At 71.0% G+C, this 56,234-nt stretch carries 54 protein-coding genes and 1 pseudogene (2 of these 55 cut by a window edge); 21 read left to right on the top strand and 34 right to left on the bottom strand.

The genetic code is table 11. From position 1 onward, the window contains the following. From M2157_RS32080 to M2157_RS32070, 3 genes are all read right to left on the bottom strand, one after another. A protein-coding gene (locus M2157_RS32080; RefSeq protein ID WP_280857512.1) for an isoprenyl transferase crosses the window boundary here: on the bottom strand, positions 1 to 20 show its beginning. It extends 829 nt beyond the left edge of the window; the window shows 20 of its 849 coding nt (coding positions 1–20); the start codon lies at positions 18 to 20; its stop codon lies beyond the left edge, outside the window. A gap of 19 nt (positions 21 to 39) precedes the next feature. Continuing rightward, positions 40 to 792, bottom strand: a complete 753-nt coding sequence (recO, locus tag M2157_RS32075) for a DNA repair protein RecO (protein ID WP_280857513.1) — start codon at positions 790 to 792, stop codon at positions 40 to 42. Positions 793 to 1,111: 319 nt separating this feature from the next. Continuing rightward, on the bottom strand, positions 1,112 to 2,053 hold the full coding sequence (locus M2157_RS32070; protein WP_280866919.1) for an FAD-dependent oxidoreductase: 942 nt from the start codon (positions 2,051 to 2,053) through the stop codon (positions 1,112 to 1,114). Between the two features lie 205 nt (positions 2,054 to 2,258). Between M2157_RS32070 and M2157_RS32065 the strand changes: the two are divergent. Both M2157_RS32065 and bla read left to right on the top strand, forming a co-directional pair. After that, positions 2,259 to 3,741: pseudogene (locus tag M2157_RS32065) on the top strand (alpha/beta hydrolase). 161 nt (positions 3,742 to 3,902) lie between these two features. Continuing rightward, positions 3,903 to 4,781: a class A beta-lactamase gene (gene bla, locus M2157_RS32060; RefSeq protein ID WP_280868304.1), complete on the top strand. Its 879-nt coding sequence runs from the start codon at positions 3,903 to 3,905 to the stop codon at positions 4,779 to 4,781. Here bla and M2157_RS32055 read toward each other — a convergent pair. Beyond that, on the bottom strand, positions 4,756 to 5,193 hold the full coding sequence (locus M2157_RS32055) for a protein phosphatase (RefSeq protein ID WP_280857517.1): 438 nt from the start codon (positions 5,191 to 5,193) through the stop codon (positions 4,756 to 4,758). The two genes, bla and M2157_RS32055, sit on opposite strands and share 26 nt — an antisense overlap. Before the next feature lie 81 nt (positions 5,194 to 5,274). On the opposite strand from M2157_RS32055, the gene M2157_RS32050 reads away from it, so the two are divergent. The 3 genes from M2157_RS32050 (at position 5,275) to M2157_RS32040 (ending at position 7,755) form a co-directional block, all read left to right on the top strand. After that, positions 5,275 to 5,802: a SigE family RNA polymerase sigma factor gene (locus M2157_RS32050; protein WP_280857518.1), complete on the top strand. Its 528-nt coding sequence runs from the start codon at positions 5,275 to 5,277 to the stop codon at positions 5,800 to 5,802. Beyond that, positions 5,799 to 6,725: a hypothetical protein gene (locus M2157_RS32045; protein ID WP_280866918.1), complete on the top strand. Its 927-nt coding sequence runs from the start codon at positions 5,799 to 5,801 to the stop codon at positions 6,723 to 6,725. The genes M2157_RS32050 and M2157_RS32045 overlap by 4 nt, the downstream gene beginning before the upstream one ends. Positions 6,726 to 6,819: 94 nt before the next feature. Continuing rightward, the gene (locus M2157_RS32040; protein WP_280866917.1) at positions 6,820 to 7,755 is read left to right on the top strand and encodes a dihydrodipicolinate synthase family protein; all 936 of its coding nucleotides are present in this window, start codon (positions 6,820 to 6,822) and stop codon (positions 7,753 to 7,755) included. A gap of 3 nt (positions 7,756 to 7,758) precedes the next feature. On the opposite strand, the gene M2157_RS32035 is transcribed toward M2157_RS32040, so the two are convergent. The 5 genes from M2157_RS32035 to leuA form a co-directional block, all read right to left on the bottom strand. Next, positions 7,759 to 8,430, bottom strand: a complete 672-nt coding sequence (locus M2157_RS32035; protein ID WP_280866916.1) for a response regulator transcription factor — start codon at positions 8,428 to 8,430, stop codon at positions 7,759 to 7,761. Continuing rightward, positions 8,427 to 9,716 carry a histidine kinase gene (locus M2157_RS32030; RefSeq protein ID WP_280866915.1) on the bottom strand — a complete coding sequence of 430 codons (1,290 nt, stop codon included), beginning with the start codon at positions 9,714 to 9,716 and terminating at the stop codon, positions 8,427 to 8,429. Before M2157_RS32030 ends, M2157_RS32035 begins: the two co-directional genes overlap by 4 nt. Further along, a complete protein-coding gene (locus M2157_RS32025) occupies positions 9,713 to 11,788 on the bottom strand; it encodes an MMPL family transporter (RefSeq protein WP_280866914.1) in 2,076 nt (691 codons plus the stop codon). Before M2157_RS32025 ends, M2157_RS32030 begins: the two co-directional genes overlap by 4 nt. 277 nt (positions 11,789 to 12,065) lie before the next feature. Then, positions 12,066 to 12,758 carry a TerB family tellurite resistance protein gene (locus M2157_RS32020; protein ID WP_280857524.1) on the bottom strand — a complete coding sequence of 231 codons (693 nt, stop codon included), beginning with the start codon at positions 12,756 to 12,758 and terminating at the stop codon, positions 12,066 to 12,068. A gap of 185 nt (positions 12,759 to 12,943) precedes the next feature. Then, positions 12,944 to 14,665 carry a 2-isopropylmalate synthase gene (gene leuA, locus M2157_RS32015; RefSeq protein WP_280857525.1) on the bottom strand — a complete coding sequence of 574 codons (1,722 nt, stop codon included), beginning with the start codon at positions 14,663 to 14,665 and terminating at the stop codon, positions 12,944 to 12,946. 319 nt (positions 14,666 to 14,984) lie between these two features. Between leuA and M2157_RS32010 the strand changes: the two genes are divergently transcribed. From M2157_RS32010 to M2157_RS31995, 4 genes are read left to right on the top strand one after another with little or no spacing between them, the layout of a single operon-like run. Further along, a complete protein-coding gene (locus M2157_RS32010) occupies positions 14,985 to 16,052 on the top strand; it encodes a M4 family metallopeptidase (RefSeq protein WP_280866913.1) in 1,068 nt (355 codons plus the stop codon). 21 nt (positions 16,053 to 16,073) lie between these two features. Continuing rightward, complete coding sequence (locus M2157_RS32005) at positions 16,074 to 16,340, top strand: protealysin inhibitor emfourin (protein WP_059205413.1); 267 nt, start codon at positions 16,074 to 16,076, stop codon at positions 16,338 to 16,340. A 58-nt stretch (positions 16,341 to 16,398) separates the two neighbouring features. Beyond that, the gene (locus M2157_RS32000; protein WP_280857527.1) at positions 16,399 to 17,721 is read left to right on the top strand and encodes a GH1 family beta-glucosidase; all 1,323 of its coding nucleotides are present in this window, start codon (positions 16,399 to 16,401) and stop codon (positions 17,719 to 17,721) included. Beyond that, positions 17,718 to 18,968 carry an MFS transporter gene (locus M2157_RS31995; protein ID WP_280866912.1) on the top strand — a complete coding sequence of 417 codons (1,251 nt, stop codon included), beginning with the start codon at positions 17,718 to 17,720 and terminating at the stop codon, positions 18,966 to 18,968. Before M2157_RS32000 ends, M2157_RS31995 begins: the two co-directional genes overlap by 4 nt. 94 nt (positions 18,969 to 19,062) lie before the next feature. On the opposite strand, the gene M2157_RS31990 is transcribed toward M2157_RS31995, so the two are convergent. After that, positions 19,063 to 19,917, bottom strand: coding sequence for an NAD(P)-dependent oxidoreductase (locus M2157_RS31990; protein ID WP_280866911.1), 855 nt, complete (start codon positions 19,915 to 19,917; stop codon positions 19,063 to 19,065). A gap of 118 nt (positions 19,918 to 20,035) precedes the next feature. Here M2157_RS31990 and M2157_RS31985 point away from each other — a divergent pair, with 118 nt between their 5' ends. Next, positions 20,036 to 20,890, top strand: a complete 855-nt coding sequence (locus M2157_RS31985) for a helix-turn-helix transcriptional regulator (protein WP_280866910.1) — start codon at positions 20,036 to 20,038, stop codon at positions 20,888 to 20,890. Between the two features lie 155 nt (positions 20,891 to 21,045). Here M2157_RS31985 and era read toward each other — a convergent pair whose 3' ends face one another. Beyond that, positions 21,046 to 22,005, bottom strand: coding sequence for a GTPase Era (era, locus tag M2157_RS31980; protein WP_057615799.1), 960 nt, complete (start codon positions 22,003 to 22,005; stop codon positions 21,046 to 21,048). 174 nt (positions 22,006 to 22,179) lie between these two features. Here era and M2157_RS31975 point away from each other — a divergent pair, with 174 nt between their 5' ends. The 3 genes from M2157_RS31975 to M2157_RS31965 are packed head-to-tail and all read left to right on the top strand — an operon-like array spanning position 22,180 to position 24,208. Beyond that, positions 22,180 to 23,490, top strand: coding sequence for an ammonium transporter (locus tag M2157_RS31975; RefSeq protein ID WP_280866909.1), 1,311 nt, complete (start codon positions 22,180 to 22,182; stop codon positions 23,488 to 23,490). Continuing rightward, entirely contained in the window at positions 23,487 to 23,825 is a 339-nt protein-coding gene (locus tag M2157_RS31970) for a P-II family nitrogen regulator (RefSeq protein ID WP_062043211.1), read from the top strand. Before M2157_RS31975 ends, M2157_RS31970 begins: the two co-directional genes overlap by 4 nt. Before the next feature lie 11 nt (positions 23,826 to 23,836). Continuing rightward, the gene (locus tag M2157_RS31965; protein ID WP_280857532.1) at positions 23,837 to 24,208 is read left to right on the top strand and encodes a hypothetical protein; all 372 of its coding nucleotides are present in this window, start codon (positions 23,837 to 23,839) and stop codon (positions 24,206 to 24,208) included. Here the strand turns inward: M2157_RS31965 and M2157_RS31960 are convergent. The 5 genes from M2157_RS31960 to M2157_RS31940 form a co-directional block, all read right to left on the bottom strand. After that, entirely contained in the window at positions 24,205 to 25,155 is a 951-nt protein-coding gene (locus M2157_RS31960) for a DUF916 domain-containing protein (RefSeq protein ID WP_280866908.1), read from the bottom strand. The genes M2157_RS31965 and M2157_RS31960 overlap by 4 nt on opposite strands. Before the next feature lie 49 nt (positions 25,156 to 25,204). Next, on the bottom strand, positions 25,205 to 26,521 hold the full coding sequence (locus M2157_RS31955) for a beta-xylosidase (RefSeq protein WP_280857534.1): 1,317 nt from the start codon (positions 26,519 to 26,521) through the stop codon (positions 25,205 to 25,207). Positions 26,522 to 26,664: 143 nt separating this feature from the next. Next, positions 26,665 to 27,138, bottom strand: a complete 474-nt coding sequence (locus M2157_RS31950; protein WP_280857535.1) for a hypothetical protein — start codon at positions 27,136 to 27,138, stop codon at positions 26,665 to 26,667. Between the two features lie 203 nt (positions 27,139 to 27,341). Further along, positions 27,342 to 27,695 (bottom strand): hypothetical protein, encoded by a 354-nt coding sequence (locus M2157_RS31945; RefSeq protein WP_057615813.1) that lies wholly within the window; start codon positions 27,693 to 27,695, stop codon positions 27,342 to 27,344. A gap of 880 nt (positions 27,696 to 28,575) precedes the next feature. Continuing rightward, on the bottom strand, positions 28,576 to 29,391 hold the full coding sequence (locus tag M2157_RS31940) for a helix-turn-helix transcriptional regulator (protein WP_280868303.1): 816 nt from the start codon (positions 29,389 to 29,391) through the stop codon (positions 28,576 to 28,578). 146 nt (positions 29,392 to 29,537) lie between these two features. On the opposite strand from M2157_RS31940, the gene M2157_RS31935 reads away from it, so the two are divergent. Beyond that, positions 29,538 to 30,941, top strand: a complete 1,404-nt coding sequence (locus M2157_RS31935) for an MFS transporter (RefSeq protein WP_280866907.1) — start codon at positions 29,538 to 29,540, stop codon at positions 30,939 to 30,941. 34 nt (positions 30,942 to 30,975) lie between these two features. Here M2157_RS31935 and M2157_RS31930 read toward each other — a convergent pair whose 3' ends face one another. Further along, on the bottom strand, positions 30,976 to 31,182 hold the full coding sequence (locus M2157_RS31930; protein ID WP_280857538.1) for a DUF397 domain-containing protein: 207 nt from the start codon (positions 31,180 to 31,182) through the stop codon (positions 30,976 to 30,978). 110 nt (positions 31,183 to 31,292) lie between these two features. Continuing rightward, positions 31,293 to 32,204, bottom strand: a complete 912-nt coding sequence (locus M2157_RS31925) for a helix-turn-helix transcriptional regulator (protein ID WP_280857539.1) — start codon at positions 32,202 to 32,204, stop codon at positions 31,293 to 31,295. A 433-nt stretch (positions 32,205 to 32,637) separates the two neighbouring features. Here M2157_RS31925 and M2157_RS31920 point away from each other — a divergent pair, with 433 nt between their 5' ends. Continuing rightward, complete coding sequence (locus M2157_RS31920; RefSeq protein ID WP_280857540.1) at positions 32,638 to 32,760, top strand: hypothetical protein; 123 nt, start codon at positions 32,638 to 32,640, stop codon at positions 32,758 to 32,760. 185 nt (positions 32,761 to 32,945) lie between these two features. On the opposite strand, the gene M2157_RS31915 is transcribed toward M2157_RS31920, so the two are convergent. From M2157_RS31915 to M2157_RS31900, 4 genes are read right to left on the bottom strand one after another with little or no spacing between them, the layout of a single operon-like run. Beyond that, positions 32,946 to 33,305, bottom strand: a complete 360-nt coding sequence (locus M2157_RS31915) for an MmcQ/YjbR family DNA-binding protein (protein WP_280866906.1) — start codon at positions 33,303 to 33,305, stop codon at positions 32,946 to 32,948. Then, on the bottom strand, positions 33,302 to 34,618 hold the full coding sequence (locus M2157_RS31910) for a hemolysin family protein (RefSeq protein ID WP_280857542.1): 1,317 nt from the start codon (positions 34,616 to 34,618) through the stop codon (positions 33,302 to 33,304). The genes M2157_RS31915 and M2157_RS31910 overlap by 4 nt, the downstream gene beginning before the upstream one ends. Next, positions 34,615 to 35,112 carry an rRNA maturation RNase YbeY gene (ybeY, locus tag M2157_RS31905; protein ID WP_007381932.1) on the bottom strand — a complete coding sequence of 166 codons (498 nt, stop codon included), beginning with the start codon at positions 35,110 to 35,112 and terminating at the stop codon, positions 34,615 to 34,617. Before ybeY ends, M2157_RS31910 begins: the two co-directional genes overlap by 4 nt. Before the next feature lie 13 nt (positions 35,113 to 35,125). Beyond that, positions 35,126 to 36,184, bottom strand: a complete 1,059-nt coding sequence (locus M2157_RS31900; protein WP_280857543.1) for a PhoH family protein — start codon at positions 36,182 to 36,184, stop codon at positions 35,126 to 35,128. A 226-nt stretch (positions 36,185 to 36,410) separates the two neighbouring features. Between M2157_RS31900 and M2157_RS31895 the strand changes: the two genes are divergently transcribed. Next, positions 36,411 to 37,127: an FAD binding domain-containing protein gene (locus M2157_RS31895; protein ID WP_280857544.1), complete on the top strand. Its 717-nt coding sequence runs from the start codon at positions 36,411 to 36,413 to the stop codon at positions 37,125 to 37,127. Positions 37,128 to 37,261: 134 nt separating this feature from the next. Here M2157_RS31895 and M2157_RS31890 read toward each other — a convergent pair whose 3' ends face one another. From M2157_RS31890 to M2157_RS31870, 5 genes are all read right to left on the bottom strand, one after another. Further along, the gene (locus M2157_RS31890; RefSeq protein WP_280857545.1) at positions 37,262 to 38,110 is read right to left on the bottom strand and encodes a carbohydrate ABC transporter permease; all 849 of its coding nucleotides are present in this window, start codon (positions 38,108 to 38,110) and stop codon (positions 37,262 to 37,264) included. Further along, complete coding sequence (locus M2157_RS31885) at positions 38,107 to 39,078, bottom strand: sugar ABC transporter permease (protein WP_280866905.1); 972 nt, start codon at positions 39,076 to 39,078, stop codon at positions 38,107 to 38,109. Before M2157_RS31885 ends, M2157_RS31890 begins: the two co-directional genes overlap by 4 nt. Before the next feature lie 114 nt (positions 39,079 to 39,192). Further along, the gene (locus M2157_RS31880; RefSeq protein WP_280857547.1) at positions 39,193 to 40,512 is read right to left on the bottom strand and encodes an ABC transporter substrate-binding protein; all 1,320 of its coding nucleotides are present in this window, start codon (positions 40,510 to 40,512) and stop codon (positions 39,193 to 39,195) included. A 50-nt stretch (positions 40,513 to 40,562) separates the two neighbouring features. Continuing rightward, positions 40,563 to 42,293, bottom strand: coding sequence for an alpha-amylase family glycosyl hydrolase (locus tag M2157_RS31875; protein WP_280857548.1), 1,731 nt, complete (start codon positions 42,291 to 42,293; stop codon positions 40,563 to 40,565). 389 nt (positions 42,294 to 42,682) lie between these two features. After that, positions 42,683 to 43,963 (bottom strand): ABC transporter substrate-binding protein, encoded by a 1,281-nt coding sequence (locus M2157_RS31870; RefSeq protein WP_280866904.1) that lies wholly within the window; start codon positions 43,961 to 43,963, stop codon positions 42,683 to 42,685. 166 nt (positions 43,964 to 44,129) lie between these two features. Here M2157_RS31870 and M2157_RS31865 point away from each other — a divergent pair, with 166 nt between their 5' ends. The 3 genes from M2157_RS31865 to M2157_RS31855 are packed head-to-tail and all read left to right on the top strand — an operon-like array spanning position 44,130 to position 47,726. Further along, positions 44,130 to 44,636 carry a PadR family transcriptional regulator gene (locus tag M2157_RS31865; RefSeq protein WP_280857549.1) on the top strand — a complete coding sequence of 169 codons (507 nt, stop codon included), beginning with the start codon at positions 44,130 to 44,132 and terminating at the stop codon, positions 44,634 to 44,636. A 53-nt stretch (positions 44,637 to 44,689) separates the two neighbouring features. Continuing rightward, positions 44,690 to 45,418, top strand: coding sequence for an ABC transporter ATP-binding protein (locus M2157_RS31860; protein WP_280859011.1), 729 nt, complete (start codon positions 44,690 to 44,692; stop codon positions 45,416 to 45,418). Between the two features lie 4 nt (positions 45,419 to 45,422). Then, positions 45,423 to 47,726, top strand: a complete 2,304-nt coding sequence (locus tag M2157_RS31855; RefSeq protein WP_280866903.1) for an ABC transporter permease — start codon at positions 45,423 to 45,425, stop codon at positions 47,724 to 47,726. A gap of 140 nt (positions 47,727 to 47,866) precedes the next feature. On the opposite strand, the gene M2157_RS31850 is transcribed toward M2157_RS31855, so the two are convergent. The 3 genes from M2157_RS31850 to M2157_RS31840 form a co-directional block, all read right to left on the bottom strand. Continuing rightward, a complete protein-coding gene (locus tag M2157_RS31850) occupies positions 47,867 to 49,024 on the bottom strand; it encodes a PfkB family carbohydrate kinase (protein WP_280866902.1) in 1,158 nt (385 codons plus the stop codon). 226 nt (positions 49,025 to 49,250) lie between these two features. Continuing rightward, positions 49,251 to 50,540, bottom strand: coding sequence for a glucarate dehydratase family protein (locus M2157_RS31845; protein ID WP_280866901.1), 1,290 nt, complete (start codon positions 50,538 to 50,540; stop codon positions 49,251 to 49,253). Beyond that, positions 50,537 to 51,481 (bottom strand): 5-dehydro-4-deoxyglucarate dehydratase, encoded by a 945-nt coding sequence (locus M2157_RS31840; protein ID WP_280857553.1) that lies wholly within the window; start codon positions 51,479 to 51,481, stop codon positions 50,537 to 50,539. The genes M2157_RS31845 and M2157_RS31840 overlap by 4 nt, the downstream gene beginning before the upstream one ends. Positions 51,482 to 51,596: 115 nt before the next feature. Between M2157_RS31840 and M2157_RS31835 the strand changes: the two genes are divergently transcribed. Together M2157_RS31835 and M2157_RS31830 are read left to right on the top strand one after the other, a co-directional pair. Beyond that, positions 51,597 to 52,379 (top strand): IclR family transcriptional regulator, encoded by a 783-nt coding sequence (locus tag M2157_RS31835; protein ID WP_280857554.1) that lies wholly within the window; start codon positions 51,597 to 51,599, stop codon positions 52,377 to 52,379. Positions 52,380 to 52,566: 187 nt separating this feature from the next. Beyond that, positions 52,567 to 53,751: an MFS transporter gene (locus M2157_RS31830; RefSeq protein ID WP_280857555.1), complete on the top strand. Its 1,185-nt coding sequence runs from the start codon at positions 52,567 to 52,569 to the stop codon at positions 53,749 to 53,751. A gap of 92 nt (positions 53,752 to 53,843) precedes the next feature. Here the strand turns inward: M2157_RS31830 and M2157_RS31825 are convergent, their stop codons facing one another. The 4 genes in view from M2157_RS31825 to M2157_RS31810 are tightly spaced (at most 33 nt apart) and all read right to left on the bottom strand, a layout consistent with a single transcriptional unit that may run on beyond the window. Next, a complete protein-coding gene (locus M2157_RS31825; protein ID WP_280866900.1) occupies positions 53,844 to 54,833 on the bottom strand; it encodes an adenosine deaminase in 990 nt (329 codons plus the stop codon). A 20-nt stretch (positions 54,834 to 54,853) separates the two neighbouring features. Further along, positions 54,854 to 55,759, bottom strand: coding sequence for a ribonuclease Z (locus M2157_RS31820; protein WP_280857557.1), 906 nt, complete (start codon positions 55,757 to 55,759; stop codon positions 54,854 to 54,856). Positions 55,760 to 55,765: 6 nt separating this feature from the next. After that, positions 55,766 to 56,119, bottom strand: a complete 354-nt coding sequence (locus tag M2157_RS31815) for a histidine triad nucleotide-binding protein (RefSeq protein ID WP_280857558.1) — start codon at positions 56,117 to 56,119, stop codon at positions 55,766 to 55,768. A gap of 33 nt (positions 56,120 to 56,152) precedes the next feature. Next, on the bottom strand, positions 56,153 to 56,234 hold the final stretch of the coding sequence (locus M2157_RS31810; RefSeq protein ID WP_280866899.1) for a S41 family peptidase. Its footprint extends 3,134 nt past the window's final position; 82 of the gene's 3,216 nt are visible here — the last part of the coding sequence; its start codon lies off the right edge, out of view; it ends in the stop codon at positions 56,153 to 56,155.

Raw genomic sequence — 56,234 nt, 5'->3', positions numbered from 1 at the left:
AGGATCCCGCGTACGACCATGGTGGTTCTCGTCTCCCTCTCAGGGTTGCTTCTCTACGTAACGCAGGGATCTGAGCCCGCGTTCCAGATGCCAGTGCAGGTAGGCGGACACCAGCCCGCTGCCCTCCCGGACGTACCGCGGCTCACTCGCGTCCGCGGTCTCCCAGTCTCCCGTAAGCAGCGCGGCCAGGAGTTCCAGGGTCTGCGGCGACGGTACGACGCTGCCGGGCACCCGGCAGTCCACGCAGACCGAGCCTCCGGCGGCCACGGAGAAGAACCGGTTCGGCCCGGCCATTCCGCACTTCGCACAGTCGCTGAAGCTGGGCGCGTAGCCGTTGACGGCGAGGGAGCGGAGGAGGAAGGCGTCGAGGACGAGGTGGGGCGCGTGCTCGCCCCGCGCTAGGGTGCGCAGGGCCCCGACCAGCAGCAGGTACTGCTGCACCGCGGGCTCGCCCTCGTGGTCGGTGAACCGCTCGGCGGTCTCCAGCATGGCCGTCCCGGCGGTGTACCGGGCGTAGTCGGAGACGATCCCGCCACCGTAGGGAGCGATCGTCTCGCTCTGCGTGCACAGCGGCAGCCCGCGCCCCACCAGCTCGCTCCCCCGCGAGAAGAACTGCACGTCGACATGCGAGAACGGCTCCAGCCGCGCCCCGAACTTCGACTTGGTCCGCCGCACCCCCCTGGCCACGGCCCGTACCCGCCCGTGCCCACGCGTGAGCAGCGTGATGATCCGGTCCGCCTCACCCAGCTTCTGCGTCCGCAACACGACCCCGTCGTCCCGGAAGAGACTCATCGCGCGCCTCCACACTGGGTGCGCGGCGCGATGCCGTCGTGGCGGAACAGACTCATGAGCCCATTCTCGCCTACGCGAGAACCTGGTTGTCGGTGTCCGTGATTTCTGCTCCGGGGTGCCGCGCTGTCGCCGGAGGCGTCCCTCGCCCTGAGCCGATCGGCGGCGGCGGACTTCAGACGATGCGCGAGTGGACCGTCCGTGCGGCCCGCCCGGCCGATCTGGCCTGTCTGCGCTCCCTGCTGACCGATACCTGTGAACCGCAGGACATCCCCTCACCGGAGGCGGACATCGCGGAGCGGCGGCAGTGGGCGGATCAGAGTCAGGGCGTAGGCGTGGCCCGGACGCGGTCCACGACCTCGCGGGCGCAGCCCCAGGACAGGGTCAGCCCGGCTCCGCCGTGGCCGTAGTTGTGCACCAGCAGCCGGTCGCCCCGCCACTCCTCCGCGAGCCGGACGCCGGTGCGGACCGGTCGCAGGCCCACCCGCTGCCCGATCACCCGGGCATCGGCGAGCGACGGCTCCACGGCGGTACAGCGCCGTACGATCTCCCGGGTCGCCGCCTCGTCGGGCCGCAGCTCCCAGCGCCCCCGCTCGGCCGTGCCGCCCAGGACCACCGCGTCGGCGTGCGGGTAGATGTAGGTGAGGTCGTCCGCGCCGGGGGTGTCGTCGCAGAAGAAGGCCCCGATCCCGGGGTTCTCGACCACGACGAGCTGCCCCCGCACCGCGTCCACCGCGGGGTCGTCCGCGAGGAACCGGGCTTCCGCGCCCGCGCAGTTGACGACCACCGGCGCCTCCCTGAGCGCCTCGCCGAGGGTGTCGTAGCGGCGACGGCGCAAGGATCCGCCGGCTCGTTCCAGCCGTCGTACGAGATGGTCCAGATAGCGGGGCATGTCGACGAGCGGCGCCCGGTGGCGCCAGCCGGTGACATAGCCGTCCCGGAGGTCCTCCGGCAGGCACGGGAGCGCGCCGACCACGCTGCCCCAGGACGGCATCTCGCAGGGGATCCGGGACTCGTGCGTGCCCTCCATGAGGCGGATTCCGGTGTCCGGGTCCGTGCTCAGCGCGGTCAGCTCCGCCAGAGTCCGCCGGCTCCAGACGTCGACCCGGTCGCGCGGCTCGACCAGATACGGGTCCCACATCGCGCCCGCGGCCGCCGAGGTCGTCGCGCCGGGGAGCCGCTCGGTGTCCACCCGGACGTCCAGGCCGGCCTCCGCCAGACACACCGCCGTGGTGAGCCCCGAGACCCCGGCGCCGATCACCACACACTGGCCGCCACCACTGCCTCGCCTCCGTCGTCGGGGGCTTCGACACTAACCGAACCGGCACAAACACACCCACCACCACTTCGGCCATTCGCCGAACACCCCAAGGGCGTGTGGACCCGAGGGCCTTCCGGGGGTAAACCCCCCTGGGAATCCGGCCGTTGACCGGATGGGGTCGTGGCGCTCGATCCGCGAGGCTCCTGCCATGAAGCAGATGACGAAAAGCCTCGCCCTGATCGCCGCCGCCTCGGGCGTCGTCTTCGGTGTCCTGACCCCGCTGTCCGCCTCCGCCTCCTCCGGCACCCAGGCGCTGAAGTGGACCAAGTGCGAGGGCAGCGGTCTCGATCCGCGCCAGCGGTGCGCGACCGTCTCCGTGCCCATGGACTACGCCGACCCGGACGGCCCGCAGATCGAGATCGCCGTCTCCCGTATCCGCAGCGAGAACCCGGACGCCCGGCGCGGTGCGCTGCTGCTGATCCCCGGCGGACCCGGCGGTGACAGCATGAACGACCCGTCGAAGAAGGGGCAGAAGCTGCCGCAGTCCGTGCGGGACGCCTATGACCTGATCGGGTTCGCGCCGCGCGGGATGGAGCCCTCGACGGCCGTCGACTGCGGGCTCGAACAGCGGGACCTGGCCCGGACGACCCTGCTGCCCTGGCCCGCCCCGGACGGCTCCGTCGACGCGACCATGGCCGCGGGGAAACGCATCGCCGATGCCTGCGCGCGCAACGGCGGCGAGCTCATCCGGCACATCAGCACCCTCAACGAGGCCCGCGACCTCGACCGCGTGCGCGCCGCGCTCGGCGAACGCAAGGTGTCCGCGTGGGGCGTGTCCTACGGCACCTATGTCGGCGCCGCCTACCTCCAGTTGTTCCCGCAGCGCACCGACCGCGTCGTCCTGGACAGCAACGACCACCCGGACCCCGTCCACGCGGAACGCGCCTGGCTCGCCGCGTTCGAGCGGGGCGCCGAGGACAACTTCCCGGAGTTCGCCACGTGGGCCTCCACGCCCGGCAACCCGGACCGCCTCGCCGACACGGCCGCCGGGGTGCGCCCGCTCTTCCTGCGGCTCGCCGCCCGCCTCGACCGCGAGCCGATCCCCTGGCCGGGCGCCAACCCGGCGGAGCTCAACGGCAATGTCCTGCGCCAGTCGATGCTCGACTCCTTCTACGACCCCGACGACTACCCGGCCCTGGCCCGGCTGATCCTCGCCGCGCAGCAGGGCACCGTGCCGCCCGCGCCGGCGGGACCGCCCGAGGCCGTCCTGCAGAACGTCACCGCGGTCGCCCGCCGCCACCATCTGCAACGACGCCGACTGGCCGAGCGACCCGGCGGTCTACCGCGAGGGCGTGGCCGAGAGCCGCGCGAAGTACCCGCTGACCGGGGGCATGCCGAGGAACGCGATGCCGTGCGCCGCCTGGCCGTGGGAGCCGAGGGAGGCGCCGGTGCACGTCACCGACCGCGGTCCCGCCAACGTCCTGATGGTGCAGAACGAACGGGACGTGGCCACCCCGCTCAGCGGTGCCCTCAAGCTCCGCGAGGCGCTCGGCCGGCGTGCCGTCATGGTCACCAACGACTCCACCGGCCACGACGCCTACCTCGACAACGGCACCGCGTGCGGGGACGCGACCGTGTCCCGCTTCCTGGCCACGGGCAAGCGGCCGGCCGCGGACCTCTCCTGCGAGTGAGCGCACTTTCCGTACCGGCGGGCCGGCGCGTGGAACGCCTCCTTCGGTTCCCCTCGAAGGTGCAACCAAGGGATGACCGCCGACGTCGATCACTGAAGAGAACCGAAGAGATCGGCCTCTGTACCCGAGCGAAGGAGAGAAAGATCTTAGGCTCCGGAAAACTGTCCCGCCGCGCCCTCCTGGCCGCCGGCACAGCCACCGTCCTGACCGGCACGACCGCGTACGCCGCCGACGACGTCACCGCCCGTCTGCGCGCGCTGGAAGAGCGGTACGACGCCCGGCTCGGCGTCTTCGCCCACCACCTCGCCACCAAGCGGTCGGTGCGCTTCCGCGCCGGCGAGCGCTTCCCGATGTGCTCCCTGTTCAAGACCCTCGCGGCCGCCGCCGTCCTGCGCGACCTGGACCGCGACGGCGAGGTCCTCGCCCGCCGGATCCACTACACCGAGGACGACCTGGTGATGCCGGGCTCGGACCAGACGGCCGCGCATCTCGCGGAGGGCATGACGATCGCCGAGCTCGCCGAGGTGGCCATCACCTTCAGCGACAACGCGGCCGGCAACCTCCTCCTGCGCGAACTCGGCGGCCCCACCGCGATCACCCGCTTCGCCCGCTCCCTCGGCGACGGAGTGACCCGGCTCGACCGCTGGGAGCCCGAGCTCAACACCGCCGAGCCGTGGCGGCGCACGGACACGACGAGCCCGTACGCCATCGGTCGCACCTACGGCCGACTGGTCCTCGGCGACGCGCTGAACCATCGGGACCGTGAGCTGCTCACACACTGGCTGCTGAACAACACGACCAGCGTGAACCGCTTCCACGCGGGACTGCCGAAGACGTGGACGATCGCCGACAAGACGGGCAGCGGCTCCTACGGCACCGCCAACGACGTGGGCGTCGCCTGGACCGACGACGGCGACCCGATCGTCCTGGCCGTGCTGTCCACGATGCCCGCGCAGGACGCCGTACGGGACGACGCGCTGGTCGCCGACGCGGCGCGGGCGGTCGCCGCCACCCTCACCCGACCGGCCGGAACCGCCTGACGTACCGGCGCTGCCACGGCGTCTCCACCGCCCGTCGGTCGTAGTGCTCCCGGACGTAGGCCACCGCCCTCTCCGGGGGCACGCCGTCCAGAACCGCCAGGCAGGCCAGGGCCGTTCCGGTGCGGCCCCGGCCGCCCCCGCAGGCGATCTCGACCCGTTCGGCGGCCGACCGTTCCCAGGCGTCGATCAGGACGCCGCGGGCCTCCCCATGGTCCGCAGGCAGGCGGAAGTCCGGCCAGCGGAGCCAGTGGGAGGCCCAGGGGACCGCCGGCGGGCTGTCGCCGAGCAGATAGATTCCGTACGACGGTCGCGGCGCGTCCGGGTCCAGTGTGTGCCGCAGGCCCCGGCCCCGTACCAGGCGTCCGGACGGCAGCCGGAGGACACCGGGATCCTGTTCGTCCCACCCGTTCATGACCTCATTCGAACCCGTCATCGACGCCCGGGCAACCGAATCCGCCCCGAGCGTGGTCTGGTGGGCGAGGGAGGGTGCTTGATGCAGGCCGAACAAGAGGACCGGTTCCAGGAATTCGTCAGAGCCAGATGGTCGCACCTCGTGCGGACCGCCTATCTGCTCACCGGCGACGCCCATCACGCCGAGGACCTGACGCAGACGGCGCTGGCGAAGGCGTACCGCTCCTGGCGGCGCGTGTCGGGCAGCGACAACCCGGAGGCGTACGTCCGGCGGATGCTCGTCACCTGCAACAGTGACCGCTTCCGCAAGCGGCGCGTGAAGGAGTCGCTGACCGACGCGCCGCCGGAGCGGGCGGGGCGGGACGAGGCCGTGGCGCGGGTCGAGGAGCGCGGGGTGCTGCTGGGCGCGTTGGCCCAACTGCCGCCCAGGCAACGGGCGGTGGTCGTGATGCGGTACTGGGAGGACCTGTCGGAGGCGGAGGTCGCCGAGGTGCTCGGCTGCTCCCCGGGCACGGTCAAGAGCCAGGCGTCCAAGGGGCTGGCGAAGTTGCGTACGTATCCGGGGCTCGCGCAGGTCATGGACCGCGCCCCGCAGGGAGGGACGAAGTGAGCGAAGAGGAGCGGGACTTCGAGGAGCAACTGCGGGAGCTGCTCGCCGAGGACGCGTACACGATCCGGCCGTCGCCGGTGCCGTATCCGCAGATCCGCCGCCAGGGCGTGGTCGAGCGGCGCCGGCGGGTGGCGGTGGCCGGGGCGGTCCTGGCGACCCTGGCCGCGGTGCCGGTGGGGGCGTTCGCGGCGGGCGGCGGGGGCACGGGGACGGCCGACACGGCGACGACACCCACGGCGTCCGCGAGCGCCACACCGACAGCCACTCCTACCCCCACCCCCTCCCCCACGCCCAGTGGACCGGCGGGACCGGCCACCGCGGGGCAGCTCCGGGACGGGATCACGCTGGAGCAGGCCGTGGAGGGGCTGGACAAGTGCCTCGCGTACGACCGGGACCGCGTGGCCCACGGCGGCGGCATCGACTCCCCGGATCTGGGCAAGGCCGACGAGTACCGGATCATCCTGGCGCTCAACAGCACCGGTGACTCCAACGCGCCCGGTGACGGCGTCTTCGTGGTCGCCGTGAAGGAGAAGCCGAAGGAGACCCGGCTGATCTGCAACATCAAGGACGGCGAGGCCTCCGGGCTCAACACCAGTGTCGGCAGCGACCGGCAGCCGGACTCCCCGCCCGTACTGGCCGACATCAACGCCAACAAGCTCTACCAGCAGTCCTTCCTGGACAAGGGCCACTGGAAACTGCCGTTCGGCTGGGGCTTCATCGGCACGGTCGAACCGACGGTGGCCAAGGTGACCGTCTCCTACGGCGGCGCCGACAGCGAGGCGGTCCTCGACCACGGCTGGTTCGTCGCCTCCGGCACCCTGACCCAGCAGGTCACCAAGAACCCGCACATCAAGGGCTACGACAAGGGCGGCAAGCTGATCTACGACTCCGACGAGGACAAGAGCTACCAGCAGGTGCAGTAGCGAGGCAGCTCGGGACAGGGGGCGCCGTACAGGGGTCGGCGCCCCCTCGCCCTTTGCGGGAGGATCAGTGGACGGCCGATCCCGAGGAGCCCCGATGACCCTTCCCGCCCCGCTGACCGGTGTCGTCCCGCCCGTCTGCACGCCCCTGACACCGGACCGCGAGGTGGACGTCCCCTCGCTGCTCAGGCTCGTCGACCATCTGGTCGCGGGCGGGGTGCACGGGCTGTTCGTGCTCGGTACGTCGTCCGAGGCGGCCTTCCTGACGGACGCCCAGCGCAGGCTGGTGGTGGAGACGGTGACCGGGCATGTCGGGGGTCGGCTGCCCGTGCTGGCCGGGGTGATCGACATGACGACGGCCCGGGTCCTGGACCATGTGCGGGCGGTGACGGCGGCGGGCGCCGACGCGGTGGTCGTCACCGCCCCGTTCTACGCCAGTACCCACCCGGTGGAGATCGCCCGCCACTACCGGCTGGTCGCGGCCGGCAGCCCGGTGCCGGTCATCGCGTACGACCTCCCGAGCGGCGTCCACACCAAGCTCCCCGCGGACGTGGTCCTGGACCTGGCCGCCGAGGGCGTCCTGGCCGGCCTCAAGGACTCCAGCGGAGACCTCGCCGGCTTCCGCACGGTCGTCTCCGGCGCCCGCGCCCACCCCGACATCACCGGCTTCAGCGTCCTGACCGGCTCCGAACTCATCGTCGACGCGGCCCTCGCCGTCGGCGCGGACGGGGCGGTGCCCGGTCTCGCCAACGTCGACCCCGAGGGGTACGTCCGTCTCGACCGCCTGGTCCGCGCGGGTGACCGGGAGGCGGCCCGCGCCGAACAGGAGCGGCTGTGCGCCCTGTTCGGCATGGTGGAGGTGGGCGACCGGACCCGCATGGGCGGATCGTCGTCGGCGCTCGGCGCCTTCAAGGCGGCGCTGTATCTGCGGGGCGTGATCGACTGCCCGGCGACGGCGGAGCCGCAGGTGCCGTTGTCGGAGGCGGAGGTGGCGCGGGTGGGTGAATTCCTGGCCGGGGCCGGGCTGCTCTGAGCTCTACAGGGTCCCCGGAGTCACCATCCCCGACTCGTACGCCACGATGACCAGTTGCGCCCGGTCCCGCGCCCCCAGCTTCCCCATGATCCGGCTGACGTGGGTCTTCGCGGTGAGCGGACTGAGGCCCAGGGCCTCGGCGATCTCGGTGTTGTTCAGGCCCCGCGCGACCAGCGCCAGCACCTCGCGCTCCCGGTCGGAGAGGCATTCGGGCCCACCGCCCGGCACCGGCATCGGCACCGACGGGCTGCGCAGGAACCGCTCGATCAGCCGGGCCGTCGGCCCCGGGGAGAGCAGCGCCTCGCCGGCCGCCACCGTGCGGATGGCGTCGAGGAGCTCGGCCGGCCGGGTGTCCTTCACCAGGAACCCGGAGGCCCCCGCGCGCAGCGCCTCGACGATGTTCTCGTCGGTGTCGTAGGTGGTCAGGACCAGCACCCGCACCCCGGCGAGGTTCTCGTCGGCCGCGATGAGCCGGGTCGCCTCGATGCCGTCCAGGTCGGGCATGCGGATGTCCATCACCACCAGGTCGGGCCGCACCTCGCGGGCGGCACCCACGGCCTCCCGTCCGCTGCCCGCCTCTCCGACGACCTCCATGTCCCGCGCCGACTCGACGAGCATGGCGAACGCGGCCCGCACCAGGGTCTGGTCGTCGGCGAGCAGCACGCGGATGGTCATACGGTTCCCTCCCCCATGGTGAGCGGCAGCGCCGCCGTCACCTCGAAGCCGCCGTCCGGGCGTGGTCCGGCGTCGAGTGTGCCACCGACACTGCGGGCCCGCTCCCGCATGCCGACGAGCCCGAAGCCGGGGGTGTTGCCGGGGGTGGGCCCGGTGCCGTCGTCGATCACCGAGACCCGCAGGGCGCCCGGTTCGTCGTACAGCCTCAGGCGTACGGCGGGTCCGGGTCCCGCGTGCCGGACCGCGTTGGTGAGCGCCTCCTGGACGATCCGGTACGCGGCGGCGCCGACGGCGGGCGGCGGATCGGTGCGGATGCGCAGGTCCTGTTCGACGCGGGCGCCCGAGAGCCGGGCGGCCGCGACGAGGTCGGGCAGGCCGTCGAGGCCGGGCAGCGGGCCGCGGGTGTCGGACAGGCCGTGCTCGTGCTCGCGCAGTACCTCCAGGGTGGTACGGAGTTCGCCGCGCGCGGTCCGGCAGGTATCGGCGATGTCGTCGAGGGACTTGGCGACCGCCTCCCGGTCGAGGCGTTCGGGGTCGGCCGCCAGGACGTGCGCGGCGACGGACGTCTGGACGCCGATCAGGGTGATGCTGTGGGCGAGCAGGTCGTGCAGGTCACGGGCGATGCGCAGACGTTCCTCGGCGACCCGGCGGCGGGCCTCCTCCTCGCGGGTGCGTTCGGCGCGGACGGCGCGCTCGACGATGGAGGCGACGTACTGGCGGTAGTAGCGGACGTCGATGCCGCAGAAGAGGACGGCGATGATCCAGCCGGAGATCCGCAGCAGTTCGACGGCCTGGTGGGTGCTGACGGTGAGCATGACGCTCGTGGAGAGGCCGAGGACGGTGACGCCCGTCAGGACCGTCCGCAGGGGGCGGCCGGTGACGGCGACCGTGTAGAGGGCGACGTAGGCGACCGGGGTGGGCGCGAGATGGTTGTTGTCGAGGGCGTGGTACGGCACGATCAGCGCCACCAACGCGGCCAGCACGAGCATGGGCCGGCGCCGCCGCCACACGATCGGCACATGGGCGGCCAGCAGCAGCGTCCACCCGAAGGCGTCCGGGCGGCGGGCCTCGTCGGTGAACAGCGCGACGCACACGGCCACCACCGCCAGCACGACGGCGAGCAGCGCGTCGTTGCGGGTGCCGTGCGGGGCGGTCCGCGGGTCGCGGTTGACCGCCGCCATGATCCGGTCCCCCAGCCGGGGCCTCGTGGTCTCGTGCACGGTGTCATCCTCGGGGAGGAAGGCGCCCTTCCGGGAGGGAAGGGCGCCCAGGAGTGACCTCGTCACACTCGTTCCGGCTGACGCTCGGTCCGGACCGGCTGCTCGGGCGCCCGGGACAGCGGGCCCGGCCACCACACCTTCCGCCGCAGCGCGACGGCCGCGCTGGTGACGAGGTAGGTCCGCACGAGGAAGGTGTCGAGGAGCACGCCCACCGCGATCACGAAGCCCAGCTCGACGAGCTGGACCAGCGGCATGTTGGTGAGCACCGCGAAGGTTGCTGCGAGGACCAGGCCCGCCGAGGCGATGACCCCGCCGGTCGTGCGCAGTGCGGTGAGGGCGGCGGTGACCGGTTCGGCGCCGGCCAGGGACTCCTCGCGCATGCGGTGCATCAGGAAGATGCCGTAGTCGACGCCGAGGGCGACCAGGAACACGAAGGACAGCAGCCCGAGCCCCGGATCGGTGCCCTCGAACCCGAACACCGGCCCGAAGACCAGTCCGCCGATGCCGAGGGCGGCGCCCCACACGGCGACCACGGCGGCCACGAGGATCAGCGGCGCGACGAGGGACCGCAGCAGGGCGATCAGGATGAGCAGCACGGAGACGAGGACGATCGGCACGACGATCGTCCGGTCCCGCGCGTTGGTGTCCTTCAGGTCGAGCTGCTCGGCGCTGGGCCCGCCGACGTAGGAGCCGTCGAGTCCGTCGCGCAGGGCCTTGATGGTCGCGGTCTCCCCGGCGGACTGGGGAGCGCTGTCCGCCATGACGGTGATCTCGGTCCACCCGTCTCCGCTACGGCCCTTCTGGGCGCTGTCGACGCCCTGGGTGCCACGGATCGCGGCGAGGGTCGCGTCGGCGCGGTCGGCCGGGGTGATGACGCCGATGGGCTGCGTGCCCCGCTCCGGATAGGCCTTGGCGAGCGTCCCCATGGCGGCGACGGCGTCGGGCTTGCTGGTGAAGGAGTCCTCCTGCTTGATGCTGCCGGGCAGGTTCAGCACGCCCAGTGCCAGCGCCCCGAGCAGCACGGCCCCGCCGGCCAGCACGGTGAGCGGCCGCCGCCCGGCCGAGCTGCCCATCGCGGCGAACAGCGACCGGCGGACCTTGGGGGTGCTGCCGTAGCGCGGCACCAGCGGCCAGAACACCCGGCGGCCGAGGAGCACGAGGACCGCGGGCAGCAGGGTCATCATCGCGGCGAGCGCGACCAGCACCCCGACCGTCCCCAACGGGCCCATGCCGCGGCTGCTGTTGAGGTCGGCGGCGAGCAGACACAGCAGGCCCGCGGCCACGGTCCCGGAGGAGGCGAGCACGGCGGGCCCGCAGCCCTTCAGCGCGGCCGCCATGGCGTCGTACGGCCGCTCGGTCCGCCGTAGCTCCTCCCGGTACCGGGAGACGAGCAGCAGCGCGTAGTCGGTCCCGGCGCCGAACACGAGGATCGTCATGATGCCGGAGCTCTGACCGGTGACGGAGGTTCCGAAGCCCTGGTTGAGCCCGTAGGCGACGGCCCGCGCCAGGAACTCCGACATGCCCGCGACCCCGAGCGGCACCAGCCACAGCAGTGGACTGCGGTAGATGACGATCAGCAGCAGGGCCACCACCGCGGCGGTGGTGTAGAGCAGCGGCCCGCCGAGGGAGTCGTAGACCTCGCCGGCATCGGTGGCGAGGGCCCCTTCCCCGCCGACCTCGACGCCGAGCCCGTCCTCGCCCTTCGCGATGTCCCGCACGTCGTTGACGAGGCGGTCGCGGGCCTTCTCGTCCGTTCCCGGCTCGGTGCTGGCGACGGGATACATCACGGTGGTCCCGTCCTTGGACGGAATGCCCTGCGGCTCGGCGGTGAGCGTGTGCGCGTCCGCGATCCGCCCGATCTGCCCGGCGGCGGTCGCCTTGTCGGCCGCCGTCAACCCACCGTCCCGGTGGTAGACGACGACCATCTGCGTGGCCTCGCCTCCGGGCAGCCGGTCCTGGATCTTCGCGACCTGCGTCGAGTCCGCGCTCGCCGGCAGATAGTCCACGGCCCGGTCCCGCTGCACGTCGGCGAGCTTCGACGCGAACGGCGACACTGCCGCCAGGACGACGATCCACAACCCCAGCACCAGCCAGGGCACGGCACGTCGTCGCCGTGCGCTCATCTTTGCGGCCCCCATCGACGGGCCTCCCTCCGGTTCGGATGTCTGGATCGCTTCCAGACTTCCGGCGAAAGGGCCGGTGTTCGTCGGGCGGGAGAGCGAGTCGGGCCGTACTGCCGGGGGTGGCCCGGGGCGCGGACTACTCCCGGGGGAGTATCAGGACGGCGTCCGGGCCGCGACCAGCAGCCTGGTGACGTCGCCAGGGCCGAGCCCACGGTGGCGAGGACGTCCCGCTCCGCCGGGGTGTACGGGCCGCCTGAAGCAGGCCCGACTCGCGGCCCTCGGGGCGAGAGTGTCAGGAGGGCGTCCGCGCCGCCGCCAGCAGCCGCGCCACCTCGTCCGCACAGATCGTCAGAGCCGTACCCACGGTGGTCAGGACGTCCCGCTCCGCCGGGGTGTACGGGCCGTCCGCGAGGGCGATGCGGGCGGCCTGGAGGAGGATCGACTCGCGGCCCGCCGGGGCGAGGTGGGGGGCGAGCGGGTCGAGGGCCTCATGGAGCTCTATGGCGAGGCCGGCTCCGCAGGGGCGGTCGTAGACCCGGCCGGTGTCCGCGGCGAGGGCCTCGACCAGGGCCTCCAGCTGGTCCTCCGTGCAGTCGTCGAAGCCCGCCGCGCGGACCGTGGCGGCCGCGGTCTCCAGGGAGGTGCGCGAGCAGGTGCCGCCCGCCGCCAGGACCGCGAGGGCGACGGTGTGGACGGCGTCGCGGAGCATCGCGGAGAAGCGGGTCGTGGTCGGGTGGTCGAGGACGTCCGTGCCGAAGTGGCGTCGGCAGGCCGCGCATTCCACCACCGGGCCGGTGTCGCCGCGCGGCAGGACCGGTACGCCCAGCAGGACGAGGCGGCGACGGCCGGTCAGGCGCTGGAAGTTGCGGTCGCCCCCGCATCCGGGGCAGAAGAACTCGCCGTCGCCGACGGTCGTCCACGCGGTACGGGTGCCCAGGAGGCGCGCAGGCCTGGCGGCACCGGTTCGTCCCCGTCCTGGCAGCACGTCGCACCTCCGCGTAACGCCGCGGCAACATCGCCGCGCTTGCGTGATGTTAGCCACATCAGCGGGGCGGAGTCAGCCCCCCGACGAGACCTACCCGTGACCTCCACGCGCCGATGGCCGATAAACGACGGGGCCTTGATCGCCGTATACAGCGATCAAGGCCCCAAAACCCCCGGTCAGAGGGACTAGCGCGCGGCTCGGTTGACGGCGGAGACGACCGCCTTCAGTGACGCACGCGTCGTGTTCGCGTCGATGCCGATTCCCCACAGAACCTTGCCGTCGATCGCGCATTCGATGTAGGAGGCGGCCTGCGCGGAGGCACCCTCGCTCATCGTGTGCTCCTGGTAGTCCAGCAGCCGGGCGTCGATGCCGACCTTGGCCAGTGCGTCGAAGAAGGCCGAGATCGGCCCGTTGCCGCTGCCGGTCAGGACGGTGTCCTCGCCGTCGACCGTCGCCTCGACCCGCAGGGTGTCCACGCCGTCGGTGTCCGTCGTCGACTGGCCGTTCCTGACCTGGATACGGCCCCACGGGTTCTCGGGGTTGGGCAGGTACTCGTCCTGGAAGGTCGCCCAGATGGCGGAGCCGGTGACCTCGCCGCCCTCGGCGTCCGTCTTGGCCTGGATGAGCTTGGAGAACTCGATCTGCATCCGGCGGGGCAGGTCCAGCTTGTGGTCGTTCTTCAGGACGTAGGCGATGCCGCCCTTGCCGGACTGCGAGTTGACCCGGATCACGGCTTCGTACGAACGGCCTACGTCCTTGGGGTCGATGGGCAGGTACGGGACCGCCCACTCGATGTCGTCGACGGTGACGCCCTTCGCCGCCGCGTCGGCCTCCATGGCGTCGAAGCCCTTCTTGATGGCGTCCTGGTGGGAGCCGGAGAAGGACGTGTAGACCAGGTCGCCCACGTACGGGTGGCGCGGGTGGACCTCCATCTGGTTGCAGTACTCCCACGTACGACGGATCTCGTCGATGTCGGAGAAGTCGATCTGCGGGTCGACGCCCTGCGAGAACAGGTTCATGCCCAGGGTGACCAGGTCGACGTTGCCGGTGCGCTCGCCCTGCCCGAACAGACAGCCCTCGACGCGGTCGGCGCCGGCCATCAGCGCCAGCTCGGCGGCGGCGACGGCGGTGCCGCGGTCGTTGTGCGGGTGGACGGAGATGACGACGTGCTCGCGGCGGGAGATGTTGCGGCTCATCCACTCGAAGCGGTCCGCGTGCGTGGACGGCGTCGAACGCTCCACCGTGGCGGGCAGGTTGAGGATGATCTCGCGGCCCGGACCCGGCTGGTAGACGTCCATCACCGCCTCGCAGACCTCCAGCGCGAAGTCCAGCTCGGTGTCGGTGAAGATCTCGGGGCTGTACTGGTAGCCGAATTCGGTCTCGGGGCCCAGCAGCTTCTCCGCGTACTCCATCACCAGGCGGGTGCCGTCGACGGCGATCTGCTTGATGTCGTCCTTGGAGCCGCGGAAGACCACGCGGCGGAAGACGGGAGCCGTGGCGTTGTACAGGTGGACGGTCGCGCGCTTGGCGCCCTTCAGTGACTCGACGGTCCGCTCGATCAGGTCCTCGCGGGCCTGGGTCAGCACGGAGATGGTGACGTCGTCCGGGATCGCGCCCGGCTCCTCGACGATCGACCGTACGAAATCGAAGTCCGTCTGCCCGGAGGCCGGGAAGCCGACCTCGATCTCCTTGTAGCCCATCTTGACCAGCTGATCGAACATCCGGCGCTTGCGCTCGGGCGACATCGGGTCGATCAGGGCCTGGTTGCCGTCACGCAGGTCGGTGGAGAGCCAGCGGGGGGCGACGGTGATCCGGTTGTCCGGCCAGGTGCGGTCCGGGATGTCGACCTGCTCGTACCGGCCGTACTTGTGGATCGGCATGGTGCTGGGCTGCTGGCGGTTCGCCATGATTGCGGGGCTCCTCAGGATGTCCGGGAAGGACGGCCGACACGCAACACGAAGCTCCGCGGGGAGGGAGTCGACCTGGACTACAGGCCCTCGCCGCGGCAGCTAAGAAGAAGCAGCCCGAAACGCATGATGCGCAGAATGCTAGCGGAGCCGCTCCCCGTGCGGGGCGCCGTATCAGTATGCGGGACCCGGGGGGCGAATGGGACAAAAAGTGCGCCATACCACTTCGTCACGGAGCGTGCGCTTCCCTGTCCGCATATTTCACCAATCATGGTTGCGGGTAGTGACACGGTCATGACTCAGTGCAAGGGTGCCGGGCATGACGACTCACGGGGGCTTCGAGCCCGTCTTCTGCACCGTCATTCCGCCGCATGTCCTCGACAAGCTGGCCAGGAACGACGACCCCGCACTCTCCGGTCCCGCCCGGCGCACGTTGATGCGCGACAGCGAGCTGCGCGGCCGCCGCCGCGTGACCACCGAGTTCGGCCTGGCGGCCGCGCCGACGGCGAAGGCACCGTCGGACCAGCCGCTGCGCACCATCTACGACGCCGGGCACAGGACCGGCCTGCCGGGCAGGAAGGTCCGTGCCGAGGGCTCCGAGCCCGGCCAGGACGCCACCGTCAACCGCGCCTACGCCGGTCTCGGCGCCACCTTCGACCTCTACCTGAAGGCCTACGCGCGCCATTCGATCGACGGCGACGGCCTCCCGCTCGACGCGACCGTCCACTTCGACGAGAACTACAACAACGCCTTCTGGAACGGCGAGCAGATGGTGTTCGGCGACGGTGACGGCGAGATCTTCCTCGACTTCACCATCCCGATCGACGTCATCGGCCACGAACTCACCCACGGCGTCACGCAGTACACGGCGAACCTCACGTACTACGGCCAGCCGGGCGCCCTCAACGAGTCGATGTCCGACGTCTTCGGCTCGCTCATCAAGCAGTACACGCTCGGCCAGACCGCCGCCGAGGCCGACTGGCTGATCGGCGCGGGCCTGCTCGCGCCCAGCGTCTCCGGCAAGGCCCTGCGGTCCATGAAGGAGCCGGGCAGCGCGTACGACGACGACGTGCTCGGCAAGGACCCGCAGCCCGCGACCATGGACGACTACGTCCGCACCGGCCGCGACAACGGCGGCGTGCACATCAACTCCGGCATCCCCAACCACGCGTTCTACCTGGTGGCCAACGCACTCGGCGGCCATGCCTGGGAGAAGGCGGGACAGATCTGGTACGACGTCCTGGCCGGCGGCGAACTCTCGGACCGGGCCCTGTTCACCGACTTCGCGAAGCTCACGGTCGCGGCGGCGAAGGCCCGCTTCGACGAGGGCGACGAACTGCAGGCCGTGTCGAAGGCCTGGGAGCAGGTCGGGGTGCGGATCCTCTGAGTCCGTACTAGACAGGGACCCATGCGTATTCAGGTGCGGCGCACGGGCGGATTCGCGGGCATCGAGCGGCACAAGGAGGTCGACACCTCCGGGCGGCCCGATGCCCACGAATGGCGGGCCCTGGCCGAGAAGGCTCTCGCCGCCGGCCGGGGCACCCGGCCCATCGGGGTCCCGGACGGCTTCAGTTACGAGATCACCGTGGACGGCAGGACGGTGTACGCGGCCGACCCCCGGTTGACGGAGGAGCAGCGGGAACTGATCTCGAAGGTGCTCAAAGAGGGCGCTTAACTGCTTGTTCACGCCTGCCCGTTGACTTCCCTACCCGCCGGTACCGATGATCCGGCGCATGGCGACTCAAGAGCATGCGATCCCCCGGTTCCCGGCCGGCTTCCTGTGGGGCGTCTCGACCTCGGCCCATCAGATCGAGGGCGCGGCGGACGAGCGTGAGCGGTCCGTGTGGGACACCTTCACGGCCGAGCCGGGACGGGTGAAGGACGGCTCGACGGCGGCGGTGGCCTGCGACCACTACCACCGCTACCGCGAGGACGTCTCCCTCCTGGCCGGCCTGGGCGTGGACGCGTACCGCTTCTCGATCTCCTGGCCGCGGGTGCGCGCCGAGGGCGGCCTCGACTTCTACGACCGTCTCGTGGACGAACTGGTCGCGGCGGGGGTACGTCCGGTCCCGACGCTCTTCCACTGGGACCTGCCGGTGACCCTCCAGGAAGGGGGCGGCTGGCTGGAGCGGGACACCGCGGCGCGCTACGCGGAGTACGTCTCGGTCGTCGCCGAGCGGCTCGGCGACCGCGTCAAGAAGTGGATCACCATCAACGAGCCCGCCGAACACACCCTGTTCGGGCACGCGTTGGGCGCTCACGCACCGGGCAAGCAGCTGATGTTCGACGCGCTGCCGGTCGCCCACCATCTGCTGCTGGCCCACGGACTGGGCGTCCAGGCCCTGCGCGCGGCCGGCGCCACGGACATCGGCATCGCCAACTCGCACGGGCCGACGTGGCCGGCGTCCCAGGAGGCCGCCGACGTGGAGGCGGCGGACTTCTACGACGTCCTGCTGAACCGCCTGTTCGCGGACCCGGTCCTGCTGGGCGAATACCCCGCCGGTCTCGGCGAGTTGATGCCGGGTGACGTGGCGGCCGACCTGAAGGTCATCGGGGAGCCGCTGGACTTCTACGGCGTCAACTTCTACGCGCCGACCAGGGTGGGCGCCCCGCAGGGCGCGGACATCGAGTTCGGCGGCCTGACGATCCCGGCCGAACTCCCCTTCTCGGTCCGGGAGATCGAGGACGTCCCGGTGACGGACTTCGGCTGGCCGGTGGTGCCCGAGGCGCTGACGGAACTCCTCACCGGCTTCCGTGAGCGCTACGCCGACCGCCTCCCGCCCGTCGTCATCACCGAGAACGGCTGCTCCTACGAGGGTGTCGACGACCAGGACCGGATCGCCTACCTGGACGGCCACATCCGCGCCCTGCACCAGGCGGTCGAGGCAGGCGTGGACGTGCGCGGGTACTTCGTGTGGTCGCTGGTGGACAACTTCGAGTGGGCGGAGGGGTACGCCCGCCGGTTCGGGCTGGTGCACGTCGATTTCGAGACGCTGGCCAGGACCCCCAAGGCGTCGTACGCGTGGTACCAGGAGCTGCTCCGGGCCCAGAAATGACGACCGCCCGCCCGGACGCCCTCGCCGAACCCGTCGACCGGGTCGGCAAGGGCTGGACGGCGTCCCTGTCGCTGGCCAACGTGGCGATCTGGGTGGGCTGGTACGGCCCGCTGCAGATCCTGCTGGCCCGGCAGGCGGAGGACTTCGCGCCCGGTGCCGGGATGTCGAAGGAGACGCTGCTGGCCTGGGTGACCGGCGTGGGCGCGGTGGTGTCGCTGGCGGCGAACCCGTTCTTCGGCGCGCTGTCGGACCGGACCACGGCCCGCCGGGGCCGCCGCAGCCCCTGGATCGTGGCCGGTGCGGCGGGCGGCGCGCTGTCGTTGCTGGTGCTCGGCGGGGCGGGCGGGCTGTGGGTCATGACGCTCGGCTGGTGTCTGGTCCAGCTGACCCTGAACGCGGCCTTCGCGGCGGTCACGGCGGCCGTCCCGGACCGGGTGCCGCGGTTGCAGCGGGGCGCGGTGGGCGGCTGGATCGGGGCGGCGCAGATCCTGGGCGCGGTCGTGGGCACGGGTCTGGCGACGGCGGCGGGCGGGATCGCGGCGGGCTATGCCGCGTGCGCGGTGTTCACGCTGGCGGGGGTGCTGCCGTACGTGCTCCGCCAGCGTGATCTCCGGCTGGCGGCGGCGGACCGCCCCGCCTGGTCGTGGGGGTCGTTCGCGCGCGGCTTCTGGCTGAGCCCCCGCCGCCACCCCGACTTCGCCTGGGCCTGGCTGACCCGCTTCCTGATCAACCTCAGCAACGCCCTGGTGCTCCTCTACCTCCTCTACTACCTGCGGGACAGCCTCCACTACGACGACCCCGAGCAGGGCGTGCTGATCCTGACCGCGGTGGACAGCGTGGCGCTGCTGGCCACGGTCGTGGTGGGCGGCGTCTGGTCGGACCGGGTCGGGCGCCGCAAGCCGTTCGTGCGCTGGTCCGGTGTGCTGATGGCGGTGGCCACGGGCGTGCTCGCCGTGTGGCAGACCTGGCCGAGCGCGATCGTCGTGGCGGCACTGCTGGGGGTGGGCCTCGGGGTGTTCATGTCGGTCGACTTCGCACTGATGACGGACGTCCTGCCGACGGCTCTCGACCGGGGCAAGGACCTGGGCGTCATCAACGTGGCCAACTCCCTGCCCCAGGTGGCGGCCCCCGCCATCGCCGCACCGATCGTCACGCACCTGGGGGGATACCGGGTCCTGTACGGATTGGCGGCGGCGGTGGGTCTGGCGGGGGCGGTGCTGGTCGGCCGTATAAGGGGCGTTGACTAGATGCCGTCAGGGGCGCGGGACTGTATCGATGTGCGGCTCCGCCGCGTGGGCGCGACCAGCCCCCACCGAGCCGCAGACGACAACCGGCCCAGAGCTACAGCGCTCCCGCCTCCCGAGCCGCGTACACCGACGGGAACAGCGGCCGATACCCCAGCTCCCGCCGAATCCGCTCCGTGGACATGATCACCAGCCACGGATCGGGATCAACCCGCTCGTACGACTCGCCCGGAATCTCAGCCCCGTTGAGTTGATGCAACTCCACCGCCGTCACAGGCGCGTCGTCGGCGATGTTGTACACCCGCCCCGAGATCCCCGGCGCATACAGGATCCGCAACAGCCCCTGGGCGACATCAGCGTGGTGCCCCATGTGCAGCCGCTGGGCCGACGCCCAGTTCTTCGCCCACATCAGGGACTGGGCGAGATGCGGATCCCCCTCGCCGTAGACGAAGGGAAGCCGCCCGACCCGCACGTCGAGCCCCTCCAGCGCGAACAGCTCCCGTTCGGCCTCCGCCTTGGACGCGGGATAGGCACCCCACATGGACCCGCCGGGCCGGCTCTCGTCCTCCTCCGTCACCGGGCGCCCCCGCCCCTCGCCGTACACAAGACCGGTGCTGACCTGGACGAACCGACGGACGCCGGAGGCCACCGCGGCACGGCCCAGTTCCACGGCCGCGTCCCGGTTGACGGCCCAGGCCTCCTCGTCCGGCACTCCCCGGAACGCCGCGGCGACGTTCACCACCGCGTCGGCGCCCGCGACGGCCTTGCCGAGGACGTCGGTGTCGCGCAGATCTCCTACGACGACCTCGGCGCCGAGTTCCGCGAAGGGCTCACCGCGGGCCGTGTCCCGCACCAGCACCCGTACCTGCTCCCCCGGGCGGGACTGCGCCAGCAGCCTGGGCACGAAGCGCCGGCCGACCTGTCCGGTCGTACCTGTCACCACAGTCAGCATGTTGTGCTCCTCTCGTCCGGACCAGCGTGGAACGGCCGCGCGGGCACCGGGAGAGACCTCTTGATCAGGGGATCGGCAGACCCTGGATAAGCCGGACGGGGTGCCGCACGCTGGAGGGGTGAACCGAGCCGAACTCGCCGACTTCCTGCGCCGTGGCCGTGCCCGGCTGAACCCGTCCGACGTGGGTCTGGTGCCGGGCGCCCGGCGCCGCACGCCCGGTCTGCGCCGCGAGGAGGTGGCGCAGCTGGCGGGGATGTCGGTGGACTACTACACGCGACTGGAGCAGTCCCGTGGCCCCCGCCCGTCCCGGCAGATGCTGACCGCGCTGGCCCGGGCGCTGCGCCTGACCGACGTGGAGCAGGACCATCTGTTCCACCTGACCGGCGAGGAGCCCCCGCGCCGCGAGACGGCGTCGGCGCACGTCCGCCCGGGGCTGCTGCTGATCCTGGACCGGCTGCACGACACCCCGGCGCAGGTGGTGAACGACTGCGGCGAGGTGCTGGCGCAGAACGCGATGGCCAGGGCCCTGGTGGGCGACGCGATGTCCCGTCCGCGCCGCGACCGCAACCTGGTCCGGCGCTTCTTCCTGGACCCGACCGCGCGCACGCTCTTCCCCGAGGAGGATCTCGCGGACCACGCGCGCACGCAGGTCGCCACCCTGCGCGCGGTGGCCGCGGCCCGGCCCGACGATCCGGAACCGGCCGCGCTGGTGGCCGAACTCCGTGCGTCCAGCGAGGAGTTCGCGCGGCTGTGGGACGAACACGAGGTGTCCCAGCGCAACAAGGCGACGAAACGCTTCGTGCACCCCGTGGTCGGCCTACTGGAACTCGACTGCGAGGTCATGGTCAGCCACGAACACCACCACCTCCTGGTGGTCCACACGGCCCGCCCCGGCACGGAGGCGTACGAACGACTCCAACTGCTGAGGGTGGTGGGCCTGCAGGACCTGTCCCCGCAGACGGCGACCCCCTAGAACCCCAGCTTCCGCAACTGTCTGGAATCCGCTGCCAGTCCTTCGCCACCTTGACGTGGAAGCCCAAGCCGCATCGACATACGGCTACCGCCGCGCGGCCGGCATGCCCACCAGCGCCCCCATCCGCCCGCAACCCTCGACGCCCACCACCCCGCTCAGAACCCCAACTTCCGCAACTGTCTGGGATCCCGCTGCCAGTCCTTCGCCACCTTGACGTGGAGGTCCAAGAAGACCGGTGTGCCGAGGAGTGCCTCGATCTGCTTGCGGGACTTGATGCCGACCTCCTTCAGGCGCTTGCCCTTGGGGCCGATGATGATGCCCTTCTGGCTGGGGCGCTCGATGTAGACGAAGGCGTGGATGTCGAGGAGGGGCTTGTCGGCGGGGCGGTCCTCGCGGGGGAGCATCTCCTCGACGACCACCGCGATGGAGTGCGGGAGCTCGTCGCGGACGCCCTCCAGCGCGGCCTCGCGGATCAGTTCCGCGATCATCACCTGCTCGGGCTCGTCGGTGAGGTCGCCCTCGGGGTAGAGCGCCGGGCCCTCGGGAAGCATCGGGATCAGCAGGTCCGCCAGCAGGTCGACCTGCTTGTTCGCGGTAGCCGACACCGGGACGATCTCCGCCCACTCGATGCCCAGCTCCTTGCCGAGCTGGTCGACGGCGATCAGCTGCTCGGCCAGGGTCTTGGAGTCGACCAGGTCCGTCTTGGTGATGATCGCGACCTTCGGGGACTTCTTGATCCCCGCCAGTTCCTTCGCGATGAAACGGTCACCGGGCCCGAGCTTCTCGTTCGCCGGCAGACAGAAGCCGATCACGTCGACCTCGGCCCAGGTCGTCCGCACGACGTCATTGAGCCGCTCCCCCAGCAGCGTGCGCGGCTTGTGCAGTCCGGGGGTGTCGACCAGGATCAGCTGGGCCTCGGGCCGGTGCACGATCCCGCGTACCGTGTGCCGCGTGGTCTGCGGCTGGTTCGCGGTGATCGCCACCTTCTGGCCGACCAGAGCGTTCGTAAGGGTGGACTTGCCCGCGTTGGGGCGGCCCACGAAGCAGGCGAAGCCGGCGCGGTGGGGTGCCTCCGAAGATGCCGGCGGCTCGGATGACTGACTGCGAACGCTCATGCGCCCCATTCTCCCTGATCCACAGAGCCCCGCCGCACAGGCGCCCGCGCACCGGCCCGACCGTGAGCTTCCGGAAACCCCAGCGCAATGAAACACGGCGGAAACACCCCCGTGCACAACCGGAAACGCAGGCCGGTGACCCTCTGACGAGCCCCCACCTCGTTGGAGACCTCCATGTCCCTCGCCGCACAAGGCATCGACACCGGTGACACCGCCTGGCTGCTCGCCGCCACCGCCCTCGTCCTGCTGATGACCCCGGGCCTCGCCCTGTTCTACGGCGGCATGGTCCGCACGAAGAGCGTCCTCAACATGCTGATGATGAGCTTCGTGTCGATCGCCCTGGTCACGGTGGTGTGGCTGGCCGCCGGCTACTCCCTCGCCTTCGGCGACGACACGTTCGGCGGCATGATCGGCAACCTGAAGCACGCCGGCATGAGCGGCCTCGGCCCCGACAGCGTCCACGGCACCGTCCCCACCCTCCTCTTCGCCACCTTCCAGCTCACCTTCGCGATCATCACGGCCGCGCTGATCAGCGGCGCGATCGCGGACCGCGCGAAGTTCGGGGCATGGCTGGTGTTCGTCCCGGTCTGGGCACTGCTCGTATACGTTCCCGTCGCCCACTGGGTGTGGGGCCCGGGCGGCTGGGTCCTGGACAAGCTCGGCGCGCTCGATTTCGCGGGTGGTCTGCCCGTCGAGATCACCTCCGGTGCCTCCGGTCTCGCCCTCGCGCTCGTCCTCGGCCCGCGTCTCGGCTTCAAGAAGGACGCGATGCGGCCGCACAACCTCCCCATGGTCGTCCTGGGCGCGGGCCTGCTCTGGTTCGGCTGGTTCGGCTTCAACGCGGGCTCGGCTCTCGGCGCCAACGGCCTCGCGGCCGCGGCCTTCCTCAACACCCTCGCCGCCGGCTGCACCGGCCTGCTCGGCTGGCTCTTCGTCGAGCAGAAGCGCGACGGCCACCCCACCACCCTGGGCGCGGCCTCCGGCGCGGTCGCGGGCCTGGTCGCGATCACCCCGTCCTGCGGCTCGGTCTCCCTCCTCGGCGCACTCGTCGTCGGCCTGGCCGCCGGTGTCGTCTGCTCCTACGCGGTGGGCTGGAAGTTCAAGCTCGACTACGACGACTCGCTCGACGTGGTCGGCGTCCACCTGGTCGGCGGAGTCATCGGCACGCTCCTGATCGGCGTGTTCGCCGTGAAGGAGATGACCGGTGGCACGGAGGGACTGCTGTACGGCGGCGGGCTCGCCCAGCTCGGCAAGCAACTGGTGGCCGTGGTCGCCGTGGGGGCGTACGCCTTCCTGGTGACGTACGGCATCGGGAAGCTGATCGACAAGGTGCTCGGCTTCCGGGCCGACGAGGAGCACGAGCACACCGGCCTGGACCTTACGGTGCACGCCGAGACCGCATACGATCACGGCGTCCTGGGCCACGGTGCCCCGGTCGGCGCGTCCCCCGTCCCCTCCGCCCAGAAGGTCAAGACCCAGGCATGAAGCTCATCACCGCGATCGTCAAGCCGTACCGCCTCGACGAGGTCAAGACCGCGCTCCAGGAGATCGGCGTCCAGGGTCTGACCGCGACGGAGGCCAGCGGCTACGGCCGGCAGCGCGGCCACACCGAGGTGTACCGCGGCGCCGAGTACCAGGTCGACCTGGTCCCCAAGGTCCGCATCGAGGTCGTCGTCGACGACGCCGACGCGGACGCGGTGATCGACGCGATCGTCAAGGCCGCCCGGACGGGCAAGATCGGTGACGGCAAGGTGTGGGCGCTGCCGGTGGAGACGGTCGTACGGGTGCGGACGGGCGAGCGCGGTCCGGACGCGCTCTGAGGGGAGGCGTCGTGGGCGAGTGGTACGTCCTCATCGAGGAGAACCAGGGTTGGAGCGACAGCAACTGGCTCCTGAAGAAGAAGGTCCATGTGGAGGGCGGCAGGGAGCAGGCTCTCGCACGCGCCGAGGAGTTGAGCCTCTCCTACCGGGATGGCCTCTACCGCCCCACGGAGTACGGCCACCTCGTGTTCCGGACCTCCGAGACGAGCTGGCTGCTGGAGCTCACCAGGGAGTCGTGGCACTCGGAGCGGGACGAGCCCTACACCCGCACCGAATACGCCCGCCTGACCGTCGCCGAGCTCGTCGCCTCGAAGGAACCTCCTCCCGCAGAGCGCCCCGCGTCGAAGAAGGGGATCCTGCGCCGCACGCTGGGCCGTGACTAGACGACCGGAGTCCGCGCCCGCCGCGCCCTGACGAACAGCACCGTCCCCACGGCACCCCCCGCCCCGAGCGCCACCGCGACCAGCCACGGCAACGCGAAGAAGGACGCGCTCGCCGACTCCCGTGTGTCCTTCGCGCTCGCCGTCAACTTCACGTCGCCCCAGTCGAGTTGCGGGGAGCCCTGCCACGGCTCACTCAGCCGGACGCGCTGCCCGGGCAGCAACTCCCCCGGGATTCTGGCGAGTTCGCGGGCGAGCAAGGTACGCCCGAACAACCCCGTGGCCCGCAGCTCCACCTTCGGGTTCAGAGTGACGTTGCCGGTGTTGCGCAGGGTGTACGAGATCGTCGCACCACTGTCCCCCAACCCCGGTACCAGCGGCTGGTGGTGGCTGACGCGGACGTCCTCGACGGCGATCGCCGGCACCGTCGGTCCGCCCACCCGCAGATAGATCCTCGCGGCGACGGCCCGCTGCACACCGAGCGCCACCGCGCCGTCGCCCTTGTCGATCCGCTCGTCCAGCGCCACCAGCGCGCCGGGATGGTCGCCCGGTTCGGCGCCCTCGGGCACCGACAGCATGAAGGGCACGGTGACCTTGCCGTGCGCGGGGACGGTCACCCGGGACTTCGCGGGCTTCGCCCAGACCCCCACCCCGCGTTGCTTCTCGGCGACCGTACGCACGGCGAAGCCGCCGTCGCGGGCGGTGTTGTAGGCGTCGGCGGCGTAGAGCCGGAAGGTCAGCGGCCGACCGGTCTTGTTGGTGACGACCACCTTGTCGTCGATGCTCTGTCCGGGGTCGGCGGAGAGGTAGAAGTAGGGCCGCGCCGCGATCTGGGAGGCGGCCGGGTACACGGACCAGCTGCCGTTGTCGGCTGCGTGCGCGGGTGCGGCGGCGGTGACCAGGAACAGGCTCGGGAAGAGGCTCAGGAAGAGGACGTACAGCTTGCGCATGGGTGCGGACCCCCAAGAGGCGGACGGGCGGGTGCGGGCGCCCGTACGGTCAGCTGAGCGTGAGGGTGAGAACGCCGGAGTACGTGCCGGGAGGCGTGAACGCCGGTACGTTCAGGGAGAGTCCGGCGTCCACGGTGAACTCACCGCCGGTGAGCGTGCCGTTGGGCGTGGACGCGAGAGTCGCACCCGAGGATCCGACCGCGCCGGCGGAACCGGCCTGGCAGGTGCTCGGGCTGCCCGCCTTGGTGGCGCAGGCGGGGCTCCAGCTCAGCGCACCGGCGTCGATCTTGGCGCCGGGTCCGGTGAAGTCGGTGACCTTGCCGGTGAGGGACCAGCCGGCGGGTCCGCCGCGGAAGTCCTGGACGGTCACCTTGTTCAGGTCACCGGTCGAGGCCCCGCCCTTGCCGTAGTCCACCGCCGAGAGGCTGACGGCGTCCCCGGCCTGGGACATGGAGAGCGTGCCCGCCTTCACCGTGGTGGTGACCTTCTGGCTGCCGTCCGGAACGGGAGTGTCGTCGATGACGACGTACGCCTTCGGCCCCGCTCCCTTGGCGTCGCTGAACACGCTGCCCTCGTACGCCACGACACCGGTCGTCGTCTTGTCGTTGACGACGAGCGAGCCGCTGAACGCGCCCGAGGAGTCGGCGGTCGCGGTGGCGGTGTCCGCGGTCTGGGCAGCGCCGGACCGCCCGGCCAGGGTGACCGTCGCGCCCGGGGTGAACTTGCTGCCGGTGACGGTGACGCTGTCGCCGGGCTTCCCGGAGGCCGAACCCAGCGCGATGTCCCGCTCGTTGACGGGGTTGGCGTCCGTCGCGGTGACCGTCTCGGAGACCGGGGCGGGCGGGGTGATCACCGTGCAGGGCGTGTCCAGTTCGAGGATGTAGCTGGTGTGGATGTTGTAGTCGCCGGGCGAGAGCGTGATCGCGCCGGGGGAGGTGACCTTGAAGGTGCCGGTCATCGAGAACGACGGGAAGGCGCCGTTGCCCGGCACCGGGTCGTTCTTCTTCGGTCCGGCGACCGTCACGGCACCGGTCTGGGCGCCGCCGAGGGTGACCTTGCCGGTCGGCGTCATGATGTCGGCGGGCAGTGCGATGGCCGTGGGATTGCTGGCGGCCGGCTTGACCACCGTGTACGTCACGGTGACGGTGTCGCCCACCTTGGGGCTGGTGTTGTCCACGGCGATGGCGGCCGTCGTGGTGCCGTCGATGGGCGGGATGCCCGCGACCGCGGGCGGGATGCAGTGCGTGGCGAAGTCCACGTTCGTGGCGGCACCGGCCGGACAGGCCAGTGCACCGCCCGCGGTGACCGCGAGCGCGGTCGCCCCGACAAAGGACGCCAGACGGCGTCTTCGAGTCGTCGAACCCATGGATGTGCCCCCTCCGGAAGCTCCTGAAGTCCTGTGCCGACAGGGGGCATTGATGTGTGGATCGCGTGAGAAGTCAATGGAGTTGCCGCAGAAACCTGACGAGCTGTCAGTTTCTGCGGCAACCACGGGACGTGCCGGGAGGATCAGTCGAACACGAAGGGTCCGGGCGACTGCGGACCGGTCGCCGTGCAGGTGACGGTGATCCCGAAGACGACGATCTGGAGCGAGCCGCCGTACGACTCCAGGCTGTCGCCGGACGCCACGGTGCCGTTGAGCGGGCCGACGGTGACGGGGTCGCCGGCCGCGATGGCGGGGTTCTCCGTGCCGGTGAAGGTGGTGGTGCCGCCGTTCGCGTTCACGAAGGTGAGGGTCGAGGCGATCGAGTCCTCGTCGAGGGCGAGCGGTGCGTTGATCGCCGAGGTGACGGTGACGGTGGCGGCGGTGCCGTCCTGGGTGGCGGTGAGGGTGGCCTCGCCGCTGCCGTAGAGGCCACAGTCCGCGTCGATGGTCGCGGTGTCCGGGGTGACGGCCAGGGCGGCGGGTGCGAACGCGAGCCCGAGGGCCGCGAGCGTGCCGACGGCCAGTGCCGCACCAGTGCCTGTGCGCTTGCCTTTCATGGAATCCGGTTCCCTTCCCGTGGTGGGGACTGCCATGTGGGGATGGACGGGGGGTGCGTCCCGACGGACGGCCGGGCTTCACGGGCGTGGTGCGGGACGCCGCGCGAGCTGAATCTGACGGTCCGTCGGAATTTCCGGTTCCATTGATGCGCGTGGGACGGGGGACGGCAAGCCGGAATTCCGGCCAAGTGTTACCGGGGGTATCAGCCTGCGGTCACGGTGCTCCGTACGGTGCCGTCGGCCCCTGCCACCAGCACCGGGGTCTGCGGCCCGCCCAGATCCCGTACGGCGGCCCGGTCCTCGTCGGAGGCCGATTCGGCGTCCGTCACCACGGCCGCCGCCTCCAGGGACTTCGCCCCCGACGCCACGGCCATCGCCACCGCCGTCTGCAAAGCACTCAACCGCAACGAGGGAAGAGCCACCGTCCCGGCGACATACGTCCGCCCGGTGTCGTCCCGTACGGCCGCCCCCTCGGGCACCCCGTTACGAGCCCGAGCCGAACGAGCCAGGGTGACGATCTTGCGGTCCTCGGGGTCAAGCGCACTGTTGTCGGTCATGACAGGAGCATACGAAGCGCTCCCACCCGGTCGAGGCCACGGGGTACGCCCACCATCCCCGGGCCACCACCTGCCACGGGCCGTCACCCACGGCCGGGGACGACACCACCCGCCACGGGGTACATCGCCCGCCACGGGGCCCACCGGCCGCCGGAGCACTCCCCGTCTCCAGTCCGTCGCCCATGCGAACCGGCCGCCCCTGGAGACGCCACCGGCCCGAAAGCGCCGCCGTCACCGGACACGTCACTTCGCCACAGGGAACAACGTCCGCACGGAGACCCATCGGCCACCAGAAGCACTCCCCATCACCGGCTCGTCACTCACCACGAGTCACACCGCTCGCCACGAGAAACGCCCCCGCCCAGAGCACCGACCCGCCCACGCAGACGCCACCGCCCCCGGACACGCCACCTCGCCAGGGAGTACATCCCCCGCCACGGAGGCCCACCAGCCGCCACGAGCACTTCCCAACCACCGCTCCGCCACCCACCGCGAAACACACCGCCACCACGGAGACGTCACCCCACCCACAGCACCGACCCGCCCGCCGTCGGCCACGCCACCCCGCCACGGATTACATCCCCCGCCACGGAGGCCCACCAGCCGCCACGAGCACTCCCAACCACCGGTCCGCCACCCACCGCGAAACACACCGCCACCACGGAGACGTCACCCCACCCACAGCACCGACCCGCCCGCCGTCGGCCACGTCACCCCGCCAGGGAGTGCATCCCCGCCACGGAGGCCCACCAGCCGCCAGGAGCACTCCCAACCACCGGTCCGCCACCCACCGCGAAACACACCGCCACCCAGAGCACCGACCCACCACGCACCCGCCACCCGCCACCCGCCACACAGCAGCCCAACGCCACCGGACACCTCACCCCGCCACGGGATACATCGCCCCCCGTCGCCCCTCCGGTGAGGCCAGCCACTCCAGTTTGGCCGCGGTGTGGGCCTCGTCCAGGGGGGTGTGCAGCACGACCGTGAGGTCGGGTCGGGCCGGCACCCGCATCGCCGTGGACTCCACGCACAGCAGCCCGACCAGCGGATGGTCGAGCTCCTTGCGGATCACTCCGGCATCCTCGATGTCCCGCCGCTCCCACAGCTCGGTGAACTCGGCGCTCGCCGACCGCACCCGGGCCAGCACGTCCTGAAACCCGTCGTCGTCCGGCCGCGCCGAGGCGGCCGCCCGGAACTGGGCGACGACCGTGCGCGCGTTCTGTTCCCAGCTGTGCGATCGCGACCGGTACAGCGGGTCGGTGAAGAAGTCGACGAGACAGTTCTGGGTGTTCTCCGGCCGCATACCGAGCACCCAGCCCGCGGCCTCGTTGTACAGCACGCAGTTGTAGTACGCGTCCATGATGTGCGCCGGATACGGCATCCACGCGTCGATCAGCCGCCGCAACCCCTCACAGCCGTGGTCCGCGGCCGGTTCGGGCGCGGGCGGGTTCAGCCCGGCGAGGACGTACAGATGCCGCCGCTCGGCGTTGCTCAGCCGCAGCACCCGGCCGACGGAGTCGAGGACCTGCGGGGAGACGGAGATGTCCCGCCCCTGCTCCAGCCACTGGTACCAGGAGGCACCCACCCCGGCGAGCACCGCGACCTCCTCACGCCGCAGCCCGGGCGTGCGCCGCCGCGCCCCGCCGTCCGGCAACCCGGCGTCGGTGGGCGAGACCCGGGCCCGCCGGCTCATCAGGAACTCGCGCAGCTCACGATGCCGCTCACTCTTGGGTACGACCTCGGGCACGAACGCATCCCCCTCGTTGTTGCCTGGTGGTGCCACCACCAGCACAACTTGCCGCTCCCCACGGCTATTCCGACGCGCGCAGGCTCTTGCCCATGGCGATCGACACCACAAAGCCCGTCCCCGATTCGCTCGACACCCCCCGGCTGTCGACGCGCGACAAGCTCGTCCTGTTCGTCCTGTGCGCCGCCCAGTTCATGGTCGCGCTGGACTTCTCCGTCCTGAACGTCGCCCTGCCCGTCCTCGGCGCGGACCTCGGCATGAGCACCTCCGCCCTGCAGTGGGCGGTCACGGCGTTCGCGCTGCCGTCCGGCGGCTTCCTGCTCCTGTTCGGCCGGATCGGCGACCTGTACGGCCGGAGAAAACTCTTCCTCGTGGGCCTCGCCCTGTTCGGCGCCGCCTCCCTGCTGGCGACCTTCGCCTGGGACCCGGCGTCCTTCCTCGCCGGACGAGCCCTGCAGGGCCTCGGCGCGGCGGCGATCGTGCCGACCGGCATGTCCCTGCTGACCACGACCTTCCCCGAGGGCCCCGCCCGCGACCGCGCCCTGGGCATCTCCGGCACCCTGCTCTCGCTCGGCTTCACCGTCGGGATGGTGGCCGGCGGCACCCTCACCGACGCCTTCGGCTGGCGCTCCACGATGGGCCTGCTCTCCCTGTTCGCCCTGATCGTGCTCCCGCTGGCCCCCGGCCTGCTCCCCGAGTCCCGCACCCCTGACCGCCCCCGCCTCGACGTACCGGGCGCGATCACGGTCACCGGTGGCCTGCTCTCCCTGATCTACGCCCTCTCGACGGCCGCCGACCACGGCTTCGCCCGCACCGACGTCCTCACCACCCTGGTCGCGGGCGTCCTGCTCCTGGCCGCCTTCGTGACGATCGAGTCCCGTACCGAAGCACCCCTGGTGTCCCTCCCCATGCTGCGCCGCCGCACGGTGGCGTGGGGCAACATCGGCGGCCTGGTCACCTTCTCGATGATGTCGACCGTGGTCTTCGTGCTGACCCTCTACCTCCAGGAGGTCCTGCACCTGTCGGCCTTCGAGACCGGCCTGGTCTTCGGCGTCCAGGGCGTCCTGTCGGCGGTCGCCGGCACCTACGCCCCCAGGGTCATCGGCCGCTTCGGCCCGCGCCGCACACTGGTCGGCTCGCTCGCCGGCCAGGGCGCCCTGATCGCCGCCCTCCTGGGTCTGGGCACCGGGAGCTGGTCCGTCTGGCTCGCCACCGCCGCCGTCTCCCTGGCCAGCATGTGCCACCTCGGCGCGATCATCTCGTACGGCATCACCGTGACCTCCGGTGTCCCCGACGAGGAGCAGGGCCTGGCCACCGGACTGGTCACCTCCACCCAGCAGGTCGGCATCACCGTGGGCATCCCGCTGCTGGGCGTCCTCGCCACCACCTCGGACGACCTGCTCTCCGGCGTCCACACGGTCCTCGCCCTGGACACGGTGATCGTCCTGGCAGCCGCGGTGCTGATCGGCCTGGGCCTGCGCACCAGCCGTACTTGAGAGCCGGTGACAGCGACAGGCCCGCCTCCTGGACTCAGGGGCGGGCCTCGGGCTCGTCCCGCGGGGACGTCAGCGTGTTCAGGAAGTGCTGCCAGGCGGCGGGAGTGAAGGCGAGGACGGGGCCCGGGCGGGCGTTGGAGTCGCGGACCAGCACCGACTCACCCGTCCAGGCGACCTCGACGCAATCCTGGTTGGGCTGCCCACTCGCCCTGCTCTTGCGCCACGACCATGAGCCACCCACGCTGTCCCTCCAACCTGGGTGTGGACACGCAGCACCTCTTCCAGAATAGCGGTGGCTCATACGAATACGGATGAGAAGTTTCCCGCCAACATCCGTGCCGACAAGTGGAGTTACTGGTTCTGTGCGCTGTCCGCCTGGCCGAGCAGCGCCGCCAGGTCGTCGCTGCCCTCCTCCAGCCGTCCCGCCATCCGGCGCAGCAGATCGGGCACGCCTTCTTTGATGCACAGATCCTCCAAGTCCCAGAACCGCTCCAGATAGCGGCCGGTCTCCTCGGGATCACTGCTGGTATAGGAGTCGCCTCGGGGGTTCTCCACATACATCGAGTCCGGCATCTCGTCGGTCTCGAACTCGAAGTGGGTGAAGGGTCCTTGCATACCGGCATGCGCTCCGGCGCTGAACGGCAGGATCAGGACGCTGATCCGCGGCCGGACGGCAAGCTCCGCCAAACGCTCCAACTGGGCGCGCATCACTCCACGGCCGCCCACCTGCCGACGGACCACCGACTCGTCGAGGATGAAGAACAACTGCGAGCCCTCGTCGGACATCAGGAGTTCCTGGCGCAGGAGCCGTGCCTCGATGTACCGGTCGAGAGTCTCTTCCGCCACGCTGGTGCTGTAGGAGCGCATGATGGCGCGCCCGTACTCCTCCGTCTGCAGCAGGCCGGGCAGTTGAAGGGAGTTGAACTGTCGGATGATCGACGCCGACGACTCGAACGCCAGGTACTGCAGGAACTCCTTGCCGAAGAGATCCCGGTACTCCGAGAACGGCATCTTCCGACTGTTCCTGGCGAGATCGAGGAGTGGCTCGACCCTGCGGGACTCGGTGATGCCGTAGGCGGCGAGCAGCGGCCGGAGGTCGTTGACCGAGATTCCGACCTCGCCCGCCTCGATCCGGATCAGCTTGGACGAGCTCCACTCCATCTTCGCCGCAACCTGGCGCTGCGTCAGGCCGGCCTTGGTCCGCGCCTTGCGGAGTTCCGTACGAAGTCGCAGCCGCTGGAGTGCCGCACTGGGCGCACTCATGATCACCCTACCCCCAAATGGACCATTCGAGTTGCAACATAGCAGATTAGATGGTTACTCATCGACACTTCTCCAACCGAGGACTCACTCAATGCGCCATATTGATCATCCCAGGTGAAGGGCGAATCCGCAGCGCGCAAACTCCCGGGATGCTATATAGCTGTTAGCGGACTCCCGGACAGGACGCGCCGTGTTGCGGTCAAGCAGATAGGGACTGTTCACCCGACTCTACGCGGGCTACGCTGGCTTCTAGGCGCGCTGTCGGCCTGCAGAACCGTCAACTCTCGTCTCTTTCGGGGAGGTTAGCCACGCGGAGCCCATGTTGACGCCGGCCCGGCCTCGACCCGATGCCTTCCCTCCGTGACACCAACGTCTGTGGATTGCCGCGGTATCCACAACAGGTGTGGAACCACCGGGAAGGAGGAACGGCCCCATGGCCACAGAGCCGGACGGGCGCCGCAGCACATGGCACGAACGGGTGGCGACAGCCATCCCGTGGATCACCCTCATCGTCCTGATCCAAGAGATCGTCGAAGAGGTATTCCGCCACGTGTGACAGAACGTGACCCCGACTGAAAAGAGCCGGGGTCACGTAAAGCGGTCGCCGCAGGAAGCAGGTTCCACTCCGAGTGCGCTTGGTCGGCCTACACGGAGTGGGGCCTGTCGAGGACCGCTGAACTATTCATTCTGCCGCGCCTTCCGGGCCTTGGCGAGCGCTGCAAGCCGCCATCCTGAGACCGTTCACGCCCGGTCGAGCCTCAGCCGCTCCGCCCGCGGAAGTCCCGCCACCACCAGGTCGTACGAGTCCTCGACGAGCTCCCGGACCAGACGGTCCGGGAGTTCGCCGTCGACGGTGACGGTGTTCCAGTGGCGCTTGTTCATGTGGTACCCGGGGGCGATCAGCCCGGGATGGTCGGTACGCAGCCGGATCGCGTCCTCCGGGTCGCACTTGAGGTTGACCTTCAGGGGCCGCGCGTCCAGGTTCGTCAGGGCGAAGAGCTTGCCCAGCACCTTGAAGACCGAGGTCTCGGGGTTGAACGGGAAGTCCTCCACCACCTCGTTGAAGGAGAGGCAGAGGGCGCGCAGTTCCTGAGGGGTCACTCGGACTCCTTCTCCTCTTCGGCCGCTCCGGCCGCTCCGGCCGCGCCCACCGGCTCCACCAGAACCGTCACGATCTTGTTCCGACGTCCGGCCGCGGCCTCCGCGGTCAGGCGGAGTTCCCGGCCGTCCGGAAGTTCGACGAGGGCGGAGGCCCCGGCGATGGGCACACGGCCCAGCGCCTTCGCCAGGAGCCCCCCGACGGTCTCCACGTCCTCGTCGTCGTACTCGTCGAGCCCGTACAGCTCGCCCAGGTCGGTGATGTCGAGGCGGGCGGTGACCCGGTGGCGGTCGTCGCCGAGATCCTCCACCGGCGGCAGCTCGCGGTCGTACTCGTCGGTGATCTCGCCGACGATCTCCTCGAGGATGTCCTCGATGGTGACGATGCCGGCCGTGCCGCCGTACTCGTCGATGACGACGGCGACGTGGTTGCGGTCCTGCTGCATCTCGCGCAGCAGGTCGCCGGCGTTCTTGGTGTCGGGCACGAAGGCCGCGGGCCGCATGGCGGTGGACACCAGCTCGGACTCGGCGTCCCGGCTGATGTGTGTCTTGCGGACCAGGTCCTTCAGATACACGATCCCGACGATGTCGTCCTCGCTCTCCCCGGACACGGGGATACGCGAGAAGCCCGAGCGCAGAGCGAGGGTCAGCGCCTGGCGGATGGTCTTGTAGCGCTCGATGACGACGAGATCGGTCCGCGGGACCATGACCTCCCGCACCAGCGTGTCGCCCAGCTCGAAGACCGAGTGCACCATCCGGCGCTCCTCGTCCTCGATCAGCGACTCCTTCTCGGCGAGGTCGACCAGCGCGCGCAGCTCCGCCTCGGAGGCGAACGGGCCGCGGCGGAAGCCCTTGCCGGGGGTGAGCGCGTTGCCGATGAGAATCAGCAACGACGGGATCGGCCCCATGATCCGGGCCAGCGGGAGCAGGATGTACGCCGCCGCGGTCGCCGTGTTGAGCGGGTGCTGACGCCCGATGGTGCGCGGGGAGACGCCGACGGCGACGTACGACACGAGCACCATGACCCCGATCGCGACCAGCAGGGCGCGGGTGGTGCCCGGGAACTCCTGGAGACAGGCGTAGGTGACCAGAGCGGCCGCCGCCATCTCGCACGCGACGCGCACCAGCAGCGCCACGTTGAGATAGCGGGTCGGGTCGGCGGCGATCTGGGCGAGCTTGGCGCTGCCGCGGCGGCCGTTGCGTACGGCTTCCTCGGCGCGGAAGCTGGAGACGCGCGCGAGGCCCGCCTCCGCGCAGGCGGCGAGCCAGGCGACGACGACCAGGGCGATCGCGCCGGAGACGAGGGGCAGGCTCATGAGACGGTCGGCGCGGGGGACGGGCCGGTGAGCCCCTTCTCCTGCCGCCACCCGTCCACGATGGCCGCCTGCAGGCCGAACATCTCGGCCTTCTCGTCCGGCTCCTCGTGGTCGTACCCGAGGAGGTGCAGCACGCCGTGGACGGTGAGGAGTTGGAGCTCCTCGTCCATGGAGTGCTGCGTCTCGGCCTCCTCGCCCTGCCGCTTGGCGACCTCGGGACACAGCACGATGTCGCCGAGGAGGCCCTGCGGGGGTTCGTCGTCGTCCTTGCTCGGCGGCCTGAGCTCGTCCATCGGGAAGGACATGACGTCGGTGGGCCCCGGCAGGTCCATCCACTGGATGTGCAGCTGCTCCATGGCGTCGGTGTCCACGACGATCACCGAGAGCTCGGAGAGCGGGTGGATGCGCATCCGTGCGAGCGCGTAGCGGGCGATGTCGAGGATCGCCTGCTCGTCGACCTCGGTTCCGGACTCGTTGTTGACGTCGATCGACATGGTGCTGGCTTGTCTACTTCCGCTTGTTCCGGCCGCCCTTGTGGGTGCCGTTCTCCGTACCGTTCTCGTTGTCGTACTTCTCGTACGCGTCGACGATACGGCCGACCAGCTTGTGCCGTACGACGTCCTGGGACGACAGGCGGGAGAAGTGCACGTCGTCGAGTCCCTCCAGGATGTCCTGGACCTGGCGCAGACCCGACTTGGTGCCGTTGGGCAGGTCGACCTGCGTCACGTCACCCGTGATCACGATCTTCGAGTCGAAGCCGAGGCGGGTGAGGAACATCTTCATCTGCTCGGGGCTCGTGTTCTGGGCCTCGTCCAGGATGATGAAGGCGTCATTCAAAGTGCGACCCCTCATGTACGCCAGCGGCGCCACCTCGATCGTCCCCGAAGCCATCAGCTTCGGGATCGAGTCCGGGTCCAGCATGTCGTGCAGGGCGTCGTACAGCGGGCGCAGGTACGGGTCGATCTTCTCGTAGAGGGTGCCGGGCAGGAAGCCCAGCCGCTCTCCCGCCTCGACCGCGGGGCGGGTCAGGATGATGCGGTTGACCTGCTTGGACTGCAGGGCCTGCACCGCCTTGGCCATGGCGAGGTAGGTCTTGCCGGTACCGGCGGGGCCGATGCCGAAGACGATCGTGTGCTTGTCGATCGCGTCGACGTACCGCTTCTGGTTGAGGGTCTTGGGGCGGATGGTGCGGCCGCGCGAGGACAGGATGTTCTGTGTGAGCACTTCGGCCGGGGTCTCCTGGCCGTCGCTCGTCCCGTTCTCGCTCGCTCGCAGCATGGCGATCGAGCGTTCCACTGCGTCCTCCGTCATCGGCTGTCCGGTGCGGAGCACCAGCATCATCTCGTCGAACAGGCGCTGGACGAGGGCGACGTCCGCCGCCTCGCCTGTCGCGCTGATCTCGTTGCCCCGGACATGGATGTCGGCCGCCGGGAAGGCCTTCTCGATCACGCGCAGGAGGGAGTCGCCGGATCCCAGGACCGTGACCATGGGGTGCTGGGCGGGGACCGTGAACTGTGCTCTCGCCTGCCCCTGCGCGGGGCTGTGACCTGTGGGTGTCTGAGTCATGGGCCGGCGCTCAACGCCTGCGGTTCCTCCTCGTCACGGCCGCGCAGTGGAAGGCGGCCTCGCGGTTCAAGGGTACGACGGTGCACTGACAACGCCGTAGGGCTTTTCGACGGTCAGGGCGCCCTGAATGCAGCGGTGAGCCCTGCATGCTCCCCCGCGCCCCCGGAAAGAATGCGCTCACTGCCATGTGCGTTCGAAGTCCGCGACTGTTCGAAGAAGGAAGACCGTGCTGCTGCGTCTGCCCACGGCCCTGCCCGAGGCACAGGAGTGTCTGACCGACGGGGCGATACCCGTCGGCGGTGCCACGCTGGTGTGGGCCGCGTGGCAACGCGACGGCTTCCCCGAGCAGGCCGTGTCGCTGCGCGAGGTGCCGGAGGCGAACGTCCTGGGGGCCGGGGAGCTGGGGGCGGCGGTTCTGCTGCACCGGATCGACGAGCGGGTGCCGGAGGTGCTGCACCGGGCCGCGTCGGGCATCGGCACCGGGGCCGTGCGCCGGGCCGCCACGGTCGGCGGGAACATCGTCGGCAGCACCCTGCGCTGTCTGCTGCCCGCGGCGCTCGTCCTGGACGCCCGCGCGCGGGTGCTGGCGGCGGAGGGGCCGTTCGAGGTGGACCTCGCCGAGCTGCTCGCCAAGAAGCCGCTGCTGCTGAGCCTGCACTGGCGCGATCCGCTCGTCAGCGGCTACCACAAGGTGGCCGAGGCGCCGGGTGGTCCGCCGCCCCTGGTCGTCGCCACGGCCGTCCACGCGGACGACCGCCCGGTCCTGCGCGTCGCCGTCCGCGACGGCTACGAGTTCCTGAGCGAGAGCGTGCCCTGCGACGCGGGCGCGGACAGCGTGCTCGACGTGTTGAGCGGTACGACGATCGGGGCGCTGCCCGCCGCGGCCCGCGAGGTGGTCCGGGAGCAGGTGGTGTCGGTACTGGAGCGGACGGCCGGGAACTGACGGGTCAACCTGCGCCGGCTGCCGCGGAGGCGGACAGCCCGGCGGCGACAGGGCCCGAACCCCGGCCTCCCGCAGCACCGACGGGCCGACCTCCTCGACGAGCCGCAGGGCGTCCGGTGTGTGGCAGGCACTCGTCAGCCCTTGACGGCCCCCGCGGTCAGCCCCGAGACGACGGCGCGGCGGAAGACGAGGACGATCAGGGCGATGGGGAGGATGGCCACGGTGGCGGCCGCGAAGATCGTCCCGTACGGCGTGACGTACTGGCCGCCGAACAGGGCCATGCCGACCGGGATGGTGCGGTGCTGGTTGTCGCTGTCCAGGGTGAGGGCGAGCAGGAACTCGGTCCAGCAGGCCACGAAGGTGAAGACGCCGGCGGTGAACAGGCCCGGCTTGGCCTGGGGCAGGATCACGCTGACGACCGTCCGCATCGGTGAGGCGCCGTCCATCCAGGCGACCTCCTCCATCTCCTTGGGGATCGCCAGGAAGTAGTTGCGCAGGATCCAGATGGCGAAGGGGAGGTTCAGGGCGGTGTAGGCGAGGATGAGGCCCTGGTAGCTGTTGAGCCATCCGATGTCGCGCATGAGCAGGTACAGGGGCGCGGCCAGGGCCACGGTGGGAAACAGGGAGATCATCAACAGCGACGTCATGACCGCCGACTTGCCGCGCAGGGGCAGGCGGGCGAGCGCGTACCCGGCGAAGACACCCAGCGCCAGCACCAGCAGCGTCGAGATGATGGTGACGACGGCCGAGTTGAGGACGTACGTGCCGAACTGGTAGGTGCCGAAGGCGGTCCGGTAGTTGCTGAGCGTGGGGTGCGCCGGGAAGGCGCTCGGTGTCGCGGCGCCGACGTCCCTCAGGCTCTTGAAGGACGTGGCGACCAGCCAGTACAGCGGCGCGCACACGAACAGGGCGACGAGGAGCGCGGCCAGTTGGGTGCCGCCCCGCAGGCGGGGTCGGACGGTGGCGGTGACGGTGGCGGTCATGCGGTCTCCTCCTGGCCGACCTGGGAACGGAACACTTTCAGGAACAGCAGGCAGCCGATGAGAACCAGGACCGCGGTGCTGGTGGCGATGGCCGCGCCGGGCCCGAACTTCAGGTCCTGGAACATCACGCGCCACCCGAGCACGGCCAGCGACTCGGTGGAGGTGCCGGGCCCGCCGCCGGTGAGAACGAACGGAAGGTCGAAGAGCCCGAAGGCCTGCAGGACGCGGAACATGACGGCGATGGCCAGCGTGGGGCGCAGCAGCGGAAGGCGCACCCGCCAGAAGATGGTCCAGCCGTTCGCGCCGTCGATGCGCGCCGCCTCGATCACATCGCTGGGCAGCATCACCAGTCCGGCCAGGACGATGATGGCCACGAAGGGTGTGGTCTTCCAGATGTCGGCCACCGCCATGGCGAGCGTGGCCGAAACGGGTGTGCCGAGTACGGTCACGTCGTGGCCGGCGAGCGGGGCCAACAGGGCGTTCAGGACGCCGTAGACGCCGTTGTAGACGTAGGCCCACAGCTGTGCGGAGACCACCGTGATCATCGCCCACGGCAGCAGCAGGAGAGCCATCATCCAGCCCCGGCCGCTCTTCAGCCGCTCCAGGACCAGGGCGATGAGCGTACCCAGGACCACCTCGGCGATCACCGTGCCCACGGTGTAGACGAGGGTGAAGGCCAGGGCATGGCGCCACCGGTCGGCGCCCGCGATGACGGCGAAGTTGTGGCCGGTGATCCCGGACAGCTGGAAGCCGTTGCCCGTGACGTCGACGTTGCTGAAGCTCATCACGACGGAGAAGACGATGGGGAAGAGGGTCACGGCGGCGACCACGAGCAGGGCGGGAGAGGCGAACAGCCAGCCCAGGCGGGCGGTACGGCGTTCCAGTGGCGACCTTGGGGACCCGGCGCGAGGCCGGTGCCGACGGCTCCCGTGCTCGGTGGGCTGCGCCGACGTGACGGGAGCGCGCACGTCAACCTGATGAGTAGTCACGGGCTTGTCTCCGATGCACGGTTGGCGAGGTCGGTGGGAGGCCGCCGCGGGCCCGGGCACGGGGGGCGGACCGGGCCCGCGGCGGGGTTCGGGTCACAGCCCGTTGTTGGAGACCGCCGCACTGATGGTCTTGTTCGCGGCGCCGAGGGCGCTCTTCGGTGAGGTGGAGCCGGACAGCGCGGCATTGACGTTGCCGTAGACGCCCTGGCTCACCTGCGAGTACGCGGCGACCTGGGAGGGCCGGGAGATGAGCTTGTTGGACGCGGCGACCCGGAAGGCGGGGTTGGCCGCCTGCACGCCGGGATCCTGCAGGACGCTGCTGACGGTGGGGATCTCGCCGCCCTTCAGCGCCATGATCTTCTGCGCGGCGGGGCTGGTGATCCACTTCACGAACGCGAGGTCGGCCCCGAGGTGCTTGGTGTGCGGGTTGACGTACAGGTTCCAGCCGCCGGTGACCGAGTATCCGTGGCCGCTCCGGCCCGCGAAGGTGGGCAGGTTGGCGATACCGATCTTGCCGGCCACCTTCGAGGCCGCCGGGGAGTTGGCGTCGGAGTAGGCGTAGGTCCAGTTGCGCAGGAACGCGGACTGGCCGCTGGTGAAGAGCTGCTCCGACTGCTGTTCCTGGAAGGTGGTGATGGCCCGCGGTGCGACGCCGCTGGTGATCAGACCACGCATGTACGTCAGCGCCTTCTGCGAGGCCGCCGAATCGATCTCGGACTTGGTGCCCGCGGTGTTGACGATGCTGCCCCCGGCATCGGCCGCGAACTCCGAATAGTCACAGGTCAGCCCCTCGTAGGAGTCCCACTGGGCGGAGTACCCGTACTTGACCAGGCCCGCCTTCTGCAGCTTCTGCGCGTCGCTCTGGACCTGCTCCCAGGTGGTGGGAACCGGCAGGTGGGCCTTGGCGAGCAGGTCCTTGCGGTAGTAGAGGAAGGCGTTGTCGGTGAACAGGGGGGCGGCCATGATCTTCCCCTTGTAGGTGAGGCCGTCCACCAGACCGGGCGAGAACGTCTTCCAGTAGCTGCTCGGCAGCTTTCCGCTGAGCGGTTCCGCCAGGCCGGCCTTGCCGAACTGCGCGGGCCAGACCACGTCGCCGTTGTAGACGTCGAAGCTGCTGGAGCCGCCGGAGATCTGCGTGGTCAGGGTGGAGCGGTAGGCGTCGCTGTCGCTCGGCGCCTGCTCCAGCTTGACCTTGATCTTCGGGTTGGCCTTCTCGAAGGCCGCTATCAGGGTCTTGCGGACATCGGTGCTGGTCGGCCCGAACTGGTTGGCGTACCAGGTGATGGTGCCGCTGGCGGGGCCGACCGGGGCGCTGATCGGCTTCGCGCTGCTGCTGGATCCGCAGGCGGTGAGGGAGGCCAGCAGGACGGCGCAGCCTACGGCGGTGATCGCGCCGCGGGGGAACGTGGGCATGGGGTACTGCCTCTCATGCGTCGGGAGTCTGTGGTGCGGGAGTTGTGGTGCTAGGCGGTGCAGTGTTCGCAGATCCACCAGGCCGCGGTGTTGCCCGGCAGGACGCCGGGCGGGCAGGGACGGCTGGTCAGCAAAGGGGTGCCGGTCACCGGCGCCGGTGCCTGGCGGTCACCGAAGTTGACCGCGCAGACGAGGCCGTCCCCGCGGACGAAGGCCAGGACGTCGGGCGGGGAGTCCAGCCAGCGCAGCGGGCCCTCTCCGAGCTGGGGAAGGTTGCGGCGCAGGTGGAGCGCCTCGTGGTAGAGGTGCCAGAAGGAGTCGGTGTCGGCGATCGCGCGCTCGGTGGTGTGGTTGGCGAACCACTCCGGCTGGGGCAGCCAGGGCCGGCCGGGGGCGTCACCGGCGGTGAAGCCGAACGGGGACGCCTGGCCCGACCAGGGCAGCGGGACGCGGCAGCCGTCGCGGACCCGCGACCGGCTGCCCGTGCGGCGGAAGATCGGGTCGGTCAGCGCCTCGTCGGGCAGGTCGAGAACCTCGGGCAGGCCCAGTTCCTCGCCCTGGTAGACGTACGCCGCGCCGGGCAGGGCGAGCATCAGCAGGGCGGCGGCGCGGGCTCGGGCGCCGCCCGGGTCGGGCAGGTCGGCGTCCTGCGAGGGCGTGGGAGCCGCGTAGCGCGTCACGGCCCTGACCTGGTCGTGGTTGTTGAGGACCCAGGTGATGGTCGACCCGGTGGCCGCGATGTCGCGCAGTGCGTCGGTGATGACGCTCTGGAAAGCCGCAGCGGCCCAGGGCGCGTTCAGCAGGTGGAAGAAGAAGGCCTGGTGGAGTTCGTCCGGACGCACGTATGTGGCCTGTTCGGCGGCTGTCGGCACGGAGACCTCGCCGACGAGCAGCCGGTCGTGGCCGTCCTGTGCGGCGTATGCGTCGCAGATGGTGCGCCAGTCCCGCCAGACCTCGTGGATCTCGGGCTGGTTCCACGCCAGTGGGTTGACGGAGTCCCGGGTGCGCTCGTCGGCCTCCGGGTCGGCGGAGTCCGGTAGGTCGGGGTGCTTGAACAGCCCTGCCGCCACGTCGATACGGAAGCCGTCCACGCCACGGTCCAGCCAGAAGCGCAGGGTCTGCTCGAAGTTGCCCCGTACGGTCGGCTCGCGCCAGTTCCAGTCCGGCTGCTCGGGCGTGAACATGTGCAGATACCACTCACCGGGCGTGCCGTCGGGCTCGGTGACGCGCGTCCAGGCGGGTCCGCCGAACATGGCGTGCCAGTTGTTGGGCGGCAGTGCGCCGTCGTCGCCGCGGCCGGATGCGAAGTGGAACATCGCGCGGGTCGGCCCGCCGGGGCCTTCGGCGAGTGCCTGGAGGAAGAGCGGGTGCCGGCTGGAGCAGTGGTTGGGGACGATGTCGACCAGGCACTTCAGGCCCAGTCGGTGTGCGTCGCGCACCAGGCGGTCGAAGGCGTCCAGGTCGCCGTAGACCGGGTCCACGTCGTGGTAGTCGGCGACGTCGTAGCCGTGGTCGTGCTGGGGCGAGGGGTAGAACGGGGTCAGCCATATCCCGTCGACGCCCAGCCGTTTGAGGTAGGGCAGTCCGGCGCCGACGCCCGCGAGGTCTCCGATGCCGTCTCCGGTGCTGTCCAGGAAGCTGCGCACATAGACCTGGTAGATCACCGCGTCCCGCCACCAGCCGGCGGAGTCCGCCGGTGTCGGGGCGGAGCGGGGAGCGGGGACCGGTCGGGCCCCCGGCGAGTGCCGGGACGGGTCGTCGTCCACCGAGGCGCTGATCATCCGTCACCGTCCTGACCCGTCATGAGGGCGTGCGCCGACAGGTCCGCTGCGAGAAGGGGCGAGTGTGCCGCTGCGGGATCGCCGTTCATCGACGTGTGACGCGCGGCCACTGAGATGCATGCATGTTATGTATAGCGCGCAAGTATGTGTCAACGGCGAAAACGGAGTCTTTCCGAAAGGAAAACGAACCAGGTCCGGGAGCCGGGGCAGCGGGCCACTCGGCGGCCGGGCACGGATCGGCGGAGCGGCCCACGACACGGCAGGTCCCTCAATGGCGGGCTCGACACGGGACACGTCCCTCACTGGGAGACGGGCACACGACGCGGCGCGTTCCGTCCACGGGAAAGACATGCCGCCGGGCGGAGCGGCCGCTGGGGAACCGCGCTGCCTCAGGGACTGCGGACGATCGCGGACAGCTCCTGCCGCAGGCGTGCGGCCGCGGCCCGGGGCGACTGCCGGAGCGCCATCGCGTCGTGCACGGTCGCCGCGACGGCCAGGCTCACCTGGTCGTAGTCGGGCGTGACGGGGCGGGGCTGAGCGGTCAGGATGCTCTGCCGCAGCACCGGCAGATAGGGGAACCGTCTGACCAGCGCGGGATCGGTGTACAGCTGCGCCCACACCGGTGGCAGCGAGCCCTTGAGCAGCACCTGGCGCTCGTTGTCCAGGCTGGTGAGGAACTGGATGAGCTCGCGCGCGGTCTTCTGGTGCCGCGAGTAGCTGCTGACGGCGAGGTTGGAACCGCCGAGCGACGCCGCTCCCGGACCGTCCGGGCCGGGCAGTGCCTCGACCCCGATGTCGCCGGCCACCTCGGAGCCCTTCGCCTCGGCCAGGTCGTAGGCGTACGGCCAGTTCCGCATGAAGAGGTACCGCCCGGACTGGAAGGCCTTGCGGGAGCCCTCCTCGTCGAAGGTCAGCGCCTCCTGCGGGATCCAGCCCTCCTTGACCCCGTCGACCAGGAACTGCAGGGCCTTCAGGTCCGCCGGTGAGTCCACGGCCGGCCGGCTCCTGCGGCCGGTGAGGATCTGTCCGCCGGCGGACTGCACGGCTTCCGCGTAGTTGACGGTGAGCCCCTCATACGGGCTGAACTGCCCGGCGTAGCCCTTCAGCCCATACCTGGGGGCGACCGTCTTGGCCATGCTGCGCAGCTCCGCCCAGGTCCGCGGCGGCGCCAGGTGCTCCCGGGCGAGGATGTCCTTGCGGTAATACAGCAGTCCGGCGTTGGTCACGTACGGCACCGCGTAGAGCTTGTCCTGGTACATGGCCGTGCCCACGACGGGCTTGAGGAACTTGTCCAGCGGGAACTGACCGGCGGGCAGCGGTGTGATCCATCCCGATGCGGCGAACTCGGCCGTCCACACCACGTCCAGGTTGAGCACGTCGTAGCGGTCGCTCTTGGCCTGGAGGTTGCTGATCATCTGCGCGCGCACGTCGTCGGCGGCCGACGGCAGCTGGATCAGGGTGGCCTTCTCGCCGGGGTGCTCGGCGTTCCATGCCTGGAGCCGTCCCCGCAGATAGCCGGTAAGATCCTGCCCCGTGACGAGCGTCACCGGGCCGACACCCTCGGTGCCGGCGGTGTCGGTGGGGGTGGCGCCCAGGCCGCACCCGGAGAGCAGCAGTGCGCCGACCGCCACCGCGCAGACGACCCTGATCCAGCGCATGCCTCGTCGCATCGCTTCCTCTTCTCGGGCAGAGCCACGGCACGTTTGCGGAAAGAGCACCGCAGCCGCTGCTTGCTGGTTATGTATACCCGGCGCTCACGGTGGAAGACTAGGGACGAGATCAGCGGACGGACGCCGGTCCGGTCCGGGCATCGGCGAGTGGGGAGGAGACGGGATCGTGCGGCTCTCCCTGCTGGCGTTGCTCGCGAAGGAACCCGCACATGGCTACGAGCTCAAGCTGGCCCTTGAACAGACCTTCGGCGCAGCGTACCCTCAGCCGAACATCGGCCAAATCTACGTCACACTGGGGCGGCTCGAACAAAACGGACTGATCAGGGGTCAGGACGTCAGTCAGTCGAGCCGGCCGAACAAGCGGGTCTACGAGATCACCGAGTCGGGCCGTGACGCGCTCGTGCGGTGGGTCGCGGAGCCGACCGAAGGGCCGCGGGTCCGCGACGAGTTCTTCATGAAGCTCGTCCTCGCCCCGGCCACGGGTGCGGCCGACCGCCTGGCGCTGATCAACGAGCAGCGCCGGCACTATCTGAACCTCATGCGCGGTCTGTCGCGGCTGGCTGCCGCCGAGGACCGGGACAACAGAGTCGCTCAACTGCTCATCGAAGGCGCCATGCTGCACCTGCAGGCCGATCTCGACTGGCTCGAGCGGTGTCAGGAGGAATTGGAGTGAGACGCTCCGAGCCGTCCCCGGCCACTGCCCCGGCCACGCCCCCGGCGAGCGCCATGGTGTGGGCCAAGGATCTGGTCAAGGTCCACCGCACGGGAGCCGCCGCCACGTCGGCGATCCACCACGTGGACCTGGAGGTACGGCGGGGGGAGTTCGTCGCCGTCAGCGGGCCCTCGGGCGCCGGCAAGTCGACCCTGCTGCATCTGCTCGGCGGTCTGGACCGGCCCGACGGCGGTCAGATCTGGCTGGACGGCCGACGGGTCGACGGCCTGTCCGAGGCGCGCTGGGCCATGCTCCGCCGGCGATCGATCGGCGTCGTCTTCCAGTTCTTCAACCTGATCTCGAACATGACCGTCGCCGACAACGTCGAGCTGCCCGCGCTGCTGGTCGGCGTCCCGCCCCGGCAGGCCCGCGCGCGCCGCGAGGAACTGCTCGCCGAGCTCGGACTCGAGTCCAAGGCCCGCAGCACCCCCGCCGAGCTGTCGGGCGGCGAGCAGCAACGGGTCGCTCTGGCCCGAGCCCTGGTCAACGACCCCGACCTGCTGCTCGCCGACGAGCCCACCGGCAACCTGGACAGCCGCAACACCCGCGACGTACTGCGGCTGCTCACCCGTGTCCACGAGCAGGGCCGCACGATCCTCCTGGTGACGCATGACGCCCGCGTCGCCAGCGCCGCCGACCGGGTCATCAGTCTGTTCGACGGCGCGATAGCGGGCGACACCGCGGTGTCCCTGCCCGCGAGCCGCCGAAGCTCCGTGGCCGACGTCCTCCAGCTGAAGGACTGACCCCGTGCGCGCTTCGCTCCGGTGGCAGCTCGCGGATCTGCGCGCCCACCGGGCGCAGGCCGTGCTGATGGTGCTGGTGACGGCGGTGATCGCCCTCACCCTCATCCTGTCGAACGCGCTCCTGCTCAGCGCCACCAACCCCTGGCAGCGGATCTTCAACCAGTCGCAGGGCGCCCACGTGTGGCTCCACGTGGGCCCGGGGGTGAACACCGCACCGCTCGCCCGGCTGGGCGGCGTCACGGCGGTCGCCGGGCCCTACCGGACCGCGCCGGTGACCCTGGTGCGCAGCGCGGACAAGATCCCCCTGGAAGTGCGTGCCGAGGGCCCGGCGACCCCGGAGGTCTCCCGCCCCGTCGTCCGGACCGGCCGGTGGCTCGACCCGGCCGTCGGCGACGGCATCGTCCTGGAGAGCTCCCTGGCGCGCTCGACGTGGTCCGGCGTCGGCGACACCGTCACCGTACGAACGGTCGACGGCGCCTTGCACACCCTGCGGGTCATCGGCGTGGCCGACTCGGCCGACCAGGGCTCCTACCCGGACTGGACACCGGGCCTCGCCTGGGTCACACCGGCCACCCTGGCCGCGATCGAACCCGATCCAGCCGCCACGGACCAGGCGATCGGCCTGCGGCTCAGCGATCCAGGAGCCACCGACTTCACCGCTCAGCAGGCCGTCGACGCGCTCGGCAGCGGCCAGGTCACCCAGGTGTCCACGTGGTACCAGGTCCGCGACGCCATGGACATGAACAACCGGCTGCTCGGCACGATGCTCGCGGTGTTCGGACTGGTCGCTCTGCTGGCCACCGCACTGGCCACGGCGGGCGCCGCGGGCGGTCGCGTCCTGGCCCAGCTGCGCGACATCGCCGTACTGAAGGCGATCGGATTCACTCCGGGCCAGGTCGTCCGCACCCTGCTCGTCGAGCACACGGCCCTCGCGCTCACGGGCATGGGCCTGGGCACGCTGGCGGTGAGCCTGCTCGGTCCGCTGCTCCCGGGCCCGGTCGGGCAGGCCGTCACTCTGTGGCAGGCCCAGCCCGCCCACGCCGGCGCCCTCGCGGCCACGGGCGTGGGTACGGTGGCCGCCATCGCGCTGGCCACGGCGCTGCCCGCCTGGCGGGCCGGGCGCGTCGCCCCCTACCCGACGACGCGGCCCGACCACCACGCGACTCGCATGTCCCGGCTGACCCGCCTCGCGCTGCTGCTGCGGCTGCCCCCGGCTCTGGTACTGGGCGCCCGTGCCGCCTTCCACCGCCCGCTGCGTGCCGGGATCACCGTCGCGCGACTGACGATCCCGATGCTCATGATCACCGTGGCCCTGGGAAGCTGGGCGACCATCGACGGTTTCCGCGCACATCCGCAGCGGCTGGGCCTCGCGGCCGCCCTGACGGCACGGCCCGGCGCCACGGGTGACGCCTCGACGCGCCGCCTGCTCGGCACGCAGCCCGGCGTGGCGGCCGCCTATCCCGGCATCGAACTGCAGGCCCTTGTACCGGGACAGACCACCACCATCACCCTGCGCGCCCTGGGGACCTCCGCGCACCCCTACCCCTACGCCGTGGCACAGGGGCGAGGCATCGAGGGGCCCGACGAGGCAGTGGCCGGGCAGGGAGCGCTCGATCTGATGCACATCAGGGTGGGCCAGTGGGTGCGCGTCGTGACGGCGGGGACCCCGCACATCCTGCACATCGTCGGCCGCAGCATCGAGCCCGACCACAACGGCGAGATGCTGTCCGTGGGGCTGGACACCCTCGACGGCTCCACCGGGCCGCCGGAACCCCAGTACTACGCCCTCGCCCTGCGCCCGGGGGCCGACCCGGGCGTCGTGGAGGCGGGCATACTGCGGGCGTCCCACGGACGCGTCGAGGTGCAGTCGGTGGCCAATCCGGCGGACGGGCTCGGCACCGTGCGCATGGTCGCCGCGGGCCTCATCGCGCTGCTGGTGCTCATCGGACTCGCCGAGTTGTTCACGACCACCAGTCTGTCCCTGCGGGAGCACACGCGGGACATCGGGGTGCTGCGCACCATCGGGCTGACACCACGTCAGATCACCGCCATCATCATCACCAGCACCGGCCTTCTGGCCGCCGCGGCCGTCGTGACGGGCGAACTCCTCGGTGTCGCCGTATCGGACTGGCTGATCAACCTCCAGGGCGCCACCAGCGGCATGGGCTCGGGCATCGCCCAAGCGCCCCCCGCTACCGTCCTGCTCCTCAGCGGCACCCTGGCGGTCGCGCTCGCGGGCGGATTCTGCGCGCTCCCCGCCAGGCGCGCGGCACGCGCGCCGGTCACCCGGGTGCTGAGCACGGTCTGACACCGGGCCCCTGCTCGGCGACGGCACCGCCGCGGGTCGGCTCGAGTGCCTCGGCCACGCCGGTCAAGCCTCCGGCGAACCGTCCGGCAGCCGACGTCCGCCGACCACCGTGAGAGGCGGTCCACCCTCCCCCGCCGCCCTCAGGCCGACCGGCCGAATCCGATCGTCGGCACCGCCCGTCGCAGTGGCCAGCCCGGGGCCTCCTCCTCCGGGACCAGGTCCGCCAGGAAGGCGTACCGCCGCAGGGCGGTCGGGTCCTGGGAGGCGACGGACTGGACCTTGCGCCACCAGGCGCCGATCTCGGACCAGCCCGGCGCGGACAGGGAGCCGCCGAACTCCTGGACGGAGAGCGCGGCGGTCAGGCCGGCGAAGGCCAGGCGGTCCGCCAGCGGCCAGCCCGCGAGGGTGCCGGTGACGAAGCCGGCCACGAAGACGTCCCCGGCGCCGGTCGGATCGAGCGCCTCGACCTCGATCGCCGGGACCTCGGCGGTCTCACCGGTACGCCGGTCCACGGCGTACGCGCCCTCAGCGCCGAGTGTGACCACGGCGAGCGGCACATGTTCGGTGAGCGCGTGCGCGGCCTCCCGGGGACAGGTGGCACCGGTGTAGCGCATCGCCTCCTGCGCGTTCGGCAGGAAGGCCTCGCAGTGTTCGAGGTCGGCGAGGCCCGCCAGGTCCCACGCCCCGGTCTCGTCCCAGCCGACGTCGGCGAAGATGCAGGTGCCCTCGTGTGCCGCCTGAGCGATCCAGGGGGCCCGTTTTCCCGGCTCGAGGGACGCCACCGCCGCCCGCGCGCGTGGGGGGCAGTCAGGTTCGCCGTCTTGGATGAGCACGGCCTCCGGCGGCGGCTCGTGGCCGTGGGAGACCATGGTGCGCTCGCCCTCGTACGCCATCGACACGGTGACCGGGGAGTGCCAGCCGGGGACCGTGCGGGACGGGGAGAGGTCGATGCCCTCGCCCTGCTCGAGGGCGTCCCAGCAGTACTCGCCGTAGTGGTCGTCGCCGAAGGCCGCGGCCAGCGAGGTGCGCAGCCCGAGCCGGGCCAGGGCGGTGGCCATGTTCGCCACGCCGCCGGGGCTCGACCCCATCCCGCGTGCCCAGGACTCGGTCCCGCGCACCGGGGCGGAGTCGAGCCCGGTGAAGATGATGTCGAGGAACACGGTGCCGGTGAGATAGACGTCCCAGGGCGGATCGTCGGGTACCCGCAGAGCTGCGAGAGGGTCGACCCGGGCCTGGCCGTGCCCGGTCCCTCCGAAGTGCGACGGTCCCTTTCCGGTGGACGCGTTGGACGCGATCACGGTGCGCTCCCTGGACGTGGTGCGGATCAGGCCAGTCTGCACCACGCCGCCGACAACGCGTCGGCGCTCACCTGCGACCCGCGCGTTACGTCAGGCCGTCGCAGGTCCCGGGCGGGCCGTCCGGGCCGCGCCGGGTGTGGCCACGGGGGTTCCAGGGGCCCCGGGGGCGGCGGAACACTGAACGCCGGGAGAGGGACCGTATGTCGGAACACATCCCCCTCAAGCGCTACCAGCGGGGCACCACCGGCGTGACCCACCCCGGCTCGGCGACCCGCATGGCCGCGGCGTCGTCCCGCTCCCGCAGCGAACCGTCGTCATCGAGCCACCGCCGATGCAGGAACTCCACCTTCTCCCGGTCGAGTTCGACGCCGAGGCCGGGCGCGTCGGAGACCTTCACGGCCCCGCCCTCGAACGTCAGCCGCTCGCTGAGCACGTCCTCCGACTGCCACGGGTAGTGCGAGTCACAGGCGTGGTGAAGGTCGGGCACGGTGGACGCGACATGCGTCATCGCGGCCAACGAGATCCCCAGATGCGTGTTGGAGTGCATGGACACTCCCACCCCGAACGTCCGGCAGATCGCGGCGAGTTGCTGGGTGTTGCGCAACCCGCCCCAGTAGTGGTGATCCGAGAGCACCACCTGGACCGCGTCCCGGGCGAACGCCTCCTTGATCTCCGCGAAGGTCGTCACACACATGTTGGTGGCCAGCGGGACATCGGTCCCGGCGGAGACCTCGGCCATGGCCGCCGTCCCCAGCGCTGGATCCTCCAGGTACTCCAGAACGTCGCCGAGCTCCGCGGCCACCCTCAGCGAAGTCGACACGCTCCAGGCCCCGTTGGGGTCGAGCCGCAACGGGTGCCCGGGAAACGCCTCGGCCAGCGCCCTGATGGCCGCGATCTCCTCGTCGGGCGGGAAAACCCCGCCCTTGAGCTTGAAGGACGTGAAGCCGTAGCGCTCGGTGAACAACCGGGCCTGCTCCACCACCCCGGCGGGGTCGACAGCCGCCCCCCAGTCGTCCTTCTCGGAGGCGACGCCCTCGGGATGCGAGGCCCACTTGTAGAACAGATACGCGCTGTAGTCGACCGCGTCCCGGACCTTGCCCCCGAGCAGTGCGTGCACCGGCAGCCCGAGGGCCTTGCCCAGCGCGTCGAGGCAGGCGACCTCGAACCCGGATACCACGGACAACCGCAGCTTGTCGGCCGTCTGCACCCCTCGCAGCCCACCGACGTCGACCTGCCCGGAGACCCGGGAGGAATCGACGGCCACCTGATCCGCGACGGTGAACAGCCCGTTCAGGTCGCCTGCCTGACGCCCGATCAGCTTGGCTGCGAACGGCCTCGCCAGCTCCAGGTACTTGGTGTCGCCGTAGGTCTCCCCGACGCCCGTGACCCCGTCGGCGGTCTCGACCTCGACGATCAGCCGGGGCGTGTACGGCTGGTGGACGCCCTGCGTGTTCAGCAGTGGCGGATCGGCGACGAGGATCGGCGTGAGGCGGACGTCGGTGATGGTGAGGTTCACAGGTCGGCTCCAACGAGGTCGAGTCCGGAGGCCAGCAGCCGCTCGAGGTCCGCCAGGTCGGCGGCCGACGGATCGGTGAGCGGTGCGCGCACGGGCCCGACCGGGCGTCCCCGCAGCCGGGCCGCCGCCTTCACGAGCGAGACGGCGTATCCGGGCACCCGGTCGCGGAGTTCGACGAGCGGAACGTAGAAGTCGCGCAGCAGTTTCCCGACCGTGCCGTCGCCCTCGTCGCCGTCGCGCAGGGCGGTGAAGAAGGCGTTCGCGATCTCGGGGGCGAAGGCGTGCACGGCCGAGGAGTAGGCGGGGACCCCGACGGTGGCGTAGGCGCGGGCCTGGATCTCGGCGGTGGAGGCGCCGTTGAAGAACAGGAAGCCTTCGGGGGCGGCGAGCGTGAGGCGCTGGAGCCGGTCGAGGTCGCTGTGTCCGTCCTTGAGCCCGATGACACCGGGGATCTCGGCGAGCCGCCTGAGCGCGTCCACGCCGAAGGCGACCTGACCGCGCTGGTAGGCGATGAGCGGCAGCCGCGTCCGCGCCGCGATCTGCTCCAGCTGCGCGACCAGCCCGTCCTGCGGGGCGGCGACCAGGTAGTGCGGGAGGACCAGCAGCGCGTCCGCTCCCGCCTCCTCGGCGATCCGGGCGAAACGAACGGCCTGCGCCCAGCCGTAGCCCGTTCCGGCGACGACGGGCAGCCGGCCGCCGGCCTCCTCGACGGCGATGGTGACGACCTGCCGGTACTCGCCCTCGTCCAGCGAGAAGAACTCACCCGTGCCACAGGCCGGGAAGAGCGCGCCGGGGCCGGTGGCGATCTGGGCGGCGACATGGGCGCGGAAGCCGTCCGGGTCGAGGGTGCCGTCGTCGTGGAAGCTCGTGAGCGGGAACGACAGCACACCGCGTGCCATGCCGTCCCGCAGTCGTCGGGCCGTGTCCGGGTCGAGGGCCACCCTCACTCATCTCCCCATGTAGACGATATCTACGTATGGAGATGAAGATTAGATAGGCGAATCCCACTCGTCAATGGGTCGGCGGGCGGTCGGGCGGGCCGATTACCATCGGCGCATGTCAGAGACAGGTGGCGTCCGCGAGGTGAAGTCGGCGGCCCGCACGGTCGAGCTCCTCGAACTGCTGGCCGCACGCGGCGACCGCCCGGCACGGCTCCAGGAGCTCGCGGACGCGCTGGAGGTGCCGCGCAGTTCGATGTACGCGCTGCTCCAGACCCTGATCTCGCGCGGCTGGGTCCGCACCGACATCACCGGCTCGCTCTACGGCATCGGTATCCACGCCCTGCTCACCGGCACCAGCTATCTGGACTCCGACCCGCGTGTCCGGGTCGTACGGCCGTATCTCGACGAGGCGTCCCAGGCGCTGGGCGAGACGATCCACATGGGCCGGCTCGACGGCCTGGACGTGGCGTATCTGGCGACGCGTGAGTCGCACGAATACCTGCGGACGATCAGCAGGGTGGGCCGCCGCCTGCCCGCGCACGTCGGCGCGCTGGGCAAGGCGCTGCTGGCCGAGTGGCCCGACGAGAGGCTCCCCGAGGGTCCGTACGAGGCACTCACCCCGAACTCCCACACCACCCGCGAGTCCCTGCTGGCCGACCTCGCCGAGGTCCGCGCACGCGGCTACTCGATCGACCGCGAGGAGGGCGTCCCCGGCATCGTCGGCTTCGGGTTCTGTCTGCGCTACGACTCCCCCGCGCAGGACGCCATCAGCTGCTCGGTCCCGGTCGCCCGTCTGACGCCGGAACACGAGCAGCAGATCATCGCGGTGATGCGCGAGATCAGAGGCAAGATCGAGGCGACGGCACCGGGCGCGGGCGGCGCCCCCAGTTGGCGTTAGACGGGCACTGGAGCGCGCTCGTGTACCCGGCTTCCCTCACCCCAAACGAAACGTGAGCCACATCACGCCACCTGGGCTTCTTCCGCAACCGCGTGCTTGATACAAATTCTTCGCGCGTTCCTGTCCGTCGACGGCCTGCGCCCACCCCCTTTTCGAGCCGCTTCTTTCGCATGCCCTGGGAACGCCCGTGTCCGCCCGCACCACCCTGCCCTGGCCCCTCGTTGCCCTTTTCACGGCCGGGTACCTCGCCCCCTACCTCCTCCCGACCACCGTCGGCAGACTCGACTCGGGGCTTCCGCTCACCGCCACCGAGGCGGGTGCCGTCGGCAGCGCACTGCTGCTGAGTTCGGCGGCGGCAGGCTTCCTGCTCGCCTCCCGCGTCGAACGCGTCGGCCCCCGCACCCTCGCCCGCATCGGCCTCACCCTCGCCGTCCTCGGCTACGGCGGCGCCGCCCTCGCCCACGCCGTCCCGGCCGTCGTCGTGGGCGCGCTGATCGGCGGCTTCGGATCCGGTACGTCGACGGCGGTGGCCGCCACCGGCATCGCCGCCCAGCCGGACCCGCACCGCACCACCACGGTCGGCCTCCTCGGTGTCTCCGCACTCGCGGGCGCCGTCTATCTGACCGTCCCCCACCTGGGCGCGGGGCACGGCCAGCCGTTGGCCGCGATCGCCCTCACCGCGCTGGCGGTCTGGCCCCTGACGGGCCGTCTCCCCCTCGCCACGGCCCCCACTCGAAGCCGGGAGACGCGCGCCACGCTCCCCCACCGTCGGGCCGGCCTCCTCCTCGCCGGCACCCTGCTCTGCTGGTCCCTCGCCCAGAACGCCCTCTGGGGCGTCAGCGGCCGCATCGGCCTCACCCAGGCCCACCTCTCCGAGGCGACGGTCGGCGCGGTCTTCGCGATCGCCCTCGGCGCGGGCCTGCTGGGCGTCGTCGGCGCGGGCGCCCTGGGCCCACGCCTCGGCCGCGCGCTCCCCATCGGCGGCGGCACCGTCCTCATCGCCGCCTGCATCACCCTCAGCGCCTCGGCGACCGACCTGACGTCCTTCGCGTCCGGCGAGATCGCGTGGAACACGCTCTACCCGATCGTCCTGTCGTACGTCATCGGCCTGGCCGCCTCCCTGGACCCCCGCGGCCGCTGGGCGGTCCTGGTCGGCTCGGCGTCGTCATTGGGCACGGCAGCGGGTCCCCTGACGGGAAGCCTGCTCGCATCTGAGGCCGGCTTCCCCGTGATGGGCACGGTCATGGCAGCGGGCCTGCTGCTGCTGGCCGTACCGATGACGGCGGTGGCGATGGGCGCGGGCAGGCGCACGCTGCCGGTGGTGAAGATCCAGGTGGAGACCCAGGCCTACGACAAGGCGACGGCGGCGTAAGGCGCCCCGTCAGGGGCGCGGGGCTGTGTCAATATGCGGCTCCGCCGCGTGGGCGCGACCAGCCCCCACCGGCCCGCACCCGGCAAAGCACCTCAGAACTCGTACGTATCAACTTCCGCAAGATACCGAGCCCGCAACTCCTCATCGTGCTCCAGGAAGGACGCGAGGAAGGAGTTGCGGGCCAGCTCCCGCAACCGTTCCTCGCCCAGGCCCAGCGCCGAGCGCACCGCGTCGAAGTTGTCCCCCGCATACCCCCCGAAGTACGCCGGGTCGTCGGAGTTCACCGTGCAGAGCAACCCGGCGTCCAGCATCGCCGGCAACGGATGGTCGGCGAGCACGTCGACCGTACGGAGCCGCACGTTGGACAGCGGACACAAGGTCAGCGGAACCCGGTCCCGCACCAGCCGCGCGACCAGCTCCGGAGACTCCATGCACCGCAGACCGTGGTCGATCCGCTCCACCCCGAGCACGTCCAGCGCCTCGACGATGTACTCCGGCGGCCCCTCCTCCCCGGCGTGCGCCACCCGCCGCAGCCCCAGCGCCGCCGCGGCCTCGTACACCTCGCGGAACTTCACCGGAGGATGCCCCACCTCGGCGGAGTCGAGGCCCACACCGACGATCCGGTCGAGATACGGCGTGGCGGCCTCGAGGGTCTCGAGAGCGGACCGCGCGGACTCGTCACGCAGGAAGCACATGATCAGCTGCGTGGACACACCGTGCACGGCCTCGCTGTGGGCCAGCGCCCGCCACAGCCCCTCGACGACCGTCCCCATCTCCACGCCCCGCGCGATGTGCGCCTGCGGGTCGAAGAAGATCTCCGCGTGCCGCACCCCCTGCGCGGCGGCCCGGGCGAGATAGGCGTTCGCCAGGTCCTCGAAGTCCCGCTCGGTGCGCAGCACGGCCATGAGCTCGTAGTACAGGTTCAGAAAGGACTGGAGGTCCTCGAACCGGTACGCCTTGCGGAGCGTGTCCGTGTCGGCGTACGGCAGCTCGACGCCGTTGCGCGCGGCCAGCTCGAAAGCCAGCTCCGGCTCCAGGGTGCCTTCGATGTGCAGGTGCAGTTCAGCTTTGGGGAGGGACATCAAAGCATCGTACGGCTGCTTTATCGCCGTTTCGGAACCGGTACCCGCAGGAGGTCGTGGGCCACGGTCAGCTCGCCCTCGTAGCCGGCCGCCCGTGCCTGCCGCTCGAACTCCTCCGGTTCGGAGTACCGCTGACTGAAGTGCGTGAGCACGAGATGCCGTACGCCGGCGTCGCGGGCGGCCCTCGCGGCCTGACCGGCGGTCAGGTGGCCGTGCTCCACGGCGAGTTGCTCGTCCTCGTCGAGGAACGTCGACTCGATGACGAGCAGGTCGCAGCCGTCCGCGAGGGCGTGGACGCCGTCGCAGAGGCGGGTGTCCATGACGAACGCGAACCGCTGACCGCGGCGGACCTCGCTGACGTCGTCGAGGGAGACGCCGTTCAGAGAGCCCTCCCGCTGGATTCGTCCGACGTCGGGCCCCTTGATGCCGTGCGCGGCGAGGCGCTCGGGGAGCATGCGGCGGCCGTCGGCCTCCGTGAGGCGGTAGCCGTAGGACTCGACGGGATGGGAGAGCTTGCGGGCCTGGAGGGTGTAGCCGCCGGTCCGCGCGATGACCCCGTCCTCGGCGACCGGTGCCTCGGTGAGCCGGACCGTCTCCCGGTACGCCGTCGCGTACCGCAGCCGGTCGAAGAAGCGCTGTCCCGACTTCGGGTAGTGGGCGGTGACCTCGTGCGGGACCCGGTCGAGGTTGATGCGCTGGATCACGCCCGCGAGGCCGAGGGAGTGGTCGCCGTGGAAGTGGGTGACACAGATCCGGTTGAGGTCGTGGGCGGCGACCCCGGCGCGCAGCATCTGACGCTGGGTGCCCTCGCCGGGGTCGAAGAGGATGCCCTCGCCGTCCCACCGCAGCAGGTAGCCGTTGTGGTTGCGATGCCTTGTGGGGACCTGGCTGGCGGTGCCGAGGACGACCAGTTCACGTACGGACACGGTGGGTTATCCGGGCGGCCAGTGCAGGCCGCGGCCGCCGATCACGTGGGCGTGGGCGTGCCAGACGGTCTGGCCGGCGCCGCTGCCGGTGTTGAAGACGGTGCGGTAGCTCTCCAGCTTCTCGTCGTCGGCGACGGCCTGGGTCTCGCGGAGGACGTCGGCGGCGAGCTCGGGCGCGGCGGCGGCGAGCACCGCGGCGGTCTCGTAGTGGGCCTTGGGGATCACCAGGACGTGGGTGGGAGCCTGGGGGTTGATGTCCCGGAAGGCGACCGTGGTGTCCGTCTCCCGGATGATCGTCGCCGGGATGTGGCCTTCGACGATCTTGCAGAACAGGCAGTCGCCCTGGGGTTCCCCTGGCATGGTGTTCCTTTCGCCTCGGATCTCGGGGGCATCTTAGTCAGGCAGAGTGGGCGGAATCTTGGCAGGACTGCTCTCCAGAGCCTCCAGGGCGATCCGCACCGCCTCGTCCAGCTGC

Source organism: Streptomyces sp. SAI-127, from assembly GCF_029894425.1.
Classification (GTDB): domain Bacteria; phylum Actinomycetota; class Actinomycetes; order Streptomycetales; family Streptomycetaceae; genus Streptomyces.
Note: the sequence above shows the minus strand (reverse complement) of the source record. Positions and strands in the feature narration are given on the sequence as shown.

Bases quoted from the DNA above. Each gene is read 5' to 3' on its own strand.
- recO (WP_280857513.1), bottom strand. From the start codon at position 792: ATGAGTCTCTTCCGGGACGACGGGGTCGTGTTGCGGACGCAGAAGCTG.
- M2157_RS32055 (WP_280857517.1), bottom strand. From the start codon at position 5,193: ATGAACGGGTGGGACGAACAGGATCCCGGTGTCCTCCGGCTGCCGTCC.
- M2157_RS32050 (WP_280857518.1), top strand. From the start codon at position 5,275: ATGCAGGCCGAACAAGAGGACCGGTTCCAGGAATTCGTCAGAGCCAGA.
- M2157_RS32040 (WP_280866917.1), top strand. From the start codon at position 6,820: ATGACCCTTCCCGCCCCGCTGACCGGTGTCGTCCCGCCCGTCTGCACG.
- M2157_RS32035 (WP_280866916.1), bottom strand. From the start codon at position 8,430: ATGACCATCCGCGTGCTGCTCGCCGACGACCAGACCCTGGTGCGGGCC.
- M2157_RS32025 (WP_280866914.1), bottom strand. From the start codon at position 11,788: ATGGGGGCCGCAAAGATGAGCGCACGGCGACGACGTGCCGTGCCCTGG.
- leuA (WP_280857525.1), bottom strand. From the start codon at position 14,665: ATGGCGAACCGCCAGCAGCCCAGCACCATGCCGATCCACAAGTACGGC.
- M2157_RS32010 (WP_280866913.1), top strand. From the start codon at position 14,985: ATGACGACTCACGGGGGCTTCGAGCCCGTCTTCTGCACCGTCATTCCG.
- M2157_RS32005 (WP_059205413.1), top strand. From the start codon at position 16,074: ATGCGTATTCAGGTGCGGCGCACGGGCGGATTCGCGGGCATCGAGCGG.
- M2157_RS32000 (WP_280857527.1), top strand. From the start codon at position 16,399: ATGGCGACTCAAGAGCATGCGATCCCCCGGTTCCCGGCCGGCTTCCTG.
- M2157_RS31995 (WP_280866912.1), top strand. From the start codon at position 17,718: ATGACGACCGCCCGCCCGGACGCCCTCGCCGAACCCGTCGACCGGGTC.
- M2157_RS31990 (WP_280866911.1), bottom strand. From the start codon at position 19,917: ATGCTGACTGTGGTGACAGGTACGACCGGACAGGTCGGCCGGCGCTTC.
- era (WP_057615799.1), bottom strand. From the start codon at position 22,005: ATGAGCGTTCGCAGTCAGTCATCCGAGCCGCCGGCATCTTCGGAGGCA.
- M2157_RS31975 (WP_280866909.1), top strand. From the start codon at position 22,180: ATGTCCCTCGCCGCACAAGGCATCGACACCGGTGACACCGCCTGGCTG.
- M2157_RS31970 (WP_062043211.1), top strand. From the start codon at position 23,487: ATGAAGCTCATCACCGCGATCGTCAAGCCGTACCGCCTCGACGAGGTC.
- M2157_RS31960 (WP_280866908.1), bottom strand. From the start codon at position 25,155: ATGCGCAAGCTGTACGTCCTCTTCCTGAGCCTCTTCCCGAGCCTGTTC.
- M2157_RS31955 (WP_280857534.1), bottom strand. From the start codon at position 26,521: ATGGGTTCGACGACTCGAAGACGCCGTCTGGCGTCCTTTGTCGGGGCG.
- M2157_RS31950 (WP_280857535.1), bottom strand. From the start codon at position 27,138: ATGAAAGGCAAGCGCACAGGCACTGGTGCGGCACTGGCCGTCGGCACG.
- M2157_RS31945 (WP_057615813.1), bottom strand. From the start codon at position 27,695: ATGACCGACAACAGTGCGCTTGACCCCGAGGACCGCAAGATCGTCACC.
- M2157_RS31940 (WP_280868303.1), bottom strand. From the start codon at position 29,391: ATGAGCCGGCGGGCCCGGGTCTCGCCCACCGACGCCGGGTTGCCGGAC.
- M2157_RS31935 (WP_280866907.1), top strand. From the start codon at position 29,538: ATGGCGATCGACACCACAAAGCCCGTCCCCGATTCGCTCGACACCCCC.
- M2157_RS31925 (WP_280857539.1), bottom strand. From the start codon at position 32,204: ATGAGTGCGCCCAGTGCGGCACTCCAGCGGCTGCGACTTCGTACGGAA.
- M2157_RS31920 (WP_280857540.1), top strand. From the start codon at position 32,638: ATGGCCACAGAGCCGGACGGGCGCCGCAGCACATGGCACGAACGGGTG.
- M2157_RS31910 (WP_280857542.1), bottom strand. From the start codon at position 34,618: ATGAGCCTGCCCCTCGTCTCCGGCGCGATCGCCCTGGTCGTCGTCGCC.
- ybeY (WP_007381932.1), bottom strand. From the start codon at position 35,112: ATGTCGATCGACGTCAACAACGAGTCCGGAACCGAGGTCGACGAGCAG.
- M2157_RS31900 (WP_280857543.1), bottom strand. From the start codon at position 36,184: ATGACTCAGACACCCACAGGTCACAGCCCCGCGCAGGGGCAGGCGAGA.
- M2157_RS31890 (WP_280857545.1), bottom strand. From the start codon at position 38,110: ATGACCGCCACCGTCACCGCCACCGTCCGACCCCGCCTGCGGGGCGGC.
- M2157_RS31880 (WP_280857547.1), bottom strand. From the start codon at position 40,512: ATGCCCACGTTCCCCCGCGGCGCGATCACCGCCGTAGGCTGCGCCGTC.
- M2157_RS31875 (WP_280857548.1), bottom strand. From the start codon at position 42,293: ATGATCAGCGCCTCGGTGGACGACGACCCGTCCCGGCACTCGCCGGGG.
- M2157_RS31870 (WP_280866904.1), bottom strand. From the start codon at position 43,963: ATGCGACGAGGCATGCGCTGGATCAGGGTCGTCTGCGCGGTGGCGGTC.
- M2157_RS31860 (WP_280859011.1), top strand. From the start codon at position 44,690: ATGGTGTGGGCCAAGGATCTGGTCAAGGTCCACCGCACGGGAGCCGCC.
- M2157_RS31835 (WP_280857554.1), top strand. From the start codon at position 51,597: ATGTCAGAGACAGGTGGCGTCCGCGAGGTGAAGTCGGCGGCCCGCACG.
- M2157_RS31825 (WP_280866900.1), bottom strand. From the start codon at position 54,833: ATGTCCCTCCCCAAAGCTGAACTGCACCTGCACATCGAAGGCACCCTG.
- M2157_RS31815 (WP_280857558.1), bottom strand. From the start codon at position 56,119: ATGCCAGGGGAACCCCAGGGCGACTGCCTGTTCTGCAAGATCGTCGAA.